Source organism: Enterobacter sp. 296B2 (assembly GCF_034106185.1).
GTDB lineage: Bacteria > Pseudomonadota > Gammaproteobacteria > Enterobacterales > Enterobacteriaceae > Enterobacter > Enterobacter cloacae_N.
This window is the reverse complement of record NZ_JAWNCA010000024.1, coordinates 1-57,671: the sequence shown is the minus strand read 5'-3', so window position 1 is coordinate 57,671 and position 57,671 is coordinate 1. Positions and strand designations below refer to the sequence as shown.

Annotated in this window: 51 protein-coding genes (1 of these 51 running past the window's edge); 19 read left to right on the top strand and 32 right to left on the bottom strand. The window is 55.7% G+C overall.

Annotation, left to right across the window (positions count from 1 at the left end; genetic code table 11):
• From skp to rpsB, 10 genes are all read right to left on the bottom strand, one after another.
• Positions 1-2, bottom strand: a 2-nt sliver of a protein-coding gene (skp, locus tag URZ40_RS17020; protein WP_014882635.1) for a molecular chaperone Skp. It extends 493 nt beyond the left edge of the window; only 2 of the gene's 495 nt are visible here; its start codon straddles the left edge of the window (only 2 of its three bases are visible, at positions 1-2); its stop codon lies beyond the left edge, outside the window.
• Between the two features lie 122 nt (positions 3-124).
• Positions 125-2,542: an outer membrane protein assembly factor BamA gene (bamA, locus tag URZ40_RS17015; protein ID WP_316380902.1), complete on the bottom strand. Its 2,418-nt coding sequence runs from the start codon at positions 2,540-2,542 to the stop codon at positions 125-127.
• 31 nt (positions 2,543-2,573) lie between these two features.
• Positions 2,574-3,926, bottom strand: coding sequence for a sigma E protease regulator RseP (gene rseP / locus URZ40_RS17010; RefSeq protein WP_320720901.1), 1,353 nt, complete (start codon positions 3,924-3,926; stop codon positions 2,574-2,576).
• A gap of 11 nt (positions 3,927-3,937) precedes the next feature.
• Complete coding sequence (cdsA, locus tag URZ40_RS17005) at positions 3,938-4,795, bottom strand: phosphatidate cytidylyltransferase (protein ID WP_116343998.1); 858 nt, start codon at positions 4,793-4,795, stop codon at positions 3,938-3,940.
• A 12-nt stretch (positions 4,796-4,807) separates the two neighbouring features.
• The gene (ispU, locus tag URZ40_RS17000) at positions 4,808-5,566 is read right to left on the bottom strand and encodes a (2E,6E)-farnesyl-diphosphate-specific ditrans,polycis-undecaprenyl-diphosphate synthase (protein ID WP_028015581.1); all 759 of its coding nucleotides are present in this window, start codon (positions 5,564-5,566) and stop codon (positions 4,808-4,810) included.
• Positions 5,567-5,752: 186 nt separating this feature from the next.
• Entirely contained in the window at positions 5,753-6,952 is a 1,200-nt protein-coding gene (gene ispC, locus URZ40_RS16995; protein WP_320720900.1) for a 1-deoxy-D-xylulose-5-phosphate reductoisomerase, read from the bottom strand.
• 95 nt (positions 6,953-7,047) lie between these two features.
• Positions 7,048-7,605: a ribosome recycling factor gene (frr, locus tag URZ40_RS16990; RefSeq protein ID WP_003856180.1), complete on the bottom strand. Its 558-nt coding sequence runs from the start codon at positions 7,603-7,605 to the stop codon at positions 7,048-7,050.
• Positions 7,606-7,772: 167 nt separating this feature from the next.
• Positions 7,773-8,498: a UMP kinase gene (pyrH, locus tag URZ40_RS16985; RefSeq protein WP_008501910.1), complete on the bottom strand. Its 726-nt coding sequence runs from the start codon at positions 8,496-8,498 to the stop codon at positions 7,773-7,775.
• Positions 8,499-8,648: 150 nt separating this feature from the next.
• Entirely contained in the window at positions 8,649-9,500 is an 852-nt protein-coding gene (tsf, locus tag URZ40_RS16980) for a translation elongation factor Ts (protein WP_028015579.1), read from the bottom strand.
• Positions 9,501-9,617: 117 nt separating this feature from the next.
• A complete protein-coding gene (rpsB, locus tag URZ40_RS16975; RefSeq protein ID WP_003856207.1) occupies positions 9,618-10,343 on the bottom strand; it encodes a 30S ribosomal protein S2 in 726 nt (241 codons plus the stop codon).
• 322 nt (positions 10,344-10,665) lie between these two features.
• Between rpsB and map the strand changes: the two genes are divergently transcribed.
• The 3 genes from map (at position 10,666) to dapD (ending at position 15,055) form a co-directional block, all read left to right on the top strand.
• Positions 10,666-11,460: a type I methionyl aminopeptidase gene (map, locus tag URZ40_RS16970; protein ID WP_028015578.1), complete on the top strand. Its 795-nt coding sequence runs from the start codon at positions 10,666-10,668 to the stop codon at positions 11,458-11,460.
• Positions 11,461-11,522: 62 nt separating this feature from the next.
• Positions 11,523-14,198 carry a bifunctional uridylyltransferase/uridylyl-removing protein GlnD gene (gene glnD, locus URZ40_RS16965; protein WP_163330353.1) on the top strand — a complete coding sequence of 892 codons (2,676 nt, stop codon included), beginning with the start codon at positions 11,523-11,525 and terminating at the stop codon, positions 14,196-14,198.
• 32 nt (positions 14,199-14,230) lie between these two features.
• A complete protein-coding gene (dapD, locus tag URZ40_RS16960) occupies positions 14,231-15,055 on the top strand; it encodes a 2,3,4,5-tetrahydropyridine-2,6-dicarboxylate N-succinyltransferase (RefSeq protein WP_008501915.1) in 825 nt (274 codons plus the stop codon).
• On the opposite strand, the gene URZ40_RS16955 is transcribed toward dapD, so the two are convergent.
• Positions 15,052-15,684, bottom strand: coding sequence for a DNA-binding protein (locus tag URZ40_RS16955; protein WP_116342611.1), 633 nt, complete (start codon positions 15,682-15,684; stop codon positions 15,052-15,054). The two genes, dapD and URZ40_RS16955, sit on opposite strands and share 4 nt — an antisense overlap.
• Positions 15,685-16,006: 322 nt before the next feature.
• Here URZ40_RS16955 and URZ40_RS16950 point away from each other — a divergent pair, with 322 nt between their 5' ends.
• A complete protein-coding gene (locus tag URZ40_RS16950; RefSeq protein ID WP_008501916.1) occupies positions 16,007-16,396 on the top strand; it encodes a DUF3461 family protein in 390 nt (129 codons plus the stop codon).
• Positions 16,397-16,464: 68 nt separating this feature from the next.
• Here the strand turns inward: URZ40_RS16950 and URZ40_RS16945 are convergent, their stop codons facing one another.
• The 3 genes from URZ40_RS16945 to dgt form a co-directional block, all read right to left on the bottom strand.
• Positions 16,465-17,622 (bottom strand): CdaR family transcriptional regulator, encoded by a 1,158-nt coding sequence (locus URZ40_RS16945; protein ID WP_166710167.1) that lies wholly within the window; start codon positions 17,620-17,622, stop codon positions 16,465-16,467.
• A 146-nt stretch (positions 17,623-17,768) separates the two neighbouring features.
• Positions 17,769-19,205: a serine endoprotease DegP gene (gene degP / locus URZ40_RS16940; RefSeq protein ID WP_320720899.1), complete on the bottom strand. Its 1,437-nt coding sequence runs from the start codon at positions 19,203-19,205 to the stop codon at positions 17,769-17,771.
• 131 nt (positions 19,206-19,336) lie between these two features.
• Positions 19,337-20,851 (bottom strand): dGTPase, encoded by a 1,515-nt coding sequence (gene dgt / locus URZ40_RS16935; RefSeq protein WP_320720898.1) that lies wholly within the window; start codon positions 20,849-20,851, stop codon positions 19,337-19,339.
• An 82-nt stretch (positions 20,852-20,933) separates the two neighbouring features.
• On the opposite strand from dgt, the gene mtnN reads away from it, so the two are divergent.
• The 3 genes from mtnN to URZ40_RS16920 are packed head-to-tail and all read left to right on the top strand — an operon-like array spanning position 20,934 to position 23,070.
• On the top strand, positions 20,934-21,632 hold the full coding sequence (mtnN, locus tag URZ40_RS16930) for a 5'-methylthioadenosine/S-adenosylhomocysteine nucleosidase (RefSeq protein ID WP_320720897.1): 699 nt from the start codon (positions 20,934-20,936) through the stop codon (positions 21,630-21,632).
• A complete protein-coding gene (btuF, locus tag URZ40_RS16925; RefSeq protein WP_166710161.1) occupies positions 21,625-22,425 on the top strand; it encodes a vitamin B12 ABC transporter substrate-binding protein BtuF in 801 nt (266 codons plus the stop codon). Before mtnN ends, btuF begins: the two co-directional genes overlap by 8 nt.
• A gap of 21 nt (positions 22,426-22,446) precedes the next feature.
• Entirely contained in the window at positions 22,447-23,070 is a 624-nt protein-coding gene (locus tag URZ40_RS16920; RefSeq protein ID WP_320720896.1) for a TRIC cation channel family protein, read from the top strand.
• Positions 23,071-23,128: 58 nt separating this feature from the next.
• On the opposite strand, the gene erpA is transcribed toward URZ40_RS16920, so the two are convergent.
• Both erpA and clcA read right to left on the bottom strand, forming a co-directional pair.
• Positions 23,129-23,473 carry an iron-sulfur cluster insertion protein ErpA gene (erpA, locus tag URZ40_RS16915; protein WP_008501923.1) on the bottom strand — a complete coding sequence of 115 codons (345 nt, stop codon included), beginning with the start codon at positions 23,471-23,473 and terminating at the stop codon, positions 23,129-23,131.
• A 79-nt stretch (positions 23,474-23,552) separates the two neighbouring features.
• A complete protein-coding gene (gene clcA / locus URZ40_RS16910) occupies positions 23,553-24,953 on the bottom strand; it encodes a H(+)/Cl(-) exchange transporter ClcA (protein WP_320720895.1) in 1,401 nt (466 codons plus the stop codon).
• A 177-nt stretch (positions 24,954-25,130) separates the two neighbouring features.
• On the opposite strand from clcA, the gene hemL reads away from it, so the two are divergent.
• Positions 25,131-26,411, top strand: coding sequence for a glutamate-1-semialdehyde 2,1-aminomutase (gene hemL / locus URZ40_RS16905; RefSeq protein ID WP_116342595.1), 1,281 nt, complete (start codon positions 25,131-25,133; stop codon positions 26,409-26,411).
• A 93-nt stretch (positions 26,412-26,504) separates the two neighbouring features.
• Here hemL and fhuB read toward each other — a convergent pair whose 3' ends face one another.
• The 10 genes from fhuB to hrpB form a co-directional block, all read right to left on the bottom strand.
• Complete coding sequence (gene fhuB, locus URZ40_RS16900) at positions 26,505-28,487, bottom strand: Fe(3+)-hydroxamate ABC transporter permease FhuB (protein WP_163330345.1); 1,983 nt, start codon at positions 28,485-28,487, stop codon at positions 26,505-26,507.
• Entirely contained in the window at positions 28,484-29,374 is an 891-nt protein-coding gene (fhuD, locus tag URZ40_RS16895) for a Fe(3+)-hydroxamate ABC transporter substrate-binding protein FhuD (RefSeq protein ID WP_320720894.1), read from the bottom strand. The genes fhuB and fhuD overlap by 4 nt, the downstream gene beginning before the upstream one ends.
• Positions 29,374-30,171 (bottom strand): Fe3+-hydroxamate ABC transporter ATP-binding protein FhuC, encoded by a 798-nt coding sequence (fhuC, locus tag URZ40_RS16890; RefSeq protein ID WP_116342589.1) that lies wholly within the window; start codon positions 30,169-30,171, stop codon positions 29,374-29,376. Before fhuC ends, fhuD begins: the two co-directional genes overlap by 1 nt.
• Positions 30,172-30,221: 50 nt before the next feature.
• Positions 30,222-32,471 carry a ferrichrome porin FhuA gene (fhuA, locus tag URZ40_RS16885; RefSeq protein WP_320720893.1) on the bottom strand — a complete coding sequence of 750 codons (2,250 nt, stop codon included), beginning with the start codon at positions 32,469-32,471 and terminating at the stop codon, positions 30,222-30,224.
• 203 nt (positions 32,472-32,674) lie between these two features.
• On the bottom strand, positions 32,675-33,679 hold the full coding sequence (locus URZ40_RS16880; RefSeq protein ID WP_316380919.1) for a fimbrial protein: 1,005 nt from the start codon (positions 33,677-33,679) through the stop codon (positions 32,675-32,677).
• A 12-nt stretch (positions 33,680-33,691) separates the two neighbouring features.
• Positions 33,692-36,169: a fimbria/pilus outer membrane usher protein gene (locus URZ40_RS16875; RefSeq protein ID WP_320720892.1), complete on the bottom strand. Its 2,478-nt coding sequence runs from the start codon at positions 36,167-36,169 to the stop codon at positions 33,692-33,694.
• A gap of 19 nt (positions 36,170-36,188) precedes the next feature.
• Positions 36,189-36,902, bottom strand: coding sequence for a molecular chaperone (locus tag URZ40_RS16870; protein ID WP_116342584.1), 714 nt, complete (start codon positions 36,900-36,902; stop codon positions 36,189-36,191).
• 43 nt (positions 36,903-36,945) lie between these two features.
• Positions 36,946-37,554, bottom strand: coding sequence for a fimbrial protein (locus URZ40_RS16865; RefSeq protein ID WP_166710153.1), 609 nt, complete (start codon positions 37,552-37,554; stop codon positions 36,946-36,948).
• A 295-nt stretch (positions 37,555-37,849) separates the two neighbouring features.
• The gene (gene mrcB, locus URZ40_RS16860) at positions 37,850-40,375 is read right to left on the bottom strand and encodes a bifunctional glycosyl transferase/transpeptidase (protein ID WP_316380923.1); all 2,526 of its coding nucleotides are present in this window, start codon (positions 40,373-40,375) and stop codon (positions 37,850-37,852) included.
• Positions 40,376-40,578: 203 nt separating this feature from the next.
• Positions 40,579-43,008, bottom strand: coding sequence for an ATP-dependent helicase HrpB (gene hrpB / locus URZ40_RS16855; RefSeq protein WP_320720891.1), 2,430 nt, complete (start codon positions 43,006-43,008; stop codon positions 40,579-40,581).
• Positions 43,009-43,082: 74 nt separating this feature from the next.
• On the opposite strand from hrpB, the gene thpR reads away from it, so the two are divergent.
• From thpR to panD, 9 genes are all read left to right on the top strand, one after another.
• Complete coding sequence (thpR, locus tag URZ40_RS16850) at positions 43,083-43,637, top strand: RNA 2',3'-cyclic phosphodiesterase (protein WP_320720890.1); 555 nt, start codon at positions 43,083-43,085, stop codon at positions 43,635-43,637.
• A complete protein-coding gene (sfsA, locus tag URZ40_RS16845; RefSeq protein WP_116342572.1) occupies positions 43,627-44,331 on the top strand; it encodes a DNA/RNA nuclease SfsA in 705 nt (234 codons plus the stop codon). The genes thpR and sfsA overlap by 11 nt, the downstream gene beginning before the upstream one ends.
• A 176-nt stretch (positions 44,332-44,507) precedes the next feature.
• Positions 44,508-44,963 carry an RNA polymerase-binding protein DksA gene (gene dksA / locus URZ40_RS16840; protein WP_013095632.1) on the top strand — a complete coding sequence of 152 codons (456 nt, stop codon included), beginning with the start codon at positions 44,508-44,510 and terminating at the stop codon, positions 44,961-44,963.
• A gap of 59 nt (positions 44,964-45,022) precedes the next feature.
• Complete coding sequence (gluQRS, locus tag URZ40_RS16835) at positions 45,023-45,913, top strand: tRNA glutamyl-Q(34) synthetase GluQRS (RefSeq protein WP_116342570.1); 891 nt, start codon at positions 45,023-45,025, stop codon at positions 45,911-45,913.
• A gap of 42 nt (positions 45,914-45,955) precedes the next feature.
• On the top strand, positions 45,956-47,353 hold the full coding sequence (gene pcnB / locus URZ40_RS16830; RefSeq protein WP_028015552.1) for a polynucleotide adenylyltransferase PcnB: 1,398 nt from the start codon (positions 45,956-45,958) through the stop codon (positions 47,351-47,353).
• Positions 47,350-47,829 (top strand): 2-amino-4-hydroxy-6-hydroxymethyldihydropteridine diphosphokinase, encoded by a 480-nt coding sequence (gene folK, locus URZ40_RS16825; RefSeq protein ID WP_233002970.1) that lies wholly within the window; start codon positions 47,350-47,352, stop codon positions 47,827-47,829. The genes pcnB and folK overlap by 4 nt, the downstream gene beginning before the upstream one ends.
• Before the next feature lie 121 nt (positions 47,830-47,950).
• Complete coding sequence (gene panB / locus URZ40_RS16820; RefSeq protein WP_320720889.1) at positions 47,951-48,742, top strand: 3-methyl-2-oxobutanoate hydroxymethyltransferase; 792 nt, start codon at positions 47,951-47,953, stop codon at positions 48,740-48,742.
• A gap of 11 nt (positions 48,743-48,753) precedes the next feature.
• A complete protein-coding gene (gene panC / locus URZ40_RS16815; protein WP_163330334.1) occupies positions 48,754-49,605 on the top strand; it encodes a pantoate--beta-alanine ligase in 852 nt (283 codons plus the stop codon).
• Positions 49,606-49,637: 32 nt separating this feature from the next.
• On the top strand, positions 49,638-50,018 hold the full coding sequence (gene panD / locus URZ40_RS16810; RefSeq protein WP_006810068.1) for an aspartate 1-decarboxylase: 381 nt from the start codon (positions 49,638-49,640) through the stop codon (positions 50,016-50,018).
• Between the two features lie 3 nt (positions 50,019-50,021).
• Here panD and URZ40_RS16805 read toward each other — a convergent pair whose 3' ends face one another.
• From URZ40_RS16805 to URZ40_RS16790, 4 genes are all read right to left on the bottom strand, one after another.
• Entirely contained in the window at positions 50,022-51,269 is a 1,248-nt protein-coding gene (locus tag URZ40_RS16805; protein WP_320720888.1) for a polysaccharide deacetylase family protein, read from the bottom strand.
• A gap of 63 nt (positions 51,270-51,332) precedes the next feature.
• On the bottom strand, positions 51,333-51,773 hold the full coding sequence (locus tag URZ40_RS16800; protein ID WP_320720887.1) for a PTS sugar transporter subunit IIA: 441 nt from the start codon (positions 51,771-51,773) through the stop codon (positions 51,333-51,335).
• Between the two features lie 104 nt (positions 51,774-51,877).
• Complete coding sequence (locus URZ40_RS16795; protein ID WP_023334536.1) at positions 51,878-52,648, bottom strand: ABC transporter permease; 771 nt, start codon at positions 52,646-52,648, stop codon at positions 51,878-51,880.
• Positions 52,645-53,571, bottom strand: coding sequence for an ABC transporter ATP-binding protein (locus URZ40_RS16790; RefSeq protein WP_163330333.1), 927 nt, complete (start codon positions 53,569-53,571; stop codon positions 52,645-52,647). The genes URZ40_RS16795 and URZ40_RS16790 overlap by 4 nt, the downstream gene beginning before the upstream one ends.
• Before the next feature lie 107 nt (positions 53,572-53,678).
• Between URZ40_RS16790 and can the strand changes: the two genes are divergently transcribed.
• On the top strand, positions 53,679-54,341 hold the full coding sequence (gene can, locus URZ40_RS16785; RefSeq protein WP_014882586.1) for a carbonate dehydratase: 663 nt from the start codon (positions 53,679-53,681) through the stop codon (positions 54,339-54,341).
• 65 nt (positions 54,342-54,406) lie between these two features.
• Here can and hpt read toward each other — a convergent pair whose 3' ends face one another.
• Complete coding sequence (gene hpt / locus URZ40_RS16780; RefSeq protein WP_014882585.1) at positions 54,407-54,943, bottom strand: hypoxanthine phosphoribosyltransferase; 537 nt, start codon at positions 54,941-54,943, stop codon at positions 54,407-54,409.
• 208 nt (positions 54,944-55,151) lie between these two features.
• Between hpt and URZ40_RS16775 the strand changes: the two genes are divergently transcribed.
• The gene (locus URZ40_RS16775; RefSeq protein WP_116342554.1) at positions 55,152-57,542 is read left to right on the top strand and encodes a glucose/quinate/shikimate family membrane-bound PQQ-dependent dehydrogenase; all 2,391 of its coding nucleotides are present in this window, start codon (positions 55,152-55,154) and stop codon (positions 57,540-57,542) included.
• Positions 57,543-57,578: 36 nt separating this feature from the next.
• Here the strand turns inward: URZ40_RS16775 and URZ40_RS16770 are convergent.
• A partial coding sequence (locus URZ40_RS16770; protein WP_248113709.1) for a hypothetical protein occupies positions 57,579-57,671 on the bottom strand: 93 nt, incomplete at its 5' end.

The window sequence follows — 57,671 nt, the reverse complement described above, 5'->3', positions numbered from 1 at the left end:
ACAATTAACTCCTTACCATCCCATTGGCACCAGAAGGTACCGTTCTTTGCGTGGCAAGGCGACCGTTTGACCGATCGCCGGTTGTCAGCGCTACACTGCCAACGCATTCCGTTGCAGCGGATTATTACCAGGTTTTACCAATGTTAAACTGGAATTGCTCCGCTTTGTCTCCATCGTATTTCTTAAACGGCTGGGCGTAGGAGAAGACCAACGGCCCCAGCGGTGACATCCATTGTAATGCGATACCGGCAGACATGCGAATATTGCTCGGATCGCTGTAGTCTGGAACGCCAGCCAGACGCATCTGCTCAGTATTCTGCCAGTTGGTATCCCACACCGTACCCGCATCCCAGAAGAAGGATGTACGTACGGAGTTCGCGTATTTATCACTGATAAATGGCGTTGGGGTGATGAACTCCAGGCTGGCCACGGCCATGGCGTTACCGCCTACCGCATCATCAGAGCTACATACTTGTTTTGGATCACGGCTTGCGCAGTTATCTTCATCATTACCGCCGTAATAAACCGCTTTCGGACCAATGTTGTTGGACTGGAAGCCACGCACGGTACTTGAACCACCCGCGTAGAAGTTCTCATAGAACGGCAACTCTTTACTGCCGATACCGTCACCATAGCCCCAACGGGTACGACCCAGAACCACCCACTTGTGATCGTCATCAATTGGGAAGTAGGACGCGGTATCCAGCGTCACCTTGTAGAATTCGTTATCGGAACCAGGAATGGTCACCTTACCGTTCAGGTTGACGCGAGAGCCTTCCGTTGGGAAGTAACCGCGGTCAAGACGGTTGTAAGTCCAGCCGTAGTTGAAGGTGAAGTCATCTGCAGCAAAACCGTTGTCATCGCTGGACGTGCTTGCAGACTGGCCGATAGAGTCCAGATAACGCCACATCGCCACCTGCGGCTGCATGTTGGACAGGTCGTTATGCACGTAACCTAAGCCCGCGCGCAGGGTGTTGTATTCGTTAACCGGGAAGCCAAGCGTTCCGTCCACACCGTAACTTTTATTGGTGTAGGAAGACAGATCTGCATCATCCGCTTTAAAGTCGTTATAGAAGATACGACCGCCCAGGCTTACACCGTCAACGGTGAAGTATGGGTTAGTAACGGAGAACTCAGAGTAGGTCTGGTAGTCGTTTTTGGTACCGTTAATACCAACAGAGTAACCCGTACCCAGCCAGTTATCCTGCTGGACGCCCACCTGGAAACTCACGCCGCTTTCCGTGCCGTAGCCCACGCCGAAGTTAAAGCTACCGGTGTTACGCTCTTTCACTTTATAAACGACATCAACCTGATCCGGGCTCCCCGGTACACGCTGGGTTTCAGTGTCTACAGTTTCAAAATAGCCCAGACGGTTCAGACGCTCTTTACCCTGGTCGACCAGGTCGCTGCCCAGCCACGCACCTTCCATCTGGCGCATTTCGCGGCGCAAAACGGAGTCTTTGGAGGTGTCGTTACCGACGAAGCGGATCTTACGCACGTAGAAACGGTTGCCCGCATCAACGTTAACGTGCAGCTTAACGGTTTTATCCGCGTCGTTGATTTCCGGTTGAGTCTGTACGCGCGGATAGGCGTAACCATAGCGGCCGAGCAGCTTCTTAATGCTGTCTTCCATTTTGGTGACTTTGGAGCCGCTATACAGATCGCCTGGCTGAATTTTGGTCAGCGATTCGATCTCAGCAGAATGCCCCGCCAGGTTACCACTCACTTCAACACCAGAAAGCTTGTACTGATCGCCTTCAGTGATGTTAACCGTAATGTAGATACCTTTCTTGTCCGGAGTCAGACTGACCTGAGTCGAGTCGATGTTGAAGCGGGCATAACCGCGATCCAGATAGTAGCTGCGCAGGGTTTCAAGGTCGCCCGCCAGTTTCTGCTTCTGGTATTTACGATCGCCAACTACGTTCCACCACGGCACTTCATCGCGCAGCTGGAAGGTCGAGATCAGTTCGTCGGTGCTGAACGCGTGGTTACCCACAATGTTGATCTGCTGGATCTTCGCAGAAACACCTTCCTGGAAGACCAGTTTCAGGTCAACACGGTTACGTGGGAGCGGAGTGACAACCGCTTTCACGCTGGCGCTGTATTTACCGACGCTGTAGTAGAAGTCTTCCAGACCTTTTTCAATGTCTGAAAGGGTTGTGCGGTCCAGAGATTCACCCACACGAACACCCGATGCTTCAAGGTTTTGCTTGAGCATGTCATCTTTCACCGACTTGTTACCGGAGAAAGTGATACTGGCGATCGTTGGACGTTCTTTTACCTGTACCAGCAGCGTATCACCATCGCGCAGGACGCGGACGTCCTCAAAGTTGCCGGTGGCAAACAGAGCACGGATGGTGTTACTGATATCATCATCATTAACCGTATCGCCGGGGCGCACAGGCATACTGAGGAGGGCCGCACCAACGGCGACACGCTGAAGGCCTTCGAAATGAATGTCTTTCACTACGAACCCGTCAGCACCGTATACGGTGGCGCTGCTAAACAGCAGCGACGCTATGAGCAACTTTTTCATCGCCATCGTTATTATGCGTTCTTCCTAACTAACTCTCTTACAACCGAGAGAAATCATTGAAAAGTGCAAGCCCCATTAACAGCACCAGCAAAATCGAGCCAATGCGATAACTAAAGTCTTGAACTCGCTCGGATACCGGTCCGCCTTTTAGCTTTTCAATCGCTAAAAACAGCAGATGACCCCCGTCTAAAACGGGAAGCGGGAACAGGTTGATAATCCCAAGGTTCACGCTAATAAGCGCGAGGAACATGAGATAGTAAATCACCCCGAACTCCGCTGACATCCCAGCCCCCTGAGCAATCGAGATTGGCCCACTGAGGTTGTTCAGTTTCACATCACCGGTTATCAATTTCCCCAACATGTTGACCGTCAGCTTCATCAGTTGCCATGTTTTATCCGTGGCTTCAAGAATGGCGCTGAACGGCCCATACTGGCGTATTGTCTTGTACTCATCTGGCAGCGGGATCACTTTTGGCACAACGCCTGCAAACCCTTCTGCCTTTTTGCCGACCGACTTCGTATCCGGGATCAGCGTCAGCGAAAGCGGACTACCTTGCCTTTCAACTTCCAGCGCGAGGGACGTCCCCGGATTATCGCGCACCAGAGTAACAAAGGTCATCCACTCTGTTAATGGTTGACCATCGACTTTAACGATCCTGTCGCCAGCTTGCAAACCTGCTTTACTCGCCGCCGAATTTGCCTGTACTTCGGCTAACACCGGCTCAATCTGCGGGCCGCGGGGACGAATGCCCAGCGCAGCGACGGGATCCTCTTTGTCTGGCTCGAAACGCCAGTGGCGTAAATCCAGTACTTTGTCCTGACGCGCGTCTGACCCAAACGGCGATACGCTGATGGTTGTCTGCGGATCGCCAATTTTGGCTACCAGCTGCAGTCGCACGGCATCCCAATCAGGGGTTTCGATGCCATCAATCGCTTTAAGTTCCATCCCGGACGTAATTTGCGCACTCGCCGCGATGGAGTCAGGGGCAATCTCCCCCACTACCGGACGCACGCCAGGGACGCCGATGATAAACACCAGCCAGTAAGCGAAAATCGCAAAGATGAAGTTGGCTACCGGTCCGGCAGCAATGATGGCGGCGCGTTGTCCAACGGTTTTGTTGTTAAACGCACTGTGCCGCAGTTCAGGAGCGACAGGCTCAACGCGTTCGTCGAGCATTTTGACGTAGCCGCCAAGCGGGATAAGGGCGATGACAAATTCCGTGCCGTGACGGTCGGTGCGCGTCCAGAGTGATTTGCCAAAACCAATGGAGAATCGCTCTACCCGCACACCACAACGGCGAGCAACCCAGAAATGGCCAAATTCATGCACGGTAATCAGTACACCCAGTGCAACAATGAACGCCGCCAGATTCCAGAGAATGCTCAGCATAAAACCTTCCGTTAAATCGTCCCGAATACCAGTAAAAGCAGGCAAGCAAATACTGGAACAGCCGCTGTCAGGCTGTCAATGCGATCCAGTATACCGCCATGCCCTGGAATAAGATGTCCGCTGTCCTTAATCCCTGCTTCACGCTTAAACATACTTTCGGTTAAATCACCGAGCACTGAGGCAAGTGCAGCAAAAATCGAGCACACCAGCAGTATTGACGGTGCTACGGCCAGATCTGCCCAGACGCCATAGCCCCAGGAGATGATCGCTGCCGTAAACAAGCCGCCGATGAAGCCTTGCCAGGTTTTACCCGGAGAAACTTTTGGTGCCAGCTTATGTTTGCCAAACAGTTTACCAAACATATAGGCCCCGGAGTCAGCCCCCCAGACGAGAATCATCACATAAAGCAGCCAGATCGCACCACTGTAATGGTTTTCGTCATAGTGCCAGGCTCGCAGCGCGACCATGCCCCAGAAAAACGGAACAATGGTGAGCAAACCAAAAATCAGTCGCAGCACTTTTGAATGACGCCATAATGCCGCGGAGCCTGGATAAAAAAGAACCAGCAACAGCGCGGCAACCCACCAGGCCAACGATATCCACAAGGAGCCGGCAACCAGCGGTTGATGAATATCATGGTGATATTCAGGCAACGTAAACAGCATTATGGCCAGGATAAAGCCACAGAGTACCGCAAGCCATACTCGCTGGCTGCGCGAGGTAAAGCCGCTAAACTGTCCCCATTCCCACGCGGCGAGCATGCACACTACCAGCGTAACAATGGCGAATCCCACCGGGGGCAGTAAAAACAGCGCCGCAATGACAATGGGTATTAAAACAAAAGCGGAAATCAGGCGATACTTCAGCAAAAGCTACCCCCATCAGGCTTTGTCGCCACCTGGCTCGGTGCCGCCGAAACGACGCTCTCGATTGGCAAAGGCATGCAGCGCACCTTCAAAGTCTTGTTCATCAAAATCGGGCCAAAGAACATCCGTAAAGTAAAGTTCAGCATAGGCAATTTGCCATATCAAAAAGTTACTTATGCGATGTTCCCCCCCTGTCCTAATTACCAAATCCACAGGTGCCAGTTCATTCATGCAGATTTGCTTGCTCAGCGCCTCTTCATCAATCTGGTCGGGTCTCAACAGCCCTTCCTGAACCTGTTCGGCCAGATGCCGAACGCCCTGGATAATATCCCAGCGTCCACCGTAATTCGCCGCAACGTTGAGCGTCAGACCAGTATTATTTTCAGTCAGCGCTTCTGCTTTACGAATCCGCTCCTGCAAACGTGAGTTAAAACGACTGGTATCGCCAATGATGCGCAGGCGAACGTTGTGGCGGTGCAGGCTTTTTACTTCGCTGTCTAGCGCCCACACAAACAATTCCATCAACGCAGTCACTTCCTGCGGAGGTCGATTCCAGTTTTCACTGCTAAAAGCATAGAGCGTTAACGCATCAATGCCGTTATTAGCGGCAAAAGAAACGGCACGGCGAACAGATTTCGCTCCCGCTTTATGCCCAAAGGCTCGTATTTTCCCTTGTCTTTTCGCCCAGCGCCCGTTGCCATCCATGATGATTGCTACATGACGGCAGCCATGAGCTGGCAAGTTTTCGCTTATTGGTTGATTCGCAGACAACATAACGCGTTTTTTGTCCCTGAAAAGGATTTAACGGTACTCAGGAATACTTAAGCCTGTACATAAAAAAGCCGTGTCAAACCACGGCTTACCTGACCACATAAAGTCAAATTCCTGCGATCAGGTGGCGCAGACTATATCACTGAAGCCCAACGCTAACAAATAGCACGACCACTAGTGCTTGCTTTATCACCAGCTTGCAAGACGTGTCACCTGTTTACGCGCAATATCACGAGCAGCTGTATCCACCGCCAGCACCTCTTCCACGCTTTGTGGCTCGCGCAAATCCATCATCTCCAGTACCGATAAATTTAACGTCGCGATATCGGTAAAACGGATCTGCTGATTCAGAAATGCGTCAACGGTAATTTCATTGGCTGCATTCAGTGCCGTCGTCGCCGCCTGCCCCTGGTCAAAGGCATTCATTGCAAGCTTCAGACAAGGATAACGATCGTAGTCTGGTTCACTGAACGTCAGGGAACTGAGCTTACAGAAATCAAGCGGCTTCACGCCGGATTTCACCCGGTTTGGCCACGCCATTGAATGGGCAATAGGCGTACGCATATCCGGCTCGCCGAGCTGTGCCAGCACGCTGCCATCCTGATAGCGCACCATCGAGTGAATCACCGACTGCGGGTGGATCAGTACTTCCATCTGCTTCGCTGACGCATTAAACAGCCAGCGCGCTTCAATGTATTCCAGACCTTTGTTCATCATGGTGGCTGAGTCAACGGAGATTTTACGCCCCATTGACCAGTTCGGATGACGGCATGCCTGGTCCGGCGTCATTGCGCGCAGTTCAGACAGTGGCGTTTCACGGAACGGGCCACCAGACCCGGTAAGCAGAATCGACACGACGCCATTCTGCTCCAGGTCAGCGTACCCCAGGTTCTGTTGAAAAGGTTGCGGTAAACTCTGAAAAATGGCGTTGTGCTCGCTGTCAACCGGCAAAAGGCGCGCCCCACGCTGTTTTACCGCGTCCATAAACAGGCGGCCACAGGTAACAAGCGACTCTTTATTGGCGAGCAAAACGTCTTTACCGGCATCGATCGCAGCAAGTGTCGGCAGCAGCCCGGCCGCTCCGACGATGGCCGCCATAACCTGGTCAACTTCATCCAGCTCAGCCATCTCGCAGGCCGCCTGCTGGCCGCTCAGCACCTCGGTTCGGCTGCCCTTCTCCCGCAGCTGGGCTTTCAGCAGACGCGCGCTCTCTTCGTCATCCATCACCGCGTAGCGGGGCATAAACTCCAGGCACTGCTCGACCATACGCTGCACATTCTTACCGGCCACCAGCGCTGTCACGGTGTAAAGTTCAGGATTATGGCGGACGACGTCGAGAGTACTGCAACCGATGGAGCCGGTTGAGCCGAGGAGTGTTAAATGCTTCATGAGATGCCCGAAAAAAGTTAGACCAGATAAAAGCAAAACGCCGCCAGCAAGACCCGAAGTCCCTCTGAACGGCGTTTATCAGTGTACGACAGAAATCAGAACTGCATCAGTTCCGCTTCTTTTTCTGCCAGCGCCGCATCAATTTTCTTGATGGCAGCGTCGGTCATTTTCTGAATGTCGTCCTGAGAACGACGATCGTCATCTTCGCTGATCTCTTTTTCTTTCAGCAGTGCTTTCACTTTATCGTTCGCATCACGGCGCACGTTACGCACGGAAACACGACCCTGCTCAGCTTCACCGCGAACCACTTTGATCAGGTCTTTACGACGTTCTTCCGTCAGCGGAGGCAGCGGAACGCGGATGTCAGCGCCTGCAGAGCTTGGGTTCAGACCCAGGTCAGAGGCCATGATCGCTTTCTCAACGGCCGGGCTCATAGAGCGATCGAAGACGTTGATTTTCAGCGTACGGGTATCTTCAACCGTCACGCTCGCCAGCTGGCGCAGAGGCGTTGGCGTACCGTAGTATTCTACGATGATGCCATCCAGCAGGCTTGGGGAAGCACGGCCAGTACGGATTTTGCTGATTTGGTTTTTGAACGCTTCTACGCATTTGTCCATGCGTACTTCAGCATCTTTTCTGATGTCGTTAATCACGTTACGAATCCTTGAAAACTTGTCTCAGGCAGACTATCCGCCAGCACAGCGCTACAGGTGTGCTAAGTATAGTCGCGTTTAATTCATGACAACGCCAAAGGCGCGTCCAGGTAAGATACCACTACAAAGTAAAGCGGAATCTTACCTGTATTTATCGTCAACGGAAATTATTCCGTGATCAAAGTGCCTTCTTTTTCGCCCATGACCACGCGACGCAGTGCGCCAGGTTTGTTCATGTTGAAGACGCGGATCGGCAATTTGTGGTCGCGAGCCAGCGTGAAGGCGGCAAGATCCATCACTTTCAGCTCTTTATCCAGCACTTCGCTGTAGCTCAGCTGATCGTACATGGTGGCAGAAGGATCTTTTGCCGGGTCGGCAGTAAACACGCCATCGACTTTGGTCGCTTTCAGTACCACATCAGCTTCGATCTCGATACCGCGCAGGCAGGCAGCGGAATCGGTCGTAAAGAACGGGTTACCCGTACCGGCGGAGAGGATCACCACGCGGTTGTTGCGCAGCAGGCTGATGGCCTCTGCCCAGCTGTAATTATCGCATACGCCATTCAGTGGAATCGCGGACATCAGGCGGGCGTTCACATAAGCGCGATGCAGGGCGTCACGCATTGCCAGGCCATTCATCACGGTTGCCAGCATACCCATGTGGTCGCCCACAACGCGGTTCATCCCCGCTTTCGCCAGACCAGCACCACGGAAAAGGTTGCCACCGCCAATGACCACGCCAACCTGGATACCCAGTTCGACCAGTTCTTTGATTTCCTGTGCCATGCGATCAAGGATGCTTGCGTCAATACCGAAGCCTTCCGATCCCTGCAGCGCTTCGCCACTCAGCTTAAGCAGAATGCGTTTGTACACGGGTTTTGCATTGGTAGCCATGTTTCTTTCCTGAGACTGTCAACGATTAAGATGGGAGTTAATTCTGGCGACATAATATGCCGCAAATCAGTACAGCGATACTGGAGCCTGTCTGATTTCCTGTGACGGGTGACAAAAAGAAGCCGCCCTCAGGCGGCTCCTTTTCAATCATTAAGACTGCTTGGACATTGCAGCAACTTCTGCTGCGAAGTCAGTCTCAACTTTCTCGATGCCTTCGCCCACTTCGAAGCGGATGAAGCCAGTTACGTCAGCGTTGTGCTCTTTCAGCAGCTGAGCAACAGACTTGCTTGGATCCATAACGAAAGGCTGGCCAGTCAGAGAAACTTCGCCGGTGAATTTCTTCATGCGGCCTTCAACCATTTTCTCTGCGATTTCTTTTGGCTTACCAGACTGCATCGCGATGTCCAGCTGAACCTGGTACTCTTTCTCTACCACTTCAGCAGACACGTCTTCTGGCTTAACGAATTCTGGTTTGCTTGCAGCGATGTGCATAGCCAGCTGTTTAACCAGCTCTTCGTCAGCGCCTTTAGCCGCAACCAGAACACCGATACGTGCGCCGTGCTGGTAAGAACCCAGTACTTCGCCTTCCAGGGAAGATACGCGACGGATGTTGATGTTCTCACCGATTTTAGCAACCAGCGCAACACGTTCTTCTTCGAACTGTGCTTTCAGAACTTCAACGTCAGTGATTTTGCCAGCAACAGCTGCGTCCAGAACTTTGTTCGCAAATGCCTGGAAACCGCCATCTTTAGCAACGAAGTCAGTCTGGCAGTTAACTTCCAGAATGATGCCGTAGGTGCCGTCGATTTTAGTGATGATCACGCCGTCAGCAGCAACGTTGCCTGCTTTCTTAGCTGCTTTGATCGCACCGGATTTACGCATGTTTTCGATTGCCAGCTCGATGTCGCCGTTCGCTTCAGTCAGCGCTTTTTTGCAATCCATCATGCCTGCGCCAGTACGCTCGCGCAGCTCTTTTACCAGGGATGCGGTAATTTCAGCCATTCTTAAATCCTCGGGAGATGTGAACTGCCCGGCCGGAGGCCAAACAGTGTAAATTGAAAAAAGGGGCCGATAATGGGCCCCTATTCATACACGGTACTAATAAGGGGTAAAACCTTATTATTCAGCTTCTACGAAGCTTTCTTCCGCCTGAGAAGCCAGATCCTGGGAACGGCCTTCACGAACGGTAGCAGCTACAGCGCTCAGGTACAGGCTAACAGCACGGATTGCGTCGTCGTTACCCGGGATAACGAAGTCAACACCGTCCGGATCGGAGTTGGTATCAACGATAGCGAATACCGGGATACCCAGGTTGTTAGCTTCTTTGATAGCGATGTGCTCGTGGTCTGCATCGATTACGAACAGCGCGTCTGGCAGGCCGCCCATATCTTTGATACCGCCCAGGCTGTTTTCCAGCTTGTCCAGTTCACGAGTGCGCATCAGCGCTTCTTTCTTAGTCAGCTTGTCGAAAGTACCGTCCTGAGACTGGGTTTCCAGATCTTTCAGGCGCTTGATGGACTGACGAACAGTTTTCCAGTTGGTCAGCATGCCGCCCAACCAGCGATGGTTCACGAAGAACTGGTCGCAGCTGTTAGCAGCATCTTTCACAGCTTCGCTTGCAGCGCGCTTAGTACCAACGAACAGAATCTTACCTTTACGGGAAGAGATCTTGTTCAGCTCAGCCAGGGCTTCGTTGAACATTGGTACAGTTTTCTCAAGGTTGATGATGTGAACTTTGTTACGCGCGCCGAAGATGAAAGGCTTCATTTTCGGGTTCCAGTAACGGGTCTGGTGACCGAAGTGAACACCAGCCTTGAGCATGTCGCGCATGGAAACAGTTGCCATGTTTTAAAACCTCTATATTGAAAGTTGGGGTTATGCCTCCACGTATCCCATATTACCGACCCCGAAGGGCACCCCGGAATATGTGCCGATACGTGTGTGTTGTTACACAAAGTGAGATTTGTCGCTTCCGTCCAGCCTGTGTATCTGAGATGGATCGGAAGTCCGGCGCGCTTTATACCACAAAACACGACCAGAAACCAACAGTTGTTGGCGGAGTGTGCTGTTAATGATTCTCAATTTGGCACGGAGCGTGCCTGACTGATACCATTGACGACACTTAGACTAGTATTGTCGAAAAAATCGACACCGATGGACAGATTACATGGCTATCTCTATTAAGACACCTGAAGAAATTGAAAAGATGCGCGTCGCCGGTCGTCTGGCCGCGGAAGTGCTGGAAATGATCGAGCCGTTCGTGAAGCCGGGCGTCAGCACCGGCGAACTGGATCGCATCTGTAATGACTATATCGTTAACGAGCAGCACGCGGTTTCCGCCTGTCTCGGCTACCACGGTTTCCCGAAATCCGTCTGCATCTCTATTAATGAAGTGGTTTGCCACGGTATTCCTGACGACGAAAAACTGCTGAAAGATGGCGACATCGTCAACATCGACGTGACCGTCATTAAAGACGAGTACCACGGTGACACCTCAAAAATGTTCATCGTTGGCAAACCAACGATTCTGGGCGAGCGTCTGTGCAAAGTGACGCAAGAGAGCCTTTACCTGGCGTTGAAAATGGTTAAACCGGGTATTCGCCTGCGCACCCTCGGTGCCGCAATTCAGAAATTTGTGGAAGCGGAAGGTTTCTCCGTGGTGCGCGAGTACTGCGGTCACGGCATTGGCCGCGTCTTCCATGAAGAACCGCAGGTTCTGCACTATGATGCCGATGACGGCGGCGTGGTACTGCAAAAAGGGATGACCTTCACCATCGAACCGATGGTCAACGCCGGTGACTACCGCATTCGCACCATGAAAGACGGCTGGACGGTGAAAACCAAAGACAGAAGCTTGTCTGCCCAGTACGAGCATACTATTGTGGTAACGGACAACGGCTGCGAAATTATGACGTTGCGCAAGGATGACACCATCCCGGCGATACTGACGAACATTGAGTGATAAGAAGCCGGCAAATGCCGGCTTTTTTAATGGCGATAGCTTTTTCTTATGGGTGGCGCACGATGAGTAATCTATTACCCGAACAGTATGCTAACACAGCACTTCCCACCCTCCCCGACCAGCCCGATAACCCGGGCGTCTGGCCGCCGCACGAGCTGACCTGCGCGCACATAAAAGCCCATATGGACGTTTTCCATCGCTGGCTGGGCAGCGCGTTCGACGCGGGCGTATCTGCCGAGCAGCTCATTGAAGCGCGCACCGAATTTATCGACCAGCTGCTGCAGCGTTTGTGGATCGATTACGGATTTGGGCAAATCAGTGATGTTGCGCTGGTTGCCGTCGGGGGCTATGGCCGCGGAGAGCTTCATCCGCTCTCCGATATCGATCTCCTGATCTTAAGCCGCAAAAAGTTGCCGGACGAACAGGCGCAAAAAATTGGCGAACTGCTGACCCTGCTCTGGGACGTCAAGCTTGAAGTGGGCCACAGCGTGCGCACCCTGGAAGAGTGCCTGCTGGAGGGGTTATCTGACCTGACCGTCGCCACCAACCTGATTGAAACCCGTCTGCTGATTGGCGACGTCGCGCTGTTCCTGGAGCTGCAAAAGCATATTTTCAGCGACGGCTTCTGGCCATCTGAGAAATTCTTCGCCGCTAAGGTCGAGGAGCAAAACCAGCGCCACCAGCGCTACCACGGCACCAGCTATAATCTTGAACCCGATATTAAAAGCAGCCCCGGCGGCCTGCGCGACATCCACACGTTACAGTGGGTCGCCCGTCGCCACTTTGGCGCCACCTCAATGGACGAGATGGTCGGCTTTGGCTTCCTGACCGAGGCCGAACGTAACGAGCTAAACGAGTGTCTGCACCTGCTGTGGCGCATCCGTTTTGCCCTGCATCTGGAAGTTACCCGCTACGATAACCGCCTGCTGTTCGACCGCCAGCTCAGCGTGGCACAGCGGCTGAATTATCAGGGCGAAGGTAACGAGCCGGTTGAGCAGATGATGAAGGATTTCTTCCGCGTCACCCGCCGGGTCACCGAGCTGAACCAGATGCTGTTGCAGCTGTTTGATGAAGCAATCCTCGCCCTGACGGCGGACGAAAAGCCGCGCCCGATTGATGACGAATTCCAGCTGCGCGGCACATTGATCGATCTGCGCGACGAAACGCTGTTTATCCGCGAGCCGGAAGCAATCCTGCGGATGTTCTACACCATGGTGCGCAACAGCACCATCACCGGGATCTACTCCACCACCCTGCGCCATCTGCGCCACGCGCGCCGTCATCTGACGCAGCCGCTGTGCTATATCCCGGAAGCGCGGTCGCTGTTCCTGAGCATGCTCCGCCACCCGGGCGCCGTCAGCCGCGGTCTGCTACCGATGCACCGCCACAGCGTGCTGTGGGCCTATATGCCGCAGTGGTCGCACATCGTCGGGCAGATGCAGTTTGATCTGTTCCACGCCTATACGGTGGATGAACATACGATCCGCGTCATGCTCAAGCTGGAAAGCTTTGCGAAAGAAGAGACGCGGCCCCGCCACCCGCTGTGCGTGGAGCTGTGGCCGCGCCTGACCCACCCTGAACTGATCCTGATTGCCGCCCTGTTCCACGACATCGCCAAGGGCCGCGGCGGCGATCACTCGGTGCTGGGCGCGCAGGACGTGCTGAAATTTGCCGAACTGCACGGTCTCAACTCGCGTGAAACGCAGCTGGTCGCCTGGCTGGTGCGCCATCACCTGCTGATGTCGGTTACCGCCCAGCGTCGTGATATTCAGGATCCGGAAGTGATCAAGCAGTTCGCCGAAGAAGTCCAGACGGAAAATCGCCTGCGCTACCTGGTCTGCCTGACGGTGGCCGATATTTGCGCCACCAACGAAACCCTGTGGAACAGCTGGAAGCAGAGCCTGCTGCGCGAACTGTACTTCGCCACCGAAAAACAGCTGCGTCGCGGGATGCAAAACACCCCGGACATGCGCGAGCGCGTGCGTCATCACCAGCTGCAGGCGCTGGCGCTGCTGCGGATGGATAACATTGATGAAGAAGCGCTGCATCAGATTTGGGCCCGCTGCCGTGCCAACTATTTTGTGCGCCATAGCCCAAACCAGCTTGCCTGGCACGCGCGGCACCTGCTGAAGCATGATCTGTCTCAGCCGATGATCCTGCTGAGCCCGCAGGCCACGCGCGGCGGAACGGAGATATTCATCTGGAGCCCGGACCGGCCTTATCTGTTTGCTGCCGTCTGCGCCGAGCTGGACAGGCGTAACCTGAGCGTTCACGACGCGCAGATTTTTACCACCCGCGACGGCATGGCGATGGATACCTTTATTGTGCTGGAGCCGGACGGCAGCCCGCTGTCCTCGGACAGGCATGAAGGGATACGCTTTGGTCTGGAGCAGGCGATTACCCAGCGCAGCTGGCAGCCACCGCAGCCGCGCCGTCAGCCGGCGAAACTGCGTCATTTTACCGTCGATACCGAGGTCAACTTCCTGCCGACCCATACCGACCGTAAATCGTTCCTGGAGCTGATCGCGCTCGACCAGCCAGGGTTGCTCGCCCGCGTCGGCCAGGTTTTTGCCGATCTGGGAATTTCGCTCCATGGGGCCCGAATTACAACCATTGGCGAGCGAGTAGAAGATTTATTTATAATCGCCACCGCCGACCGGCGTGCCCTTAATAATGACCTGCAGCTTGAAGTGCAACAACGGTTGACAGCAGCCCTCAATCCAAACGATAAAGGGTGACGTGTTTTTTAGTGAAATGGAAAGAGTAAACAATGCAGCAGTTACAGAACGTTATTGAGTCCGCTTTTGAGCGTCGCGCCGAGATCACTCCGGCAAATGTGGATACCGTGACCCGTGAAGCGGTAAACCAGGTTATTTCCCTGCTGGATTCCGGCGCGCTGCGCGTGGCAGAAAAAATCGACGGTCAGTGGGTCACTCATCAATGGCTGAAGAAAGCCGTGCTGCTCTCTTTCCGCATCAACGATAACCAGGTTATCGACGGAGCAGAAAGCCGCTACTTCGATAAAGTGCCAATGAAATTCGCGGATTACGACGAAGCGCGTTTCCAGAAAGAAGGTTTCCGCGTGGTACCACCGGCAGCAGTACGTCAGGGTGCATTCATCGCACGTAACACCGTGCTGATGCCATCCTATGTGAACATCGGTGCGTACGTTGACGAAGGCACCATGGTCGATACCTGGGCGACAGTCGGTTCCTGCGCGCAGATCGGTAAAAACGTCCACCTGTCTGGCGGCGTCGGCATCGGTGGCGTTCTGGAGCCACTGCAGGCTAACCCAACCATCATTGAAGACAACTGCTTCATCGGCGCGCGTTCAGAAGTGGTAGAAGGCGTGATCGTGGAAGAAGGCTCCGTGATCTCCATGGGCGTTTACATCGGTCAGAGCACCCGTATTTACGACCGTGAAACCGGCGAAGTGCACTACGGTCGCGTTCCTGCGGGCTCCGTGGTGGTTTCCGGTAACCTGCCGTCAAAAGACGGTAAATACAGCCTGTACTGTGCGGTTATCGTGAAGAAAGTGGATGCGAAAACCCGCGGTAAAGTGGGCATCAACGAACTGCTGCGCACCATCGACTAATCCCCAACGCGTTGATAAACCGGGACCCGCCTGTGCGTCCCGGTATAATCATCAAAAACGTCCGTTTCCGCTGTCGCGATTGCCATTCCCTTTTTTCGCAACCCTGCGATATCCGCCGCCATACGCTGGCTCCCCAGCCAGAACAGCCCGTCGAGAGCCGTCACCGCCAGCCCCGACTCCAGCGCCAGTTTCAGTCGCTCACGCGGCGCTTTTACCTCTTTGGCAATCTGCCGGAAAGGCTCTGCCGTAAGTCCGGTGGGATCGATCCGCCGAATGCGGGTGCTCATGCGGTACTGAAAAGCCTCGGGAATCGCATTGAGATCGGCTTTCAGGCTATACACGCAGCCAAAGCGCTTGCCGTTAAAGATAACGTTCTTCTGGCTTAGCTGAAACTCATCGCGCAGCCCGGCGATGAGCTGAGGGGCACGGGTCAGCACCAGTCGGAACGGCAGTTCGAAGCTGGTGACATAATCCACGTTCAGTAAGGCAATGCGTAAACGCTCTTCCGCACCCGCCTTCAGTTGGCGGCACTCAGCGGCAACTTCTGCCCACTGGTGCGTGAGCCTTGGGCTCTCCTCTACGGCGCCAAAGCTGTATTTTTCGATTTGATAATCAATGCGTCCTGACATGTCATTATCCCCGCGGGCTACGCTTTTGTGCGATAACTTTGCCTCATTTCCCCGCTTTTGAATACCCGTCTCGCCCTCCTTTTCTCGCGGCTATCGCTATGCTGCGTAAGCCTTGAGAATGCCGATTAAGGTATAAAATTGATTTCCACTTGACGTAGTCGTTAAAAACAACAATAAACGAGTGGGGGCAATGCACCTTCCCTGCCCGGTAATTTCAGTGAAATGTAATCAGGATCGACCCCGCTTTTTTTGTATGTGAGGGTGGCAAAAAGGAATTTTTTCGTTAATTATTCAAAGGTTATGTTGAGATAAGGGTACCGCTATGTACGATAATCTGAAAAGTCTGGGCATTACCAATCCTGATGAAATTGATCGTTACAGCCTTCGCCAGGAAGCCAACAACGACATTTTAAAAATCTATTTTCACAAGGATAAAGGAGAGTTTTTCGCCAAGAGCGTGAAGTTTAAATATCCACGCCAGCGTAAGACCGTCGTCGCCGACGGCGTAGGACAAGGCTATAAAGAAGTTCAGGAAATCAGCCCTAATCTGCGCTATGTGATCGATGAACTCGATCAGATTTGCCAGCGCGATCGCACTGAAGTCGATCTCAAGCGTAAGATCCTCGACGATCTGCGTCACCTTGAAAGCGTTGTCACCAACAAGATCAGCGAGATTGAAGCGGATCTTGAGAAATTAACTCGCAATAAATAAGTCAGGTGCGGTCTGATTCCCTCACCCCGGCCCTCTCCCACAGGGAGAGGGTGAAAACGCACACTGCATCATCTCTGCTCGTCCAGCTGCAGCGCCACGTACAGCAGTAGCCTGTCGTCAAAGTTTCCCAAATCCAGCCCGGTCAGCTCCGAAATCCGGTTAAGCCGGTACTCCAGGGTGTTGCGATGAATAAACAGCGCTTTTGAGGTCGCCAGCGGCTGCACGTTATGGCGGAACCACGCCTGCAGGGTCCGGCGCAGCAAGCCGTTATTGTCCATTGCCTTCAGGCGCACTAACGGCCGCGCCAGCTCGTTGGCCTGCCAGCCACCGCGCAGGCTGTCGAGCAGCACCGGCAGCATCAGATCCTGATAAAAATAACTGCGGCTCTCCGGCATTCGCTGCTTGCCCACCATCATGGTGGTGCGCGCAGTACGCCAGGACCGGGCGATGCTGCCGGGCCCGGTAAAGTAATTGCCCAGGGCAACGCGAAAACGCAGCTGGCCGTTCTCCTGCATACGGGAGATCAGCAGTTCCACGCGACGACGATGATCCTCAGCATCCCAGCGGCCGAACGGATTGAGCGCAGGTTTGAGTACCACCATTTCCGTCAGCGAGACTATCGCCACCAGGTTGTCGCGCTCCGGCGTCGCCAGTGCATTTTGCAACTGCTGAAGTTCAGCCATCGCGCTGTCTACGCCAAGCTGTCCGCTATCGACCTCAATCACCGCCACCACGCGCGGCTGGTTCAGATCGATCCCCAGACGCTGCGCCCATTCGCTGAGAGCAGGGGTATGCTCTTCCGCCTGAATCAGGTTCATTACCAGCTCTTCGCGTAAACGGCTGTCCTGGGCAAGCAGATACATCAGACGCGACTGCTCCAGCATCATTTCCGCCGTCATACAGACCAGCTCGCCGTATTTACGCAGAGATTCCGGTTCGCCCGTCAGACCAATGACGCCAACAATTTCCCCTTCCAGACGCAGCGGCAGATTAATCCCCTGACGCACGCCGTGCAGGTGTTTCGCTACCGCATCGTCGATATCAACCACGCGGCCCTGAGAGAGCACCAGAAGCGCACCTTCGTGCAATTCCCCAATACGCTCGCGATCGCCGCTGCCAATAATGCGCCCGCGGGCATCCATTACGTTGATATTGGTATCAATGATGCGCATGGTGCGCGCCACGATATCCTGCGCCATTTTGGTATCAAGATGCCAGCCAGCCATGTAACCCTCCTGTGAGCAGAGCTCAAGCATAGGGAAGTTCAGCGACGGCTGCATTGTGCGAATGCACAAAGTGAGAGGGGGAAGTATGGAGTTGCGGTAGGCGTCACAGAAACGAGAAAGCCCCTGCACGCAGGGGCTTAAAAGGATTACTGCATCAGCAGGTAGATTGAGGTGTCACCGCGCTGGATATTCAGCGCCAGCACAGACGGTTTGCTGTCGAGGATTTTGCGCAATTCAGCGATGTTTTTCACCGGCTGCTGGTTAGCCCCAATAATCACATCACCTTTTTTCAGGCCGATACGGGCAGCAGGTGAATTCGCCTTCACGTTGTTCACCGCCACGCCTTTATCTGCGCCTTTATTGCTCATCTCGGCACCTTCAATACCGCTGAAGATAGTGCTGGAATCTACCTGATTCTGGCTGCTCTGCTGCAGCTCAAGGCTCACGTTAACCGGTTTGCCGTCACGCAGCAGGCCAAGGGTCACTTTGCTGCCAATCGGCATCGAGCCCACTTCCGCACGCAGGGCGGCAAAGCTGCTGATCGGTTTACCGTTCAGGGAGGTAATCACATCACCCGCTTTAATGCCCGCCTTCGCCGCAGAGGAGTTCGGCATAACCTGGCTCACGAACGCGCCGCGCTGCGCATCCACCTTCATCGCTTTCGCCAGTTCAGAGTTCAGCTCGGTACCCATAATACCCAGCTCGCCGCGTTTCACCTGGCCGTACTGCACCATCTGAGCAGTCAGGTTTTTCACCATGTTGCTCGGGATAGCAAAGCCAATCCCGATGTTGCCGCCGTCCGGTGCCAGAATAGCGGTGTTGATACCGATCAGCTCGCCGTTCAGGTTCACCAGCGCACCACCGGAGTTACCGCGGTTAATGGCCGCATCCGTCTGGATGAAGTTTTCATAGTTTTCCGCATTCAGGCCGCTACGGCCCAGCGCAGAGACGATACCGGAGGTCACGGTTTCACCCAGACCGAACGGGTTACCGATAGCGACGGTGTAATCGCCCACGCGCAGTGCGTCGGAGTCGGCAATCTTAATCGCCGTCAGGTTTTTCGGATCCTGAATCTGGATCAGCGCGATATCGGAGCGCGGGTCTTTACCCACCACTTTCGCATCGAACTTGCGGCCATCGCTCAGCTGAACCTTGATGCTGTTAGCGTTATCCACAACGTGGTTGTTGGTGACGACGTAGCCTTTCGCCGCATCAATAATCACCCCCGAGCCAAGCGCCATGAATTTCTGTTGCTGGCCGCCGCCCTGGCTGTCATCCCCTGCGCCACCGCCCTGACAGAACGGAGAGCTCTGGAATGGCGAACCGTCCTGGCAGAACGGTGAATTGTCACCGAAGAACTGCTGGAAGTTACGCGGCATACGCGGCGTATTGACGGTCGTGCTACCCTCAACGTTAATACTCACCACCGATGGCATCACTTTTTCGAGCATCGGTGCCAGGCTTGGCATCTGCTGCGCGGTTGCTGCCGACGACGCGGTCTCAGCTGCAGTAGCAGTCAGAGGAGACAGCGCTAAACCTAAACTCAGAGCCAGTGCACTCATTGCTAATGTGGTTTTTTTCATGTTTCTCAATCTCGATTTACAGGTAACGCAAAATTGCTGTGTAACTCAGATTCATTTTATACCGCTTAGTTCCGGCCATAAGTTTATGGAAAAGGTAAAAATTTATTGGCCGTCTTTACAAAACTCCGTGGTTATTCCACCGCCATGAGCTTGCGGTATTCATCCCAGGCATACAAATCCGTCATGCCGCTGATATAGTCCTGGATAAGACGGCAGCGATAATAATATTCCATCACCGGCCATTGGGGAGAATGGCGATCCAGCTTACCGATCGCCTCGACATAGGCCAGGCGATGCCGGGTAGAGAGTTTCTGATAAAGCCGCGATTCGATGGGTATTCTGCGCACGCGCTCGTGCTCCACCAGCTCGCTGAAATCGTCCACCGACAGCTGGAACAACGGGGAATAAATTTCCAGTAACCCACTGATTACCCGATAGCCCTGCAGCTCTAACTGCTCGACATCCGGATGGCTAAATACATGCCGCATCGCCACATGCTTATAAAGCTCAAGGAGTTGGCTGAAACTGCTGTCATCCTCCAGCAGCGCGTGGTTGAATTCCCCGCTGAAGATCTGCGACAAATTATCTATAAAGCGTGAGGCGGCATACGGCACCAGTTTATTTAATGTATTGACCCGTAAATACATAAAGAACTGATCTTCCGTACTGCGGCTTAACGTATTTGAGCGCGATTTTTCCCAGGCATTTTCGACAACCTGCGCGAACAGCGATCCTTTTTCATGGGTTCCCCATGCTGCATAAAGATGCTGATAAAGCTCCTCGACGCTGAATATTCTTTTCTCGACGGCATCTTCCAGGTCGGCCACGCAATAGGAAATATCGTCGGCGGCTTCCATAATCCACGTCAATGGGAAGCGGCCGTTTGGCGTCAGGGAAAGTTCTTTACGGAGCCGTTCTATATAGGCCTCTTCGGAAAGGTAATAGCCCGGTTTTTTCATTAAATAACTGTGGGACGCGGGCGTTTCCCCCATCCACCAGGCGGGACGCGTATATTTCAGAATGCAGCCGACCTGCGCCCAGGTCAGGTTCATGCGCATCAGAGAGTGCACCAGCCGGATCCCCTGCGCATTGCCCTCAAAGTGACAAAGGTCCTGGCGCACTTTGCGGCGCAGATCGTTTAGCCCTTCTTCGCCCTCACGCAGGCGTAAATCACGCACGATGCAGCGGTCATCGCTGAGTGGCTGGCTTACCGCATCCGACGGATGAAGCCGCTGTTTAAACCAGTCATTAATAGCCGCCTCGCCAAAGTGGCCAAAAGGCGGGTTGCCGATATCGTGCATCAGGCAGGCCATCTCAACGATGCTCTCGAAGGGCCCCGTCAGCTCATCCAGGCCATAGGTTTCCAGTAAACGTTGCTCTTTGAGGCGGCTTAAAATCTCTTTGGCAATATAACGCCCGACCTGCTGCACTTCCATTGAGTGGGTTAAGCGCGTGCGCACCGCGGCGTTACGCTCCAGCGGGAACACCTGGGTCTTTTGCTGCAAACGCCGGATGGCGGGTGAGTTAATGATCCTGCCGCGATCGCTTTCGAAGATACGCAGGATCTCATGTTCGCTCTTTTCGCCCTGCGGCGAACGGAAACGTCGGTGCCAGTTAATTTTGGTACGAAAATCGATTGGTGACATGTGCTCCCCCGCGTGAGAATGCGTTTCCCCTTAACCGCATGATAGACTATGCCTCTTAACAAGGCACATCGCGAGTAAATCTATGAAAATCGGCATTATTGGTGCAATGGAAGAAGAAGTTACGCTCCTGCGTGACAAAATTGAGAACCGTCAGACCCTCTCTCTCGGGGGTTGTGAGATCTACACCGGCCAGCTGAACGGTGTTGAGGTGGCTCTGCTGAAATCAGGCATCGGTAAAGTGGCTGCTGCGCTGGGTGCGACCCTGCTGCTTGAGCGCTGCAAGCCGGACGTCATCATTAACAGCGGCTCGGCAGGCGGCCTGGCACCGACGCTGAAAGTGGGTGATATCGTTGTCTCCGACGAAGCGCGTTACCACGATGCTGACGTCACCGCGTTCGGCTACGAATACGGCCAGCTTCCGGGCTGCCCGGCAGGGTTTAAAGCTGACGACAAACTGATTGCGGCGGCAGAGACCTGTATTGCTGAGCTCAACCTCAACGCGGTGCGCGGCCTGATTGTCAGCGGTGATGCGTTCATCAATGGCTCCGTCGGTCTGGCGAAAATCCGCCACAACTTCCCGCAGGCAGTTGCCGTTGAGATGGAAGCGACCGCGATTGCGCACGTTTGCCACAACTTCAGCGTACCGTTTGTAGTGGTTCGCGCCATCTCTGACGTGGCAGACCAGCAGTCTCACATCAGCTTCGACGAGTTCCTGGCCGTTGCAGCGAAACAGTCTACCGTGATGGTGGAACGCCTGGTGCAGAACCTGGCACGTGGTTAAACAGTCCCTCAGGGCGCTGGTCGCCCTGCTTCTGCTCGCACCGGCGTGGCTTTTCGCCGCGCCGCGTGTGATTACCCTCTCCCCCGCCAATACCGAACTGGCGTTTGCCGCCGGGATCACGCCCGTTGGCGTCAGCAGCTTTTCGGATTACCCCCCACAGGCGTCCGGCATTGAGCAAGTGGCAACCTGGCAAGGGATGAACCTTGAGCGCATCGTGGCGCTTAAACCGGATCTCGTGCTGGCCTGGCGTGGTGGTAACGCCGAGCGGCAGGTTAACCAGCTCACCTCGCTTGGCATCAAAGTCATGTGGGTTGACGCGGTAAGTATTGAGCAAGTCGCCCAGGCGCTGCGCGCCCTGGCGCCTTATAGCCCTGCGCCTCAAAAAGCCGAGAGTGCGGCGAACCAGATGCTCAGCGACTATGCTGCGCTGAAAGCCCAATACGATACGCCAGCCAAAAAGCGCATCTTCCTGCAGTTTGGCAGCCAGCCGCTGTTCACCACCGGAAAAGGCTCGATTCAGAACCAGGTGCTCGAAGTCTGTGGCGGTGAAAATATCTTTGCTGCCAGCCGGGTACCGTGGCCTCAGGTGAGCCGTGAGCAGGTTCTGGCGCGCCAGCCGCAGGCCATCGTAGTGGTCGGAAATGCGAGCGAGATTCCTAAAATTAAACAATTCTGGCAGAGCCAGCTAAAAATTCCGGTGATCCCGCTTAACAGCGACTGGTTTGAACGCGCCAGCCCGCGTATTATCCTCGCCGCAAAACAGCTCTGTGCCGCCCTGGCAGAGAGCCACTAACATACGTTCGAGGATTTAGCGATGCTCGTTTATTGGCTGGATATTCTTGGTACAGCCGTTTTTGCTATCTCCGGCGTCCTGCTCGCCGGAAAACTACGCATGGATCCGTTTGGCGTGCTGGTGCTGGGCGTGGTGACCGCCGTGGGCGGCGGGACAATCCGCGATATGGCGCTGGATAATGGCCCGGTGTTTTGGGTGAAAGATCCTACCGACCTGGTGGTGGCGATGGTGACCTGTCTGTTAACCATTGTACTGGTTCGCCAGCCTCGCAGATTACCGAAATGGATCCTGCCGGTGCTGGATGCCGTGGGCCTGGCCGTGTTTGTGGGGATCGGGGTGAATAAAGCCTTCAATGCCGGAACAGGGCCGATGGTGGCGATCTGCATGGGGGTGTTGACCGGCGTAGGCGGCGGGATCATTCGCGACATCCTGGCGCGCGAAGTACCGATGATCCTGCGGACTGAAATCTACGCCACGGCCTGTATAATTGGCGGGATTGTGCACGCCACGGCGTACTACACCTTCGCGATACCGCTGGAAAATGCGGCCATGCTGGGGATGGTCGTTACGCTGGTAATACGTTTAGCGGCGATACGCTGGCACCTGAAGCTGCCGACGTTTGCGCTGGATGAAACTTCAAGATAGTCGTCGTTTATAAGCCCGGTGGCGCTTCGCTTACCGGGCCTACAATCCGCATTCAGGCTTAAATGCTAAATGAAGAACCACACCCGCAGGTGCTTGTTGCGTTCGGGTTGGTCACCACAAAGCGCGAACCTTCCAGACCTTCGGTATAATCCACCGAACCGCCTACCAGATACTGCAGGCTCATCGGGTCAACCACCAGCGCGACGCCCTGCTTCTCAATGGTCATATCGCCGTCGTTCACCTGATCGTCAAAGGTAAAACCGTACTGGAAGCCGCTGCAGCCGCCACCGGTAATATAGACACGCAGTTTCAGATCCGGATTGTCTTCGTCGGCAATCAGGGTTTTCACTTTGTTGGCTGCTGCTTCGGTAAATTCCAGCGGCACAGCTACGTCATCACTCATCTTATGCTCCCATGAATACTGCTATTGGGTAAAATTCACCCAATTCTTTTCGTCATTATCTAATACCCTGGTAATTCATTCAAGTATTCTGCGTGGTGGCCCGCTCCGCCTCTTGTTTTGCCAGGGTACGCGCGAGGATGGTGGAGTATAGCGGTTTTCCACCCAGGAATTGGGCTAATAGTGTCGCCCCGAGACAGGTAATGATCATTGGCAAAATGAGCTGGTAATTATCCGTCATCTCCAGCACCAGCACTATGCCGGTTAACGGCGCACGCAGGGACGCGGCCAGCAGTGCCCCCATCCCGGCCACGGCAAAGGTGCCAGCGTCCAGATGGTAAGCGGGGAAACCCGCCTCAGCCGCCATACCAAACGCGGTGCCGAGCAGCGTTCCCAGCGCCAGCATCGGGGCAAAAATCCCGCCGGGAGCGCCGGAGGAGAAGCACAATACCGTCGTGATAACCCGGGAGATAAACATAAACAGCAGCAAACCCACGCTGAAGTTTCCGGCTGCAGCAATGGGAATAAGCCCGAAGCCACCGCCCGCGGCATTCGGTTCGATAAAGCCGAGCACGCCGCAAATGCCACCCAGCAGGCCGCCCATCAGCACCCATTTCGTGGTATTGCCGCCGTGAACGCGCTGAAACATATCCTGAGCGCGTAAGATAAAGGCATTGAACAGCGGCCCCACCACGCCAAAAATCATGCCGAGGATCAGATATAGCCACAAGGTGTTCACCGGTGCGTTGGTCAGTTTACCGACTTCAATCACCGCCCCTTCGCCATTAAAGATGCGAAAGACAATGCTCGACATAATGACGCCAGTAAACACCGCTTTAATGGAGATCAGGTTGTAGCGGAACTGCGCGCGCATCTCTTCGATGATGAACAAAATACCCGCAAGCGGCGCGTTAAATGCCGCAGAAAGCCCCGCCGCTGCACCGGTGGCCAGCAGCGTATGGCGCGCCTCGGCGCTACGCATACGGAACAGATCGCCCACCATGCGGCCGACGTTCCCCCCCAGCTGCACCGTTGGCCCCTCCCGGCCTAGCACCATCCCCGCGCCCAGCGTCCCCATGCCGCCGATGAATTTAACCGGGATCACCCTACACCAGCGCACCGGACGCAGCTCCTCCAGCGCGCCTTCAATTTCCGGAATGCCAGACCCGCCCGCTTCCGGGGCGAATTTACGCACCAGAAAATACCCCACCATGGCAAACAGCGCAGACAGGCCGAATGCCGCTACCCATACCAGCCATTCGCTCTCGGCGAAACCGGCTACGGTTCCCACTCGCCAGTTGAGTACGGCATTAACCGCTTTTTCAAACGCCACGCCAACCAGTCCTGCAAGGGTACCCACCACGGCAGCGGCCAGCAGGATCGCCAGAGGCGTTTTATCGCGATTGAGCAGCCGCCGAATGCTGATTCGGTGCTGGGCGCGCGTAAACTGTTGTTCTTCAAAAGACGGAGAATCTGATTTCATGTCCTGTTCTTATTCGTCATACAAAAAGCCGCGCAGATTTTACCAGAGACCTTCCCTGCGTCGCCTGAAAAATACTTAACAAATCTTAAAGCATTACCCGGCTAAAAATTTCATAACCTTCCACGAATCACTTAGAATAGTGTGCTTAATCATTTTATACGAACCAGGAACGACGCCATGAGCAAGTCTGAAAACCTCTACAGTGCAGCCCGCGAGCTTATCCCAGGTGGCGTGAACTCACCTGTTCGCGCCTTTACCGGCGTGGGCGGAACGCCGCTGTTTATTGAACGTGCTGACGGCGCGTATCTGTATGATGTCGATGGCAAAGCCTATATCGATTACGTCGGTTCCTGGGGGCCGATGGTTCTCGGACATAACCACCCTGCCATTCGTAACGCGGTCATCGAAGCCGCGCAGCGCGGCCTGAGCTTCGGTGCACCAACCGAGATGGAAGTGAAAATGGCGGAGCTGGTTACCGAACTGGTGCCTACCATGGACATGGTGCGTATGGTGAACTCCGGTACTGAAGCCACCATGAGCGCCATCCGCCTGGCGCGCGGTTTTACCGGTCGCGACAAAATCATCAAGTTCGAAGGCTGCTACCACGGCCATGCGGACTGCCTGCTGGTGAAAGCGGGCTCCGGCGCGCTGACGCTCGGCCAGCCAAACTCGCCTGGCGTACCTGCGGATTTCGCGAAGCACACCCTGACCTGCACCTACAACGATCTGAACACCGTTCGCGCGGCGTTCGAGCAGTATCCGCAGGAAATCGCCTGCATTATCGTTGAGCCGGTTGCGGGCAACATGAACTGCATCCCACCGCAGCCTGACTTCCTGCCGGGCCTGCGCGCCCTGTGCGACGAGTTCGGCGCGCTGCTGATCATCGATGAAGTCATGACCGGCTTCCGCGTGGCGCTGGCGGGTGCCCAGTCTTACTACGGCGTTGAGCCGGACCTGACCTGCCTCGGCAAAATCATCGGCGGCGGCATGCCGGTCGGTGCTTTCGGTGGTCGTAAGGACGTGATGGAGGCCCTGGCGCCAACCGGCCCGGTTTACCAGGCGGGCACGCTCTCCGGTAACCCAATTGCCATGGCTGCGGGCTTCGCCTGTCTGACCGAAGTGGCGCAGCCGGGTATTCATGAAACCCTGACGGACCGCACCACGCAGTTGGCAAACGGTCTGCTGGAAGCCGCAGAAGAAGCGGGGGTTCCGCTGGTTGTTAACCATGTCGGCGGCATGTTCGGGATTTTCTTCACCGATGCGAAAACCGTGACCTGCTACCAGGACGTGGTGAAGTGCGACGTTGAACGCTTCAAGCGCTTCTTCCACCTGATGCTGGAAGAAGGCGTGTACCTGGCACCGTCCGCGTTCGAAGCGGGCTTTATGTCCGTGGCGCACAGCGAAGAAGATATCAATAACACCATCGACGCTGCGCGTAAGGTGTTTGCGAAGTTGTAAGATGTGCGGCCTGGTGCCCTCACCCCAACCCTCTCCCACGGGGAGAGGGAGCAAACACTAAAACGGCAATCCAGGGATTGCCGTTTACTTTTATTACCGACTCTGCTTTCTCAACAGATAGATGAAGTACGGCGCACCGATAAAGGTCGACAGCAGGCCCGCCGGGATCTGATACGGGAACAGCACCATCCTTCCACACCAGTCGGCAAACACCAGAATGACCCCGCCCGTCAGGGCCGACATCACAATATGCGGCATCGTTCGGCGGAAACCCATCATTCTGGCGATATGCGGTGCCATCAACCCTACAAAGCTCAGCGGACCGATGGTCATGGTGGCGGTTGCCGTCAGACACGCCGCCAGCAGCAGAAGCGCGACGCGCGTTGGCGTCAGCGCTAAGCCAACCGCACGCGCGGTTTCGCCCCCCAACGGCAAAATGGTCATCCAGCGACGACACAGCGGCACAATTGCCAGCAGCACGATCATAACGCTTCCTGACCAGGCAACCTGGCTGGCGGTGGCGTTGTACGTTGAGCCGGAAATCCAGGTCAGGATCTTCGCCATGCGCGGATCGCCGCTCGCCTGCAGCATCATCAGCAGCATGGTAAAGGCGGTGCTGAGGGCCATACCGGCCAGCAGCATGCGGTGTGGAGAAAATCCGCCGCGGCCCGAGGCAACCAGAATAATCATCAGCGTGACCGCCGCACCGATACTTCCGGCAGGCATCAGCCAGCCAAACGCATTGCCCGGCACCAGGAACAGCATCAGCACCACGCCAAAGGCAGCGCCGGAGCTGATCCCCAGCACTTCAGGGCTTGCCATCGGGTTGCCGGTGAGACGCTGAATAATACAGCCAGCGACCGCCAGCATTACGCCAGCAAACAACGCAGAGAGAATACGCGGCCAGCGCCACTGTAATAGTTCGTTGAGTAAGTCACCCGTTGCCCAGTGCCAGCCTGCGGCATCGCGCCCAAACGCGAGGGCGGCAAACGAGGCGATAAGCAACACCGCCAGACCGGCAAGGCTGAACCACAGCACCGACTGACGTTCAGCATAGACCTTATCACCGGCGTCCATCGCCGGCGCGCTGATACTGCGCAGGCGCGGGAGCAGCCACAGCAGCAGAGGCGCCCCGATAAGCGCCGTTGCCGACCCCGTAGACACTTCCATCCAGACGCGCGCCAGCCAGAGAATGATCTGATCGGAAAGCCAGAGGATCAGCGCGCCAATCAGCGGCGCCAGCAGCAGACGCGCCAGCAGGCGACGCGCCCCGAGCATTTTCGCCAGCAGGGGCGCAAAGAGGCCAATAAACCCGATGATGCCGACCGCGTTAACCAGCAGAGCACTGAGCACAATCGCCAGGGTGAGCGCCGCCAGGCGAGCCAGCGACAGCGCCAGCCCCAGGTTGCGCGCCACGCCATCATCCAGCCCCATGAGCGTCAGCGGACGCAGCAGCAGCAGCGTCAGCACGACGCCGCCCGCCAGCTGCGGCCACAGGCGCTGCACAACGCTCCAGTCGGTCTGGGTGAGCGTACCGGTACTCCACAGGAACATGCTTTGCAGCTGATCGTGATGGAACAGCACCAGCAGCTGATTAATCGCGCCGCAGTAGAGGCTGACCACCAGCCCGGCCAGGATCAGCGTTACCGGGGAAAGGCGCTTGCCCCAGGCGACGCCAAAGACCAGCGCCCCCACCACGCACGCTCCCGCGAGAGCGGCAAACTGCGCGGTTAACGCCCCGGGTAACGCCCAGAGCGTGGTTATCGTGATCCCAAGCTGAGCCCCCGTCGCGACGCCCAGGGTTGTCGGCTCTGCCAGCGGGTTACGCAACACCTGCTGGAACAACACGCCCACCAGCCCTAAACCGGCCCCGACCAGCAGTGAAATCGCCAGACGCGGCAGCAGGCTGTAGTGGAACAGCATCTGCTGAATATTGTCGATATCCGGCGAGGCCAGCGCGGCGCCCCACTGTGCGCGCGGTAATGCCGTCGAGAGATTGAACCCGGTGAGAGCCAGCGCAACCAGGAAAAGCAGGAACAACAGCAGCACCGGGAAACGGGCGATACGCGTACTCATGCTTTGCCTCCCAGCGCGTTATCCAGCACGCGGGCAAAATGCATGGCCGACAGCGTCGCGCCGTAGAACCATACTGCAGGTGCGCGCTGGAAGCGCTTCTCGCGCACAAACGGCATCGCCTGCCAGAGCGGCGTCGCCATCAGCGTTTGCATCTCGCGTTCGTTGCCGTGGTCGAAGCACAGCACGTCCACATCGCGAAACGCCGCCAGACGATCGATACCGACGGCGGTGCTTCCCCAGAAGGTCATCTCCCCTTCCCAGGCATTGCTAATGCCGAAGCTGTCCAGCACCTCCTGGAACAGGCAGTTTTTACCGAAGACCAGCATATGGCGGGCATCCAGCAGCGTCACCATCAGCAGCGGGCGATCTCCCCGGTTGGCAAAACGCGGCTTCAGGGCGGCAATCAGGACATCGAAGTCATCGAGATGCTTTTTGGCCTCCGCCTCGCGGTTGAGGAAATGCGCCATCTCGTTAATGGAGTTTTTCGCCACGGTCAGCGGTTTTTTACCGTCGCTGAAGGAAAAACCGCGCCCGGGCGCAATCCGCGCCATGGTCTCTTCTGACGGACCGTAGCCCGCAGACCAGAACAGGAACGACGGTTTCATCTGAGTGAGCAGTTCGAGGTTTGGCTCCGTGCGCAGGCCGATGTCGATCACCGAGTCCGGCAGCTTCGGCTCGTTCACCCAGAGGTTATAGTTTGGAATATCCGCCACGCCATACGGCGTGACGCCCAGCGCCATCATCAGTTCGACCGGCAGCCACTCCAGCGCCACAATGCGGTGCGGATCGACGGCGGCAGCGCGCGCCGCATTCATTTTAAACAGCAGCGGTGAGAGCGCCATTGCCGTCAGAAGACGACGGCGGCTAAGGGAAATGTTATCCAGCATCAGTATACGAAGCTCACCGGTGCAGCCCCGGCCGGGTGAGGCAAAATCCCCATCGGAATACCGTAAATATGTTCCAGCGTTTCGCTGCGCATCAGTTCAGACGGCGTGCCCTGGGCAATCATTTCGCCGCCACGCAGCGCGACGAGGTAGTCACAGTAGCGTGCCGCCATGTTGATATCGTGCAGGACCGCGATCACCGTCAGGCCACGCTGCTGGCTTAAGCGATGCACCAGCGCCAGCACGTCCACCTGATGGGCGATATCCAGCGCAGAGGTCGGTTCATCCAGCAGCAGGCAGCGGCTGTCCTGCGCCACCAGCATCGCAATCCACGCCCGCTGACGTTCACCGCCGGACAGGCTGTCCACCAGACGGTGCGCCAGCGGTTTTAGCCCCACCAGCGCAATCGCCTCTTCCACTTTTTCTCTGTCGGCGACGCCGAAGCGCCCAAGCGCACCGTGCCACGGATAACGCCCAATCGCCACCAGCTCACGCACCGTCATCCCTTCCGCCTGCGGCAACTGCTGCGGCAGATAGGCCACTTTGCGAGCAAAGGCTTTGCTGCTCCAGCTCTCCAGCGGCTGGTCATCCAGCAGAATAGCGCCTTCTGAAGGCGGCTGATGGCGCCCCAGCATCTTGAGCAGCGTGGATTTACCGGAGCCGTTGTGGCCAATCAGGCCCGTCACTTTACCGGCCGGAAACGTCAGAGAGAGCGGATGCAGCAGCGTGCGCCCGGGTACGCGAAAGGAGAGTTGATTGAGCGTAAAGGTGGTGTCGGATTGCGTTTTATTATCCTGCATGTCAGCCAACTTAAATAAAAAGGGCACGGCGAACCGTGCCCAAAAAGCGATTAGAAGCGGAAGGTCGCGGTGGCAACAACCTGACGTTCGGCACCCCAGAAGCAGCCGTAGGTATTGAAGCAGCTGGCGACGTACTCACGATCGAACAGGTTGTTCACGTGAAGCGCAACGTTAGAGCCAGCCATGCCAACGCGAGCAAGATCGTATCTGACCAGCGCATCCACCACGGTGTAGCTGCCTACTTTGAAGGAGTTCGCCGGATCGCCATAGCTGGAGCCCGTATAACGCACGCCGGTACCCAGCGTCAGACCGGACAGTGCACCATCAAACAGCGTGTAATCGCCCCACAGCGACGCCATGTGTTTTGGCACCTGAGCAGGCGTGTTGCCTTTGTAGTTGGTGTCCGTGGTGTACTCGGCATCGGTGTAGGTATAAGAACCGACAACGTTCACGCTCGCAGACAGGGCCGCTTTCGCTTCCAGCTCTACGCCACGGGCGCGGATCTCGCCGCCTTCAACGGAGAAGAAGGAACCCGCAGGGTCGGCCATCAGGTTGTTGGTTTTAGTCAGCTGGTACAACGCACCGGTGACAACGATCGGACGATCGTTCGGCACGTATTTCACGCCCGCTTCGTACTGTTTGCCTTTAGACGGCGAGAACAGTTTACCCTGGGCATCGGTCTGCGAAGCCGGTTCAAACGATTCGCTGTAGCTGAAGTATGGGGTTACACCGTTATCAAACAGATAGTTAACGCCACCACGCCAGGTGAACTGGGTGTCATCACGTTTGGAGGTGGTGTTCAACACGCGGTTATACGATTCCTGATCGGCCCAGTCATAACGACCGCCAAGCGTCACCAGCACTTTATCCCACTGCGCCTGGTCCTGTACGTACAGACCCGTCTGTTTCTGACGGTTGAGGATCTGATACGGGCCGGAGGTTGCAGGATCTTTTGAACCGAAATCAAAGTCGCTGTTTACCGGGTTGTAGAGATCCAGCAGCGGAACAGAATCGTCGTAGCCGAACCAGGAGTTGATATCGTTACGCATGCGCATAAAGTCAACGCCGGTCAGCAGGACGTGGTCCACCTCACCGGTCGAGAATTTGCTCTGCAGCTGGGTATCAACGGTGAAGTTCTGCAGTTTTTCATTATCGACAACGTATTTACGCGCCAGGTAATGGCCTTTATCTGCCGGGGCTAACGCGGCACACTGTTTGTTCCCGCTGTTTGCCGGATCGGTACATACGCCATAACCGTAAACGCTGTTTTGCGAGGTTTTATTCTCGGCAAATCGCAGGTTCTGACGCACGGTAAAGGTATCGTTGAATTCGTGGTCGAAGCTGTATCCCACCATCTTCTGGTTACGGGAATAGGTGTTGTTCTTCGCGCCTTCGTTGAAGTTCGTTGGCAGACGATCGCCGTCAGGCAGCGGATCAACCGTCCCCTCTTTTGGCAACCAACCGTAGTAGCCCGTTTCAGGCTCGTTCTGGAAGTAAGAGAGGAACGTGAAGGTGGTTTTGTCATCCGGACGCCAGGAGAATGATGGCGCGATGGCATAACGCTGCTCTTCCGCACGCTCCTGCTGGGCGTTGTTAGAGCGTGCAACGCCCGTTAAACGGTACGAGTAAACACCGTCATCATCGATCGCATCGCTAAAATCAAAGCCGGTCTGGAACAGGCTGTCCGTACCCACCTTGAACTGGATCTCTTTCAGCGGTTCGGTTGTCGGGCGCTTACTGACCATGTTCAGCAAACCGCCAGGGCTGCTTTTGCCGTACAGAACGGAAACCGGACCGCGCATGATCTCGGCGCGCTCCAGCATGTAAGGGTCAATTACCGCGTCGTTGTAGAAATTCCCCTGCATTTTCATGCCGTCGAGGTAGTTATTCTGCGACTGCCCATCCGCCGCGAAGCCGCGAATGATCAAATAGTCATAGGTATTAGACGCACCGCGCGTGCCTACCGCAACGCCCGGCGTGTAGCTCAGGGCTTCTTTCACCGAGCGCGGCTGGTGCAGCGCCATCTCTTCGGCCGTCACCACAGAAATAGACTGCGGAACCTTCTGGATTGGCGTATCCGTTTTCGTGCCGGTGGCGGATTGCCTTGCAGCGATAGTCGCAGCGGGCCCCCAGGCACTTTCCTGGGCAGCAGGTGCTGCGGTTACCGTAATGGTCTCTTCTTTTTTCTGGGTTTCGGCAGCATGTGCGTACGTAGACATGCCGGCAACCGCTGTGGCTACGACCGCCGCGACTTTACGCAGCGACGTGGTAATTGGCTGAGCAGTATTGGAAAGCGCCATGTTTATCTCTGATGGAAAAGTGAATGATAACGTAAACGAGAATTATTATTATGACCGCAGAATAATATGCGAAACGCTGGTTGCATAGCAAGCAGTAAGCGGCCCTACAAGATTTAAGGGTTTAAGAATTAACCAGATGAAAACAGGGGGTTAATAAGTGTAGTGAAATGATCGTTTAAGCCCGCCGGAGCGGGCAGGATGGATTATCGGTAAAAGACTTCGAACGTCGCGACAGAGTCGACTTTGCCGGCTTTAATCTCTCCCGTCTTGATGTAGCGGGCCTTGAGCGGGATCTCGACAGGGACTTTGTCCTGCGTACTGGTTATGGCCGTGTAGTTCTGATCAAAGTGCAGAACCGTATTATTCTGGTCAAGGATCTGTATGCCGACGCCATCGGCGGCAGAGTCTCCGGCAGCAATGCCGAGAATATTGCCGTTCGTGACCCCCGTTGAACCCGCGCTGGTAAACTGATAATCAACCTTTGTGCCCGCCGCACAGTCGGTGATTTCAATCCTGAAGCTGCTGTCCGTGAGTATGTCTGAGTACTGGCCGTTAAAGTCCTGGGTGTTGACCGTTTTCAGCGGCACATAAATGTTTCGGTCAACCAGGTTACAGGTGTTGGTTGTAATGCGAACGCTGGCAGGAGAAAAACGCATCTCACCTATCACCGCGTTGCCCAGAATGTCCATTGAGGTTAATCGTGAGGTATCGAGATACCCTTCCTGGATATCGCCCGTCACCACCAGCTGTGCGGCGGCACGAAATACCGATTTGCTTTGCGAGCTTCCATGTGTCGATCCCAGATAGTGCATCGGCCTGAGGATATCTTCCTCGTTGTAGCTGGGGAACTGCTCGTTCGACGATGCCGCACGGATGCCAATACCCGGCACGTTGGTCTGGTAAACCCCGGTCATCACATCCTCCCGCGCGTCGGTATCGGTCAGATACAGATATCCGCGCCGAATTTGCGCTTCACCGCTACAGTCCACCAGCACCTCTTTACTTTCAACGCTGGCATCATAAATCACGGTGCCGACGGGCGTATCGGGCTGGACAATAATCACCGGAGGAAGTTGAAACGTTACGACAGCATCCACGCCAGCGCTGCCGTTAAAGGTACATTCAGCCCGGGCTGAATGGAAAAAAAGGCCCGCCAGCAAAAGCAGCACGGGCGAGAGAAACGTATTGACTGAACGGTGGAGAATCATGAAATACCTCTGTTAATGGCAGTTGACCGTTGCTTTGACGATCCCTGCCGGGCTCTCTGAAGGAATATCCAGCGTCCCCTGACACTGCCGATCGCGCTCTTCCCCCCACTGCACACTAAACATGGTTTTGCCGGACAGCCCCGTCAGGTAAACCTCACCGTCATCACCCACGATGGCAGTGGTGTTATCCAGCGCTACGACGGCACCAAACGGCACGGGTTTGCCCGCATAAAGCAAAGTCACCAGCGCGCGTCGTCCAACGCGGGCATCGAAGGTGGCGTGCAGCGCGGCGCCTTTCGTCGGGACGAGATCCTTCGTCGCCGCGTCGATATCAATATCTTCCCGATCCTGAGTGTTGACCGTAATGACGTTGTGTCGATAGGCGGTCAGGGAGGGAACGATCGCGTTACCAAAACGATCGGTTGAAATGCCGCGTCCGTTTTGCACTTTGACGTTATCGCCATCTTTAATGTGCACAATGGCGAAGGCGTCGCGCACGGGTTGCCCCAGCGTCACGCCATGCTCGTGAGCAACGATTGACCCCTGAGCGCTGTAATTCCACTGTCGATTGTCGCCGCCGTAGCTGTACCCCATCCCCACTTCACCGGAAGCGCCGCGGTAACGCCCGGACAGGCTGCCACCGTAGCCCGTATCCTGGCTGGCGTAGGTCTGCTGGAGGTTATAGCTCAGCTTATTGTCCTCAAGAGCAGTACCGCCGAGCCCGACCTGATGCGAAACAAACCCACCGCTGGCGGTGTTAGCGCTGTAGGTTACCCAGGCATCAGGCAGCCATTTCGATAAGGGAATATTGACCGTCAACGCCATTTGCCGGTCGGTATCGGCATCTGGCGTGCGGGTCAGGTTGTAGCTTATCGACCAGGTGATATTGCGCCAGCTGGAGCTCAGCCCCGCGCTGACGCTACGTTCGTGGCCGTCCATGTCCCAGTAATCCTGCTGATAGCCGTTGAGATAGGCCGAGCCCCAGTCTGAAATACGCTGGGAAAGGTTGAGCTGCATGCGGCTACGGCGGTTGTTGGTTCTGCGGTAGGTATAAATGCCGTCATCGATCTCGCTGTCACGCTGATCGAGAGCTTCCTGAAAGGTATAAAAACCCGAGGTGGAGTAGCGATAGCTGGCAAGCGTCACGGTCGTATCCGTGTCAGGAATATCTTTCGAATACTGAGCCCGCCAGGATAAACCGCTGGCATCGTCACGTCCGTCATCAAACGCGGTACGCGCGGCGGTGAGATCGACAGATGCCGAGCCGAAGTGTCCCAGGTCGGCGCCGAGCCCCAACAGCAAAGCATGATACAGGGACGCCCCCATCGCGCCGGTATACGCCGTAACGCCGTAAGGCAGACCATAGATGGCCGTGCCTTGCGCAAAGATCGGTTCATCTTCACCTTCATTACCGCGATAGCGCCCAGCTGCCAGTGAATACTTAAAACCACCTTCCCGCTGCAACACCGGCACCGAGGCGCTGGCCTGGATGAAGCTATGCTCGCTGCCGTCCGCCTCTTCGACAGTCACTTCCAGATCGGCGCCGGATGTTACCTGGCTTAAATCGCGGATCTCAAACGGCCCCGGCGAGACGTTCGTTTGATAAATGATGTAGCCGTTTTGCTTAATAGTGACTTTCGCATCGCTATTGGCAATACCGCGCACGACTGGCGCAAAGCCCTGCTGGCTGACGGGCAGCATAGAGGAGTCCGTTTCCAGCTTCACGCCGGTCATCTGGACGCTGTCAAAAAGCTCGCCGTTGGTATACGTCTGGCCAATCTCAAGCTGGCTTTTTAGCGTTTTGATGTCGCGTTGTAACGTGCTGGCAATGGCCTCCCAGCCGGAAGCGTCGCTCCAGGTGCTGTTATTGCGCAGCCGCCACGCTCCAAGGTTAATCCCCGACTCCAGGCCAAGCCAGGTCGAAGAGGTTTTGCCCGAGCTGTAGTGCTGCTGAGAACCGCTGAGTTGATAGCTTGTCCAGGCGGCAGGCGCGCCGTCATCCCAGAATTTTGGATGTATCGCGCCAGCGGCAGCGTGGTCGCGATACGCCTGCGGGATGACCAGCTTCAGGGTCTGGTCATCCTGGTTGTATTCGTAACGGGCATTTTCAATAAAATGGGAGATATCGCGAACGTAAGCGCCGTCATCCAGATCTTTTAAGTCCGGGATCGCGTCGACTTTCACGCCGTAATCACGCAGGTCCGCTTTCGTTAGCTCCGGCAGCAGGCGCTGTTTATCGTCAGAGAGCACGTAGGCGATGGGACGTTTATCCACAACGTCCCGATCCCACATGACTGTCGTGAGGTAGCTTCCGGCAAGTAACCCGTTATCGTTGATGAAGTTTTGTAGCGTAGAGGTATTTTCGAGCGGCGTATCCAGTTCAAGGATCCGCAGGTTAAATTCGTCATCGGCACTTGCAGGCTGGATCGCGGCGAGCAGCGCCAGCGCGATCCCGGACAGTACCTGTTTGTGGAGCAGAGATGACGACATAAAATACCAACATGATTATTTAAAGAGCCTGTTTGCGTTGCGGGGTCTGTCCACCGAAATCGTTGATTGCCGTCCAGGTCACCGCGCCCTTTGCTGAATTCGGTAACGCGAAACGCTGCTCGCTGAACGGTGCCACCATCATGGAAATGGCTCCAGGCGTGGTTTTGGTCTCTTTCACCGGCACGCTTTTCCCGCCAACGGCAAGCTCGCCAAACGAGACGTAAAACGGTGTCGGGTTGTTTGCGATAAGCGTGTCACCCTGGCGATGGAAAGTGATTTTTTCATAGGCACTCAGCGCATCGGTTTCTTTCAGCTGAGCGGGGCGCCAGAACAGTTTGAGGCGCGTTTTCATCGCAAACTGCAGCGTATTTTTCTCTTTCAGCTCAGGTGAAAGTGCCGATACCGATTTAACGTTCGCCAGAAACAGTGATTCCCGGTCTGCGGGCAGGCTTTTTTTATCGCCGGTAAAAATAACGTGCAAAAGGGTTTGACGATTTTCCTGCAATTTGTAAACAGGAGGCGTAATAATGAAAGGCGCTTTTGCATCATTGGGATAACTGACCCAGCTTTGCACCAGATAACGCGTATGAGGATCTTTATTTTTAAGTGCTATTTGAACTTCAGATTTATTCGATGGATAAATAATTCGCGTACCGCCGAGAACAACACTTGCCTGTACTGAACAGCAGGAAACAATTAAACAACCACATAACAATTTAAATAAAGTCTTCATACAATGTTCCAAAAAGGCAGCCGTTCAGGCTGCCAGTCATTGCTTAGCGGTAGACAACCTCGAATGTTGCAGAGGAGGAGTAATGGCCTGCAGTTGGCGCGGTATCCCCCACCTGAATCACTTTCGCGGTGTAGTTAAAGACAGAAGCCGTTGCCCCGGTCGCGTCGTTATTCACATCGGTACCCGCATCCGGTACTGAACCGTCGAAAATAACATCGCCTTTTGAGCCGTTATCATTGCTGACGATAATACCTACGTTGGTCGCATTACCTGCGCCTGTCAGATCGTTCTTCAAACGCTTGTACGCGGCGTCTGTCGTCGTGCCGCTGAACTTGAGGTTCAGTTTAGCGACCAGAGGGTCACATTTTTTCACTTCAATCTTAAAGGCTTTTGAGGTGCCAACCGTACCATCAGCGCCAAAATCCGAAGGATAGGTATCGGCGAAAGTGACGGTGGAAGCGTTAGTTCCGGATCCATCCACGTTAATTTCGCAGGTATCAGCAACAATTTTTCCGGCAAAGTTCACCGTACCGGAATCGTTCGATGCAAATACAGGCAAAGACAGCGCGGCCATTATGCTTCCGGCTAATAACGAAGAAACAACATACTTATTCATAATAATATCCTTATATTTGATGATAGAGGCATCCATTCTCGCTACAAATATTTCGCGTTAGAATGTTCTCCGACAGTTACGCCACTAACTCTTTAGAAACATCCTTAGAGCAAGTGAATTTCTTGAGGAGATTACATCAGATTTTTCTTCATTATGTCCAGAGCGGACAATGAGGCGAGACATACAGTTAGCCACAACCGCATGTTTTAAATGAAAAATACATGAACTTAAAAATACTTAATTTAAGATTTAATTTTTTTAATAATTACAAAGTGTAAATCACAAAAAAAGCCGCTTTAATATAAAGCGGCTTTTTTATTCAGGAAATTAATTAGTTTCCACCAAACATGTCCTTGATCCAGCCGGCCACGCCATCACTGTCTTTCTTCTCGTTCTGCTGCTGAGCCGGTTGTTGCTGCGGCTGCTGCGGCTGAGAAGATTGATCGAACGGGTTGCCCGTTGGCTGTTCAGGCTGGCTCTGCTGGCACAGCGAGTCCGGGTTGGTCGTCCAGACCGGCAGGGTACGCATCCCGCCGCCGCAGACAAAGTTCCCGGAACCATCCACGCCCATATCGACGATATCTTCCGGCGCAACCAGATTTAGCGGCACAGGTGACTGGTTCGCCAGGTAGCGCTGGTAAATCGACATCGCCCCGCTCGCCCCGTACAGTTTGGTCGGCTGGTTGTTGTCACGGCCTACCCAGGTAATCACCACTTCACGGCCATCAATACCGGCAAACCAGGTATCGACGTTGTTGTTGGTGGTCCCGGTTTTACCCGCCAGATGCAGACCAGGATACTTCGCCCCCAGCTGACGACCGGTACCGCGCTGCACAACCTGCTGCATCGTCCACAACGTCATATAGGCCGCCTGCGCGGGAACGGCACGTTCCGCCTGCGGGAAGCTCTGATACAGCACGGAGCCATCTTCGGCAATCACCGAACGCAGGGCAGAGAGCGGTGCGCGGTTCCCCCCGCTGGCAATGGTCTGGAACGCCTGCGCTACTTCGATCGGAGTCAGGTTAAGCGCCCCCAGAATCATCGCCGGAACAGGGTGCAGCTGATCTTTCGGTACGCCCAGCTTCTGCCAGGTATCGACAATGGCCGGCAGACCCAGCGCCATACCGAGGTTAACCGTTGGTACGTTCATGGAGCGGGTTAACGCATCCACCAGCATCACCTGGCCGCTGAACTGTTTATCATCGTTCTGCGGTGACCATACCTGGCCGTTAGGCTGACGCAGGGAGATTGGCGCATCGGCAATCCAGGTGTTCAGGCGATACATATTCGGCTGGCTCAGCGCGGTGAGATAGGTCGCCGGTTTAGCCAGAGAACCAATCGAACGACGCGCCTGCATTGCACGGTTGTAGCCTGCATACTGCGGCTCGGCTCCGCCCACCATCGCACGCACTTCGCCAGTGTTACGGTCAACGACCACCATCGCGGTTTCAAGATCGCTCAGCTTGCGCTGTTTCTTCAGCGCCGGGATCCCTTCAACCGCCGCTTTTTCTGCCGCGTCCTGCGCCACGGAATCAAAGGTCGTGAAGATCTTCACGCCGGAGAGATCTTTGACTTTATCCCCGAGCTTAGACTGCAACTCCTGACGCACCATCTGCATGAAGGCAGGCTGTGGAGAGATCACCCCACCGCGCGGCTGCACGCCCAGCGGACGTGCGCTCAGCATGTCGTACAGCTCCTGGTCAATGACCTGCTGCTGTTGCAGCAGGCGCAGCACCAGGTTACGACGCTCCAGCGCCAGTTTAGGGTTGCGCCACGGGTTGTAAATGGACGCCCCTTTCACCATGCCCACCAGTAGCGCCTGCTGGTCCAGGCTGAGCTCTTCCACCGGGCGGCCAAAGTAGTACAGGCTCGCCAGCGGGAAGCCGCGGATCTCGTTATCGCCGCTCTGGCCGAGGTACACCTCGTTCATGTACAGCTCAAGGATACGATCCTTGCTGTAGCGCGCATCCATCAGCACGGCCATGTATGCTTCGTTGGCTTTACGCCAGTAAGAACGCTCGCTGGAGAGGAACAGGTTCTTCACCAGCTGCTGGGTCAGCGTACTCGCCCCCTGCACGGTACGGCCCGCAGTCAGGTTCGCCAGCACCGCACGGCCGATGGAGTAAAGGCTGATACCGTCGTGCTCGTAGAAGTGGCGGTCTTCGGTTGCCAGCAGGGTATCCACCAGCAGGTCCGGGAAACCGTTACGCGCCACGAACAGACGCTGTTCGCCGTTCGCCGATGAAAGCATGGTGATCAGACGCGGATCGAGACGGAAGAAACCGAACTGGCGGTTGTTGTCCATGTTCTCGATGGTTTCCAGCCGATCGCCGTCAAAGGTCAGACGCGCGCGCACCTGCCCTTCTTTGCTGTCCGGGAAGTCGAACGGACGACGGATCATCTCAATGCTCTTCGCCTGCACCGTAAACTCGCCCGGGCGCGTCATCTTCGTGACCTGACGATACTGTGTGGCCTGCAGCAGTTTCACCATCTCGTTCTTGCTGATGGACATATCCGGCTCAAGGTTCACCATGCGACCATACACTGCCGCAGGCAGCTGCCAGACTTTTCCGTCAATACGACTGCGGATCTTCTGATCCAGATAGACGCCGTAAATCGCGATCAGCACCACAAAAACAATAAACAGCTTCAGCAGCAGCCAGAACCAGCCGCGCTTGCCCCGAGGCTTACGCCCTTTGCCTTTCCCTTTACGCGGCATGGGTTCTTCATCCTCATAATCGTCTTCATAGTCATCGTCATAGTCCTCATCTCTGAGGCGACGACGGCTTACCTTTTCTTTCGCCGGACGCACGGGTTTTCCCTTACGTCCTATTGGCTCGCGGTCATTCCCCGCCATGCTTTTTCTCCGCAACTTTCAGGCGCAAAGGCCAGATTTTCTTTTCTTCCACAGGCCTGTGAAAGAAGAAATCTCTCAAAATAAACAGCAAGACTTTCCTGTCAGGAAAGTCTTTAGTGTTTTCTCCCTCTCCCTGTGGGAGAGGGCCGGGGTGAGGGCATCAGGCCGCACTCATCAGGCCGCACTCCCCTCTTTCACCTAACTCACGAATACTTCTTCGTGCGCCGCGTCGGCGCCGTATTCGCCGGATCGTCCGGCCAGACGTGTTTGGGATAGCGCCCTTTCATCTCTTTCTGCACTTCACGGTAGCTTCCCGCCCAGAACGCCCCCAAATCGCGGGTGATCTGCAACGGACGATGCGCAGGCGAGAGCAGCTCAAGTACCAACGGCACACGCCCTTCAGCAATAGACGGCGTGGTGGCTTCACCAAACATCTCCTGCATCCGAACCGCCAGCGCCGGAGGATTATCCTCATGATAACGAATGGCAATCCGGCTCCCGGTGGGCACAGTGTAATGCCCTGGAAGCTCACTATCCAGACGTTGACGTAATGACCAGTCCAGTAAATTCTGTAACGCGGTCTTAACATCAAGCGCCTTAAGGGCGCGCAGAGAGTGCACGCCGCTCATTTGCGGCAATAACCAGTGCTCAAGCGTGGCCAGCAGCGTCTCATCATCCACCGCTGGCCAGCCGTATTCCGGTAGCCACTTCGCGGCGCAGTGCAGACGAATACGGTACTGTTCGGCCTCCGGCGTCCAGTTCAGCACGCCCAGCCCTTTTTCCCGGATGCCGTTCAGCATTGCCTGGTGTAACTCTTCTTCCGACGGCTTCGCCAGCGGTTTCGTCCCGAGGATCAGTTTGCCAATCTGGCTACGCCGAAACGCCTTCAGCGTCCCCTGGGCGTCATCCCATTCCACGATGTCCGATTGCTGGAGCAGCTGCGGGCAGGTGCGCGTCAGGGCGTCTACGTCCACGGCAATCGCCTGCAGGATACGCGCATCCGGAGACTGGCTGCCCTGAAGCAACAGCGGGGCGATCAGCCACTCGTGACGCGTCAGGGCATCATCGCTGTCCAGCATCGCCCCCATACCGTTTGCCAGCTGATAGCGACCGTCAAGCCCGCGGCGGCGCGCAATCCTGTCCGGGAAGGCCAGCGCCAGCAGGGAGGCAATCTTATCGCCGTCAGGTGAACCGCCCCGGCAGTTCAAGCGTTTGCACAGCTGCTGCGCCCGCTGCTGCCAGTTTCCCTGATTGCGCGAAAACGCCTGCCCCAGATCGCTGCTGCCTCCGCGCGGCGGTTCCTCGAGAATAGCCGCCAGTTTCGCCGCCGTGGCAATTTCATCTTCTCCCTGCGCGGCCACCAGCATCGCCGCCAGACGCGGATCGTTGCCCAGCGCCGCCATTTTCTGACCGCGCGCCGTCAGACGTTCACCTTCCAGCGCGCCAAGCTGAGTCAGCAGGCTGCGCGCGGCGGCGAGGTTCACGACGGGCGGCGGATTGAGCCAGGTGAGCTGTTCAGGGTCCGGGCAGCCCCACTGCAGAAGATCCATCACCAGCCCTGAGAGATCGCTTTGTAAAATCTCCGGCGTGCTTTGCTGTGCCGCGCGTTCAGCGTGCTCCGCGCTGGTCAAGTGCAGGCAAATCCCCGGCTCAAGACGCCCCGCACGGCCCGCGCGCTGCACCATTGACGCCTGGCTGATGCGCTGCGTCAGCAATTTCGTCAGCCCGGTGCGCGGATCAAAGCTCGCCACCCTCTCCTGCGCGCTATCCACCACCAGGCGAATGCCTTCGATGGTCAAACTGGTTTCGGCAATGTTGGTTGCCAGCACCACTTTACGCTGCCCCGCCGGGGCGGGAAGGATGGCTTTACGCTGCTCGGTCAACGACAAGGCACCATAGAGCGGGCAAAGCATAACGTCAGTGCCCACCCTGGAGGCCAGCCGCTCCTGCACGCGCTGAATCTCCCCCACGCCGGGCAAAAACAGCAGCAGCGAACCGGGCTCCTGGCGAAGCAGGTCAGCAGTGGCAACAGCCACCGCTTCGTCAAAGCGCTGATGGGCAGGAAGCGGCAGATAGCGGCGCTCAACAGGGAACGCTCGACCTTCGGAGGCGACAACCGGCGCATCGGGCAGCGTCTGCTGCAGCCGCTCGTTGTCCAGCGTCGCCGACATAATCAGCAGCCGGAGATCGTCGCGCAGTCCCTGTTGTACATCCAGCAACAGCGCCAGGGCCAGATCCGCCTGCAGGCTGCGCTCGTGGAACTCATCCAGAATCACCAGCCCGACGCCGGTCAGCTCCGGATCGTTTTGCAGCATGCGGGTGAGAATGCCCTCGGTGACCACCTCAAGACGCGTGGACGGGCCGACGCAGGTTTCGGCACGCATCCGGTAGCCCACCGTTTCACCCGGTTTTTCATTCAGCAGTTCCGCCAGCCGCTGCGCCACGTTGCGCGCGGCCAGCCTGCGCGGCTCGAGCAGGATGATTTTTCCGGCAATCTTCCCCTCTTTGAGGATCTGCAACGGCAGCCAGGTAGATTTACCCGCCCCCGTAGGCGCGTTAAGCAAAACCTGCGGGGCATGTTGTAAGGCAGCGAGAAGCTCAGGAAGGACGACGGCGACCGGCAATGAGGACACTAACAGCTCCAGAGGGTTAACATTAGTCGGCGTACATTGTAGCATCGGCGCATATCATTACCGAGTCCCCCCGAATGTCTGAGTCGAAACGGCTGTTTTTTGCCATTGAATTGCCCACCACCGTACAGCGGCACATCGTTCGCTGGCGCGCGGAACATTTTCCGCCGGAAGCGGGCCGACCCGTTGCGGCAGCCAACCTGCACCTGACGCTGGCGTTTCTGGGTGACGTGAGCGCCGAAAAACAGCGGGCGTTAGCCGCCATGGCCGGGCGCATTGCCCAGCCGGCGTTTACGCTGCACCTCGACGACGCGGGCCAGTGGCTGCGTTCGCGCGTGGTCTGGCTAGGTACTCGCCAGCCGCCGCGCGGGTTGTTACAGCTTGCCAATATGCTGCGCTCGCAGGCGGCGCGAAGCGGCTGTTATCAAAGCCCGCAGCCGTTTCACCCGCACATCACGTTATTGCGCGATGCCGGTCAGGCCGTTGCCATCCCGCCCCCGGGCTTTCATTGGGCTTTTCCGGTCAATGAATTCGCGCTTTATGAATCCGTCTTTGCACAGGGACGCACCCGCTATACGCCGCTACAGCGCTGGACGCTGGGCGACACCACAAGGAATTCTGATGAAGTTTAGTCCTGCACTCCAGTCTGCCACGCTGATCCAACGCTACAAACGCTTCCTCGCGGACGTGGTGACGCCGGAAGGCGAAGCGCTCACCCTGCACTGCCCCAACACCGGCGCCATGACCGGTTGTGCCGCCCCGGGTGACACGGTCTGGTATTCCACGTCAGAAAATACTAAACGCAAATATGCCCATACCTGGGAAATAACCGAGACGCAAAACGGGGCGTTTATTTGCGTTAACACCCTGCGCGCAAATCAGCTCGTTAAGGAAGCGCTGACTAATGGCGCCATTCCCGAACTTGTGGGTTACGGTACGCATAAAAGTGAAGTGAAATATGGCGATGAAGGCAGCAGAATTGACTTCATGTTACAGGCGGAAGACCGGCCTGAGTGCTATATTGAAGTAAAATCAGTGACGTTAGCGGAACAGGAAAATGGCTTCTTTCCGGATGCGGTAACGCTACGCGGGCAGAAGCATCTGCGAGAGCTAATGAGTGTTGCGGCGGCGGGCAAACGCGCCGTATTGCTGTTTGCGGTGTTGCATTCAGCCATTGAACGGTTTTCCCCTGCCCGCCATATCGATCCTAAATACGCACAACTGTTGAATGAGGCACAAAAGCAGGGGGTAGAGGTTTTAGCTTATAAAGCGGAACTTTCTGCCGATAATATGACTCTGAGATCGTCTCTTCCCATTGTCTTATAAGGGATTAGAGGATTGATGAATAAGTGTTCTGGCCGCGTGCGCAAATACGCTTTTCCTCACAGGCTTGTCAAGTGTTACGTTTAGATAATTGCCATACGGAAAAGCATCTGCTATTTATAGCGACCTGATTTTTCCCCCAACACGGGGATCGATAGTGCGTGTTAAGGAGAAGCAACATGCAAGAAGGGCAAAACCGTAAAACATCGTCCCTGAGTATTCTCGCCATCGCTGGGGTGGAGCCGTATCAAGAGAAGCCGGGCGAAGAGTATATGAACGAAGCCCAGCTGTCGCACTTCAAGCGTATTCTTGAAGCATGGCGTAATCAACTCAGGGATGAAGTGGATCGCACCGTTTCGCATATGCAGGATGAAGCGGCTAACTTCCCTGATCCGGTAGACCGTGCCGCTCAGGAAGAAGAGTTCAGCCTCGAACTGCGTAACCGTGACCGCGAACGCAAGCTGATCAAAAAGATCGAGAAAACGCTGAAAAAAGTCGAAGACGAAGATTTTGGCTACTGCGAATCCTGCGGTGTTGAAATCGGTATTCGTCGCCTGGAAGCGCGTCCAACCGCCGATCTGTGCATCGACTGTAAAACGCTGGCCGAAATCCGCGAAAAACAGATGGCCGGCTAACGCCAGCGCTGTTTACACACTCCAAAGGCGGGAGTCTCTCCCGCCTTGTTACTGTTGATATGTCTGAATCACACTATATTGGGCGCTTCGCGCCATCTCCTTCCGGTGAATTACACTTCGGCTCATTAATTGCCGCGCTCGGCAGCTACCTGCAGGCTCGCGCCCGCCAGGGCAAATGGCTCGTACGCATTGAAGATATTGACCCTCCGCGTGAAGTTCCCGGTGCTGCAGACACCATTCTGCGTCAGCTGGAACATTACGGTCTTCACTGGGACGGCGACGTCCTCTGGCAGTCAAACCGTCATGAAGCCTACCGGGAACGTCTGGCCTGGCTTAGCGCTCAGGGGCTTTCCTATAACTGCACATGTACCCGCGCGCGTATCCAGAGCGTGGGAGGGGTTTATGACGGCCACTGCCGCACGCTGAATCTTCCCCCGGAAAATGCCGCCGTACGGATAAAGCAGCGCTTCCCGGTGACGTGCTTTAACGATTTACTCTCCGGCGAAATCCATGCTGATGAGCGCCTCGCGCGCGAGGATTTTATTATTCACCGCCGCGACGGCCTTTTCGCCTATAACCTGGCCGTGGTCGTCGACGATCGTTTCCAGGGCGTCACGGAAATTGTGCGCGGGGCAGATCTGGTCGAACCGACGGTGCGACAAATATCGTTGTATCATCAGTTTGGCTGGACAGCGCCGGATTACATTCATCTGCCGCTGGCGGTCAATGCGCAGGGCGTTAAGCTGTCCAAGCAAAACCACGCTCCGGCCCTGCCAGACGGCGATCCGCGTCCTGTTTTGATCGACGCGCTGCGATTTCTCAACCAGAATGTAACCAACGAATGGCAGGATCTGTGCATTGACGAACTGCTGAAAATAGCCATTGCCAACTGGACGCTCACGGCGGTGCCAAAAATCCAGCATTCTCAAATGCGTTGCGCTGAGCTATGATTAGCCGCTTTTTTCATAACAAAACACACTACGAGGTGTACCATTTTTACCCGAGTCGCTAATTTTTGCCGTAAAGTGCTAAGCCGCGAAGAGAGCATGGCGAACGACGCTATTGCACAGCCACACATGTCGGTTATTCCGCGTGAGCAGCACAATATTTCCCGCAAAGATATCAGTGAAAATGCCCTCAAGGTACTCTATCGTCTGAATAAAGCGGGCTACGAGGCCTATCTCGTTGGCGGTGGGGTGCGTGATTTACTGCTGGGCAAAAAACCGAAAGATTTCGACGTGACGACCAGCGCCACGCCTGAGCAGGTGCGCAAATTATTCCGTAACTGTCGTCTCGTTGGCCGCCGTTTCCGTCTCGCTCACGTGATGTTTGGGCCAGAAATTATCGAAGTGGCGACCTTCCGCGGCCACCACGAAGCGGGCGCATCCGATCGCACCACGTCACAGCGCGGCCAGAACGGCATGCTGCTGCGCGACAATATCTTCGGTTCTATCGAAGAAGATGCCCAGCGCCGCGACTTCACTATCAACAGCCTTTATTACAGCGTGGCGGATTTCACCGTACGCGATTACGTCGGCGGCATGCAGGACCTGAAAGAGGGTCTGATCCGTCTGATCGGCACGCCGGAAACACGCTATCGCGAAGATCCGGTGCGCATGCTGCGCGCCGTGCGTTTTGCCGCCAAGCTGAACATGCGCATCAGCCCGGAAACCGCAGAGCCGATCCCGCGTCTGGCAACGCTGATTAACGACGTACCACCTGCCCGCCTGTTTGAAGAGGCGCTAAAGCTGCTGCAGGCTGGCTACGGGTTTGAAACCTACAATCTGCTGCGCGAATACAACCTGTTCCAGCCGCTGTTCCCGACCATTACCCGCTACTTCACCGAAAACGGTGACAGCCCAATGGAGCGCATGATTGCGCAGGTGCTGAAAAATACCGACACCCGCATCCATAATGATATGCGCGTGAACCCGGCGTTCCTGTTTGCGGCGATGTTCTGGTATCCCCTGCTGGAAACGGCTCAAAGAATCACCCAGGAGAGCGGTCTCGCCTATTACGATGCCTTCGCGCTCGCCGCGAACGACGTGCTGGACGAAGGGTGCCGCACGCTGGCAATCCCGAAACGTATTACCACGCTGGTGCGCGATATCTGGCAGCTACAGCTGCGCATGTCCCGCCGTCAGGGCAAGCGCGCCTGGAAGCTGATGGAGCATCCAAAATTCCGCGCGGCCTTCGATCTGCTGTCGCTGCGTGCGGAAACTGAACGTAATCAGGAGCTGCAGCGCCTGGCGCAGTGGTGGGCTGAGTTCCAGGTTTCCGCCCCGCCGGAGCAGAAAGATATGCTGACCGGGCTGGATGAAGAGCCTGCGCCGCGTCGCCGTCATCGTCGGCCGCGCAAACGCGCGCCGCGTCGTGAAGGGACAGCATGACCCTCGCGTATATCGCCATCGGCAGTAATTTAGCCTCTCCGCTGGAGCAGGTTAACGCTGCCGTACAGGCCCTGGGTGAGATCCCGCAAAGCCGTATCGTGGCGGTCTCCTCGTTTTACCGCACCCCGCCGCTCGGCCCGCAGGATCAGCCTGATTATCTGAACGCCGCCGTGGTGCTGGAAACGGCCCTCGATGCCGAAACGCTGCTGGACAATACCCAGCGCATCGAGCTACAGCAGGGACGCGTGCGTAAAGCCGAACGCTGGGGGCCGCGCACGCTCGACCTCGATATTATGCTGTACGGCCATGAAGTGATTAATACCGAGCGCCTCACCGTACCGCATTACGACATGAAAAACCGTGGCTTTATGCTCTGGCCGCTCTTCGAAGTGGCACCCGATCTCACCTTCCCGGACGGTACCGTACTAAAGACCGTTCTGAGCAACCTCAACGCGGAAAGACCCGCTCGCTGGTGATCCTCTCCCCCACCGATTGACCGCAAAATAATTGTGGTTAATCGGTTACCTAAAATCATTGTTCCCTCGAATGTTACTGTTAGAATGCGCAAAGATTCGCTTTGGGCTATCAGGAAACAGTATGAAACCAACCACCATCTCCTTACTGCAGAAATGCAAACAGGAAAAAAAACGCTTCGCCACCATCACCGCGTATGACTACAGCTTCGCCAAACTGTTTGCCGAAGAGGGTATCAACGTCATGCTGGTCGGAGATTCGTTAGGGATGACGGTACAAGGACATGATTCCACCCTGCCGGTCACGGTTGAGGATATCGCTTACCATACCCGCGCCGTGCGCCGTGGAGCCCCTGCCTGCCTGCTGCTTTCCGACCTGCCGTTTATGGCCTACGCCATGCCAGAGCAGGCATTTGAAAACGCGGCGGCGGTAATGCGCGCGGGTGCTAACATGGTCAAAATTGAAGGCGGCGCCTGGCTGGTGGATACGGTGAAAATGCTCACCGAACGCGCGGTACCGGTGTGCGGTCATTTGGGACTGACGCCGCAGTCCGTCAACATCTTTGGCGGGTATAAAGTGCAGGGCCGCGGCGACGCAGCCCAGACGCTGTTTGATGATGCCCTGGCGCTGGAAGCCGCCGGCGCGCAGCTGCTGGTGCTGGAGTGCGTGCCGGTTGAGCTGGCGAAACGCATCACCGACGCGCTAACCATTCCGGTGATTGGTATTGGCGCAGGCAACGTGACCGATGGTCAGATTCTGGTGATGCACGACGCCTTTGGCATTACCGGAGGGCATATTCCGAAGTTTGCCAAAAATTTCCTTACCGAAGCGGGCGACATGCGCGCTGCGGTCAGGCAGTATATTGCCGACGTTGAATCCGGTGTTTACCCGGGTGAAGAACACAGTTTCCATTAAGGAGTCTCGTTGTGCTAATCATTGAAACCCTGCCGCTGCTTCGCCAGCATATTCGTCGCGCGCGTCAGGAAGGTAAACGTATCGCACTGGTCCCAACCATGGGCAACCTGCATGACGGCCACATGAAGCTGGTGGACGAAGCAAAAGCCCGCGCAGATATCGTGGTGGTCAGTATCTTCGTTAACCCAATGCAGTTTGACCGCGCCGATGACCTGGCACGCTATCCGCGCACCCTGCAGGAAGATTGCGAGAAGCTTAAAAAGCGCCACGCAGACATCGTCTTCTCACCGGCCCCGGCAGATATCTACCCGCAGGGTACCGATGAGGCGACGTACGTTGATGTCCCCGGCATTTCCACCATGCTGGAAGGCGCCAGCCGCCCTGGACACTTCCGCGGCGTCTCCACCATCGTCAGCAAGCTGTTCAACCTGGTGCAGCCGGACGTTGCCTGCTTCGGTGAGAAAGATTTCCAGCAGCTGGCGCTGATCCGCAAGATGGTCGCCGATATGGGATACGATATTGAGATTGTCGGGGTGCCGATTGTGCGTGCGAAAGACGGTCTGGCGCTCAGCTCGCGCAACGGCTACCTGACCGCTGACCAGCGTAAGCTCGCACCGGGCTTGAGCAAGGTCATGAACACCATGGCGGAACAGCTGCTGGCGAAAGAGCTGGACGCAGAAGAGATCGTCGCCCTTGCAGAGCAGGCGCTGAACGACAAAGGCTTCCGCGCTGATGATATTCAAATCCGCGATGCTGATACCCTGCTTGAACTGACGCAGACCAGCAAACGCGCGGTAATTCTGGTGGCGGCATGGCTCGGCCAGGCACGCCTTATCGACAATAAAGTGGTTGAGCTGGCGTAGTTCTTCACCCTGGATAATTAAAGGTAAACGTAATGATTCGCAAAATGCTGCAAGGTAAGCTTCACCGTGTGAAAGTCACCCAGGCCGACCTGCACTATGAAGGCTCCTGCGCCATTGACCAGGATTTCCTCGACGCGGCGGGTATTCTTGAAAACGAAGCGATTGATATCTGGAACGTGAACAACGGCAAACGCTTCTCCACCTACGCCATTGCCGCCGAGCGCGGCTCCAAAATCATCTCCGTTAACGGCGCGGCAGCGCACTGCGCGGACGTGGGCGATATCGTGATCATCGCCAGCTTCGTGATGATGTCTGACGAAGAAGCGCGCCGCTGGCAGCCCAAAGTGGCCTATTTTGAAGGCGACAACGACATGAAGCGTACCGCGAAGGCGATTCCTGTTCAGGTTGCCTGATCGTTACCCCTGCGGCTGATTGCTGATCAGCCGCGACATGGTCTCCAGAGAATCCGTTCTTAATATATACAAACGCTTCAGTAAGAACGGATTATCCCCCGGCTTCACCTTCCCTTTCACTGTGGTCACCGCAAGATGAAAACCGGCGTCGTTCGCCGCCTTGATCGCTTTATTGTCGTAGCCACCAAACGGATAGGAAAGGTACAGCACGCGCGGATTAAACTGCGACAACGCGCGACGAGAACGTTCAAAATCAAACAGGATCACGTGATAGCTGCGGCTCAGCAAGATCGGGTGTTTATACCCGTCGACGCGATGCAGGAAGTGAGTATGAGACTGAATGTCGAACACGTCCTGAATGCCCTTAATTTCCTGAACGCTCATAAACTGCAGCGATTTCGGGTCCCACTTCTGCGGATGGCCTTTAATTCGTGAGGAAATGATAAACGCCGTCGCGTTGAAGCCATATTGTTTCAGAACCGGATACGCGTAGCGGCTCACCGACTTCAGGCCGTCGTCAAAGGTAATCACCACCGCCTTTGCTGGCAGGTTCATCCTGTTACGCACGTAGCCTTCCAGCTGGTACATCGTCAGCGTGGTGTACCCCTGGTCGCGAAGCCAGGTCATCTGGTTGCTGAACGCGCGTACGCTGGTGGTCGTGGAAGTATGACGAAAACGGGTGTTCTCCTCATCTCGCAGAATATGGTGGTAGGTCAGAACCGGAATGCCGTTATCTTCCTGCGCATCCAGGCTGCTGATCCACGCCAGACGATTGCCAATGCGGATCTGAAACCAGGTCTGATTCAGACGGTCTTTAAGTTTGTTCAGAATGGGATAACGCAGGTTGGCGCTAAGGGTGCCAAAAGGCGCACTTCCGCTGCTGGGCGCGTTATAGACGGGCGTATCTTTCCAGGTAATGAGGTTCTGGTTACTGAGCGGCTTGTTAAGATCGCCCAGGCTGTCCTCAACGCGCTGTTTGCCCTGCACTTTCTCAAGGTGATCTTTATCGATAAACCCCGTGCCGAATCCGAAGCGAAATTCATAATAATCCGCCGCAGCGGGAAAGACCGCGAGGATCTGCCCGGCGCGAATATTGCCTACGTTAACCACCTCATTCCCCACCTGGGACCAGATGGCCGCATCCTCAGTGGTTTGCATATATTGAGCAGGAAGCCCTTGCTGACTTATCAGGCTGGCAGACGCTCCGCCGGAAACCAGCAGCAAAAGGAGAAAGATAACGCGCATGAACATAGGATATTAATCGACACAGGAAATCAGTCGCCATTGTAGCAAAAGCGACATCAATACCAATGTTTAATGCTTATACAGATCGTGAAGCAGAACGAAAGGCGGGTTCTTCTGCTGCTGGTGCCACAGGCTGCTCACTTCCGGCAGCCCCTCTGCCACGATGGCGTGACGAAACGCGGCGCTGCTTAACGAGGCACAAAGCGGATACACGGTTTCGAGTAAAGGCAGGCTGATACCGGAGATCACTTCACAGTTATCATGCTTGTGGCTCAGTAACGCCGCGGCCCGGTAAGGCGCGGCCCCGGATTTATCGGTAAGAAAAATGACCCCATCACCGGTGTCCGTTTCATGCAGGGCATCGCACATCATCCGGCTGAGCATGTTGGTGCTCAACCCGCGCCAGTAATTTACCGCCCGGCATTGCGCCAGCGGGCCAAATCTGGCCTCAAGCTTGTCCAGCATTTCCTGCGCCTGTTCATCGTGGCAGGTAATAACCCATCCCAGCATAACTCTCTCCTTAGCAGGCAAGTAGTTTAGCGAAGTGAAGGTTTGCTTACGGTGATAACTGTCAAAGAAAGTGCCCGGCAACCAGAACGTCGCCGGGCAGGAGGCTAACTGCGCAGACCGCGCCCGCGCTGGATCAGATACCAGCACAGCAGGTAGAAGGCGATGATGAACACCACCAGCACCGCCACCGTGGTAAACAGCGGCACATCGGTAATGCCGAGGAAGCCAAAGCGGAAACCGCTGATCATGTAGACAATCGGGTTCAGGTGCGACAGCGCCTGCCAGAACGGTGGCAGCAGCGTCAGGGAGTAGAACACCCCGCCGAGATAGGTCAGCGGCGTCAGCACGAAGGTCGGGATCAGGCTGATGTCGTCAAACGTTTTGGCGAATACTGCGTTCAGCAGACCGGCCAGCGAAAACAGGATCGCCGTCAGGAGCAGCGTGAGCGCCACGAACAGCCACGAGTGCACCTGGAACGGGACGAAGAACAGCGAAATCGCCGTGACCAGGATCCCTACGCACAGCCCGCGCGCCACGCCGCCACCCACGTAACCGGCGATGATGACGTGCGTCGGCACCGGTGCCACCAGCAGTTCTTCAATGTTGCGCTGGAATTTGGCGCTAAAGAACGACGACGCCACATTGGCGTAGGCGTTGGTGATCACCGCCATCATGATCAGACCCGGCACGATAAACTGCATGTAGGTAAAGCCGTGCATTTCACCAATGCGGGAGCCAATCAGGTTACCAAAGATAATGAAATAGAGCGTCATAGTGATGACCGGCGGCACCAGGGTTTGCACCCAGATACGCATAAAGCGGTTAATCTCTTTCGCCCAGATGCTCTTCAGCGCGACCCAGTAAAGATGCGTCATGCCTTGTCTCCTTGTTTATCCTGCACCAGAGAGACAAACAGCTCTTCCAGTCGGTTCGCTTTATTACGCATACTTAATACCTGAATCCCCTGCGCGCTCAGCTGGGAGAACACGCTGTTGATCCCCTGCTCGCGCAGCACTTCCACTTCCAGCGTCGAGGTATCTACCAGGCGATACTGGTACCCTTCAAGCTTCGGTAGCGGGCTTTTTGCCGCCAGATCGAGAATAAAGGTTTCTGATTTCAGCTTGGAGAGCAGATCCTTCATCGAGGTGTTTTCCACCAGCTCGCCGTGCTGAATGATGCCGATGTTGCGGCACAGCATTTCAGCCTCTTCCAGATAGTGGGTGGTCAGAATGATGGTAGTGCCCTTGTCGTTGAGATCTTTCAGGAAGCCCCACATGGAACGACGAAGTTCGATATCGACACCCGCAGTCGGTTCATCGAGGATCAGCAGCTTTGGCTCGTGCATCAGCGCACGGGCAATCATCAGGCGGCGCTTCATCCCGCCGGACAACATGCGCGCACGCTCGTTACGTTTTTCCCAGAGATCGAGCTGCCTGAGGTATTTTTCGCTGCGCTCCAGCGCCTCTTTACGCTCAACGCCGTAATAACCCGCCTGGTTAACGACAATCTGCTGCACCGTCTCAAACGGGTTGAAGTTAAACTCCTGCGGTACCAGCCCCAGCTGACGCTTGGCGTTGACCACATCTTTTTGCAGATCGTATCCGAACACGCTGACGCGGCCGGAGGTTTTGTTCACCAGCGAGCTGATGATCCCGATGGTGGTGGATTTCCCCGCCCCGTTCGGCCCCAGAAGCGCGTAAAAATCACCGGCCTCTACTTTTAGATCTATCCCGCGTAGCGCCTGAACGCCACCCGGATAGGTTTTTTTAAGCTGCTCAAGCTCCAGTGCAATTGCCATGAATTTAACTTACCTTCAGTTCTTACACACGTTGTGTGGTTTCATTAAAAGTCGGGTTACCCTATAGTAGCGCAACGCAATTACTTGGTTACAGGTCGCTAACCTCCATGAACGACATAGATACACTCATTAGCAACAATGCACTATGGTCAAAAATGCTGGTGGAGGAAGACCCCGGATTTTTTGGAAAACTGGCGCAAGCCCAAAACCCGCGCTTTCTCTGGATTGGCTGTTCAGACAGCCGCGTACCTGCGGAACGCCTGACCGGCCTTGAGCCCGGCGAACTGTTTGTTCACCGCAACGTCGCCAACCTGGTGATTCATACCGATCTCAACTGTCTTTCCGTGGTTCAGTATGCCGTTGACGTTCTGGAAGTCGAGCACATCATTATTTGCGGCCACTACGGCTGCGGCGGCGTGCAGGCGGCGGTTGAAAATCCGGAACTGGGGTTGATTGATAACTGGCTGCTGCACATCCGCGATATCTGGTTCAAACATAGTTCACTGCTCGGCGAAATGCCGCAGGAGCGACGCATGGACACCCTGTGCGAGCTCAACGTGATGGAGCAGGTATATAACCTTGGGCATTCGACCATCATGCAGTCGGCGTGGAAACGCGGGCAGAAGGTTTCAATCCACGGCTGGGCGTACGGTATTCACGATGGCCTGCTGCGCAATCTGGAAGTCACCGCCACTAACCGCGAAACGCTGGAGCAGCGTTACCGTTCTGGGATTGCCAACCTCAAGCTTAAGCATGTGAACCATAAATAAACAAAGCCGGGGGTTTTCACCCTCTCCCCGTGGGAGAGGGCTGGGATGAGGGCATCAGCCCGCTATTACTCGTCCAGCAATACCACTTTCCCGACATACGGCAGATGACGATAACGCTGCGCGTAGTCAATGCCGTAACCGACGACGAATTCGTCCGGAATCGAGAAACCGACAAACTCCACCGGCACCTGCACTTCACGGCGGTCAGGTTTATCCAGCAGAGTACAAATCGCCAGAGATTTTGGCTCACGCAGGCTCAGGATCTCGCGCACTTTTGATAGCGTGTTGCCTGAGTCAATAATGTCTTCAACGATCAACACATCTTTACCACGAATATCTTCATCCAGATCTTTCAGGATTTTCACATCACGGGTTGTGGACATGCCGCTGCCGTAGCTGGAGGCGGTCATAAAATCGACCTCGTGTGGCACCTGCACTTCACGGCACAGGTCTGCCATGAACATGAAAGAGCCACGCAACAGGCCCACCAGCACCATTTCGCTGCCGCTGTCCTTGTAATGTTCGGTGATTTGACGACCCAGTTCGGCGATACGCGCTTTGATCTCGGCTTCCGGGATCATCACTTCAACAGTATGTTTCATATTACTAACCATATGATTTTAATGAAAATCTCTCAATGCAGGTGAATGTATTTCCGGCATCGATACGCAAGCCAGCCATTATACCAGCAAATGGATAACCCTGGCGCATGAGTTATAAAAAGCAAATATTGTGATTCCGATCACACTTGTTAATACCTATAATTAGTTGCTAGCAAATTATTAACAAAAACTGACGAGTACACTTTCTATGGCTGAAACAAACTCTAAACAGCCGCGTCTACTGGTGACACTAACAGCGCTATTCGCCGCCTTCTGCGGCCTGTACCTGTTAATCGGTGGCGTCTGGCTGGTCGCGATCGGCGGCTCCTGGTACTACCCGATTGCGGGCCTGGTTATGCTTGGCGTAACCGTCCTGCTCTGGCGTAGAAAACAATCCGCACTGTGGCTCTATGCCGCACTGCTCCTCGCCACGATGATCTGGGGCGTCTGGGAAGTCGGCTTCGACTTCTGGGCACTGACCCCGCGCAGCGACATCCTGGTCTTCTTCGGTATCTGGCTGATCCTGCCGTTTGTCTGGCGTCGCCTGATTGTCCCTTCCAGCGGTGCCGTTGCGGCGCTGGTGGTAGCGCTGTTAATCAGCGGCGGCATCCTGACATGGGCAGGTTTTAACGACCCACAGGAGATCAACGGTACGCTGAACGCGGAATCCACGCCTGCGGCAGCTATCTCTCAGGTGGCGGACGGCGACTGGCCGGCCTATGGTCGTAACCAGGAAGGTCAACGCTACTCCCCGCTGAAGCAGATCAACGCGGACAACGTTAAAAACCTGAAGGAAGCCTGGGTATTCCGTACCGGCGACCTGAAGATGCCAAACGATCCGGGCGAGCTGACCAATGAAGTGACCCCGATTAAAGTGGGCAACATGCTCTACCTGTGTACGGCGCACCAGCGTCTGTTCGCGCTCGACGCGGCCACCGGTAAAGAGAAATGGCACTTCGATCCGCAGCTGAACTCCAACCCGTCCTTCCAGCATGTCACCTGCCGTGGCGTTTCTTACCACGAAGCGCGTGCCGATAATGCCAGCCCGGAAGTGATTGCCGACTGCCCGCGCCGCATTATGCTGCCGGTGAACGATGGCCGTCTGTTCGCCATCAACGCAGAAACGGGCAAGCTGTGTGAAACCTTTGCCAACAAAGGCATCCTGAATCTGCAGACCAACATGCCGGACACCACGCCGGGTCTGTATGAGCCAACCTCGCCGCCAATCATCACCGATAAAACCATCGTGATTGCCGGTTCGGTAACGGATAACTTCTCCACGCGTGAAACCTCCGGCGTTATCCGCGGTTTCGACGTGAACACCGGTAAACTGCTGTGGGCCTTCGACCCGGGCGCGAAAGATCCAAACGCGATCCCGTCGGACGAGCACACCTTTACCTTCAACTCGCCAAACTCCTGGGCGCCAGCCGCGTATGACGCGAAGCTGGACCTGGTCTATCTGCCAATGGGCGTGACCACGCCGGATATCTGGGGCGGTAACCGTACGCCGGAGCAGGAACGTTATGCGAGCGCTATCGTGGCGCTGAACGCGACCACCGGTAAGCTGGCGTGGAGCTACCAGACCGTTCACCACGATCTGTGGGATATGGATATGCCGTCCCAGCCGACGCTGGCCGACATTACCGTAAACGGCAAAACCGTGCCGGTCATTTACGCTCCGGCCAAGACGGGCAACATCTTCGTCCTGGATCGCAGCAACGGTAAGCTGGTTGTGCCGGCACCGGAAAAACCGGTTCCACAGGGTGCCGCAAAAGGCGACTACGTCAGCAAAACCCAGCCGTTCTCTGACCTGAGCTTCCGTCCGAAGAAAGACCTCAGCGGTGCAGACATGTGGGGTGCCACCATGTTTGACCAGCTGGTGTGCCGCGTGATGTTCCATCAGCTGCGCTATGAAGGCATCTTCACGCCGCCGTCTGAGCAGGGCACGCTGGTCTTCCCGGGTAACCTGGGGATGTTCGAGTGGGGCGGTATCTCCGTTGACCCGAACCGTCAGGTGGCGATTGCCAACCCAATGGCGCTGCCGTTCGTTTCTCGTCTGATCCCACGCGGTCCGGGCAATCCGATGGAGCAGCCGAAAGACGCGAAAGGCAGCGGTACCGAAGCCGGTATTCAGCCGCAGTATGGCGTGCCGTTTGGCGTGACCCTGAACCCGTTCCTGTCTCCGTTTGGTCTGCCGTGTAAACAGCCGGCCTGGGGTTACATCTCCGGTCTGGATCTGAAAACCAACCAGATCGTCTGGAAAAAACGTATTGGTACGCCACAGGACAGCATGCCGTTCCCGATGCCGGTTCCGGTGCCGTTCAATATGGGTATGCCAATGCTGGGTGGCCCTATCTCCACCGCCGGTAACGTGCTGTTCATCGCGGCAACCGCAGATAACTATCTGCGCGCGTACAACATGACCAACGGTGAAAAACTGTGGCAGGGCCGTCTGCCGGCCGGTGGACAGGCAACGCCGATGACCTATGAAGTGAATGGCAAGCAGTACGTTGTCATCTCTGCGGGTGGTCACGGCTCGTTTGGCACGAAGATGGGCGATTATATTGTCGCGTACGCATTGCCGGACGAAGGCAAATAAAAGCAAAACGGCAACTTCGGTTGTAATGCCAGTCAGTTAAGCAACTGACTGGCTTTTTTTCGGGGCTGTGGGGTATCTCCAGGGCCTTTCCTTTACCACCCTCGGGAAGGCCCTTTCCCTTCTTGTCGG

What these genes read in the sequence shown, in the direction of transcription:
- map (WP_028015578.1), top strand. Translation starts at nt 10,666, where the DNA reads ATGGCTATCTCTATTAAGACACCTGAAGAAATTGAAAAGATGCGCGTC.
- dapD (WP_008501915.1), top strand. Translation starts at nt 14,231, where the DNA reads ATGCAGCAGTTACAGAACGTTATTGAGTCCGCTTTTGAGCGTCGCGCC.
- URZ40_RS16775 (WP_116342554.1), top strand. Translation starts at nt 55,152, where the DNA reads ATGGCTGAAACAAACTCTAAACAGCCGCGTCTACTGGTGACACTAACA.
- hemL (WP_116342595.1), top strand. Translation starts at nt 25,131, where the DNA reads ATGAGCAAGTCTGAAAACCTCTACAGTGCAGCCCGCGAGCTTATCCCA.
- pyrH (WP_008501910.1), bottom strand. Translation starts at nt 8,498, where the DNA reads ATGGCTACCAATGCAAAACCCGTGTACAAACGCATTCTGCTTAAGCTG.
- fhuA (WP_320720893.1), bottom strand. Translation starts at nt 32,471, where the DNA reads ATGGCGCTTTCCAATACTGCTCAGCCAATTACCACGTCGCTGCGTAAA.
- URZ40_RS16805 (WP_320720888.1), bottom strand. Translation starts at nt 51,269, where the DNA reads ATGTTCATGCGCGTTATCTTTCTCCTTTTGCTGCTGGTTTCCGGCGGA.
- URZ40_RS16880 (WP_316380919.1), bottom strand. Translation starts at nt 33,679, where the DNA reads ATGATTCTCCACCGTTCAGTCAATACGTTTCTCTCGCCCGTGCTGCTT.
- mtnN (WP_320720897.1), top strand. Translation starts at nt 20,934, where the DNA reads ATGAAAATCGGCATTATTGGTGCAATGGAAGAAGAAGTTACGCTCCTG.
- dgt (WP_320720898.1), bottom strand. Translation starts at nt 20,851, where the DNA reads ATGTCACCAATCGATTTTCGTACCAAAATTAACTGGCACCGACGTTTC.
- URZ40_RS16870 (WP_116342584.1), bottom strand. Translation starts at nt 36,902, where the DNA reads ATGAAGACTTTATTTAAATTGTTATGTGGTTGTTTAATTGTTTCCTGC.
- folK (WP_233002970.1), top strand. Translation starts at nt 47,350, where the DNA reads ATGACCCTCGCGTATATCGCCATCGGCAGTAATTTAGCCTCTCCGCTG.
- can (WP_014882586.1), top strand. Translation starts at nt 53,679, where the DNA reads ATGAACGACATAGATACACTCATTAGCAACAATGCACTATGGTCAAAA.
- clcA (WP_320720895.1), bottom strand. Translation starts at nt 24,953, where the DNA reads ATGAAATCAGATTCTCCGTCTTTTGAAGAACAACAGTTTACGCGCGCC.
- URZ40_RS16790 (WP_163330333.1), bottom strand. Translation starts at nt 53,571, where the DNA reads ATGGCAATTGCACTGGAGCTTGAGCAGCTTAAAAAAACCTATCCGGGT.
- fhuB (WP_163330345.1), bottom strand. Translation starts at nt 28,487, where the DNA reads ATGAGTACGCGTATCGCCCGTTTCCCGGTGCTGCTGTTGTTCCTGCTT.
- panD (WP_006810068.1), top strand. Translation starts at nt 49,638, where the DNA reads ATGATTCGCAAAATGCTGCAAGGTAAGCTTCACCGTGTGAAAGTCACC.
- URZ40_RS16795 (WP_023334536.1), bottom strand. Translation starts at nt 52,648, where the DNA reads ATGACGCATCTTTACTGGGTCGCGCTGAAGAGCATCTGGGCGAAAGAG.
- erpA (WP_008501923.1), bottom strand. Translation starts at nt 23,473, where the DNA reads ATGAGTGATGACGTAGCTGTGCCGCTGGAATTTACCGAAGCAGCAGCC.
- gluQRS (WP_116342570.1), top strand. Translation starts at nt 45,023, where the DNA reads ATGTCTGAATCACACTATATTGGGCGCTTCGCGCCATCTCCTTCCGGT.
- URZ40_RS16865 (WP_166710153.1), bottom strand. Translation starts at nt 37,554, where the DNA reads ATGGATGCCTCTATCATCAAATATAAGGATATTATTATGAATAAGTAT.
- thpR (WP_320720890.1), top strand. Translation starts at nt 43,083, where the DNA reads ATGTCTGAGTCGAAACGGCTGTTTTTTGCCATTGAATTGCCCACCACC.
- hpt (WP_014882585.1), bottom strand. Translation starts at nt 54,943, where the DNA reads ATGAAACATACTGTTGAAGTGATGATCCCGGAAGCCGAGATCAAAGCG.
- degP (WP_320720899.1), bottom strand. Translation starts at nt 19,205, where the DNA reads ATGAAAAAAACCACATTAGCAATGAGTGCACTGGCTCTGAGTTTAGGT.
- mrcB (WP_316380923.1), bottom strand. Translation starts at nt 40,375, where the DNA reads ATGGCGGGGAATGACCGCGAGCCAATAGGACGTAAGGGAAAACCCGTG.
- sfsA (WP_116342572.1), top strand. Translation starts at nt 43,627, where the DNA reads ATGAAGTTTAGTCCTGCACTCCAGTCTGCCACGCTGATCCAACGCTAC.
- tsf (WP_028015579.1), bottom strand. Translation starts at nt 9,500, where the DNA reads ATGGCTGAAATTACCGCATCCCTGGTAAAAGAGCTGCGCGAGCGTACT.
- URZ40_RS16955 (WP_116342611.1), bottom strand. Translation starts at nt 15,684, where the DNA reads ATGTCAGGACGCATTGATTATCAAATCGAAAAATACAGCTTTGGCGCC.
- URZ40_RS16800 (WP_320720887.1), bottom strand. Translation starts at nt 51,773, where the DNA reads ATGCTGGGATGGGTTATTACCTGCCACGATGAACAGGCGCAGGAAATG.
- dksA (WP_013095632.1), top strand. Translation starts at nt 44,508, where the DNA reads ATGCAAGAAGGGCAAAACCGTAAAACATCGTCCCTGAGTATTCTCGCC.
- URZ40_RS16875 (WP_320720892.1), bottom strand. Translation starts at nt 36,169, where the DNA reads ATGTCGTCATCTCTGCTCCACAAACAGGTACTGTCCGGGATCGCGCTG.
- URZ40_RS16950 (WP_008501916.1), top strand. Translation starts at nt 16,007, where the DNA reads ATGTACGATAATCTGAAAAGTCTGGGCATTACCAATCCTGATGAAATT.
- panB (WP_320720889.1), top strand. Translation starts at nt 47,951, where the DNA reads ATGAAACCAACCACCATCTCCTTACTGCAGAAATGCAAACAGGAAAAA.
- fhuD (WP_320720894.1), bottom strand. Translation starts at nt 29,374, where the DNA reads ATGCTGGATAACATTTCCCTTAGCCGCCGTCGTCTTCTGACGGCAATG.
- URZ40_RS16920 (WP_320720896.1), top strand. Translation starts at nt 22,447, where the DNA reads ATGCTCGTTTATTGGCTGGATATTCTTGGTACAGCCGTTTTTGCTATC.
- ispU (WP_028015581.1), bottom strand. Translation starts at nt 5,566, where the DNA reads ATGTTGTCTGCGAATCAACCAATAAGCGAAAACTTGCCAGCTCATGGC.
- URZ40_RS16945 (WP_166710167.1), bottom strand. Translation starts at nt 17,622, where the DNA reads ATGGCTGGCTGGCATCTTGATACCAAAATGGCGCAGGATATCGTGGCG.
- bamA (WP_316380902.1), bottom strand. Translation starts at nt 2,542, where the DNA reads ATGGCGATGAAAAAGTTGCTCATAGCGTCGCTGCTGTTTAGCAGCGCC.
- glnD (WP_163330353.1), top strand. Translation starts at nt 11,523, where the DNA reads ATGAGTAATCTATTACCCGAACAGTATGCTAACACAGCACTTCCCACC.
- fhuC (WP_116342589.1), bottom strand. Translation starts at nt 30,171, where the DNA reads ATGCAGGATAATAAAACGCAATCCGACACCACCTTTACGCTCAATCAA.
- rpsB (WP_003856207.1), bottom strand. Translation starts at nt 10,343, where the DNA reads ATGGCAACTGTTTCCATGCGCGACATGCTCAAGGCTGGTGTTCACTTC.
- ispC (WP_320720900.1), bottom strand. Translation starts at nt 6,952, where the DNA reads ATGAAGCATTTAACACTCCTCGGCTCAACCGGCTCCATCGGTTGCAGT.
- rseP (WP_320720901.1), bottom strand. Translation starts at nt 3,926, where the DNA reads ATGCTGAGCATTCTCTGGAATCTGGCGGCGTTCATTGTTGCACTGGGT.